Source organism: Streptomyces sp. NPDC038135, from assembly GCF_055601245.1.
The window spans coordinates 109,549-160,617 of the sequence record NZ_JBVJXS010000006.1; the positions used below are offsets into that span (position 1 = coordinate 109,549).

The 51,069-nt window shown below is 73.2% G+C and carries 57 protein-coding genes and 1 riboswitch (1 of these 58 only partly in view); of the genes, 22 read left to right on the plus strand and 35 right to left on the minus strand.

All coding sequences use genetic code 11. The annotated features are described in order from the left end of the window. From ACZ7JA_RS18060 to bioB, 6 genes are all read right to left on the minus strand, one after another. On the minus strand, nt 1–1,765 hold the 5' portion of the coding sequence (locus tag ACZ7JA_RS18060; protein WP_470809119.1) for an ABC transporter permease. Its footprint begins 803 nt before the window's first position; only the first 1,765 of its 2,568 coding nucleotides appear in the window; the start codon lies at nt 1,763–1,765; the stop codon falls past the left edge of the window. Nucleotides 1,766–1,770: 5 nt separating this feature from the next. Next, on the minus strand, nt 1,771–2,583 hold the full coding sequence (locus ACZ7JA_RS18065; protein ID WP_351668656.1) for an ABC transporter ATP-binding protein: 813 nt from the start codon (nt 2,581–2,583) through the stop codon (nt 1,771–1,773). 180 nt (nt 2,584–2,763) lie between these two features. Further along, nucleotides 2,764–3,456, minus strand: coding sequence for a class I SAM-dependent methyltransferase (locus ACZ7JA_RS18070; protein ID WP_389296768.1), 693 nt, complete (start codon nt 3,454–3,456; stop codon nt 2,764–2,766). A 106-nt stretch (nt 3,457–3,562) separates the two neighbouring features. After that, complete coding sequence (bioD, locus tag ACZ7JA_RS18075) at nt 3,563–4,279, minus strand: dethiobiotin synthase (protein ID WP_351668652.1); 717 nt, start codon at nt 4,277–4,279, stop codon at nt 3,563–3,565. A gap of 1 nt (nt 4,280) precedes the next feature. After that, nucleotides 4,281–5,570, minus strand: coding sequence for an adenosylmethionine--8-amino-7-oxononanoate transaminase (locus tag ACZ7JA_RS18080; protein WP_389296769.1), 1,290 nt, complete (start codon nt 5,568–5,570; stop codon nt 4,281–4,283). After that, the gene (gene bioB / locus ACZ7JA_RS18085) at nt 5,563–6,786 is read right to left on the minus strand and encodes a biotin synthase BioB (protein WP_351668648.1); all 1,224 of its coding nucleotides are present in this window, start codon (nt 6,784–6,786) and stop codon (nt 5,563–5,565) included. The genes ACZ7JA_RS18080 and bioB overlap by 8 nt, the downstream gene beginning before the upstream one ends. 147 nt (nt 6,787–6,933) lie before the next feature. On the opposite strand from bioB, the gene ACZ7JA_RS18090 reads away from it, so the two are divergent. Continuing rightward, the gene (locus ACZ7JA_RS18090; protein ID WP_351668646.1) at nt 6,934–8,061 is read left to right on the plus strand and encodes an 8-amino-7-oxononanoate synthase; all 1,128 of its coding nucleotides are present in this window, start codon (nt 6,934–6,936) and stop codon (nt 8,059–8,061) included. A gap of 95 nt (nt 8,062–8,156) precedes the next feature. Here ACZ7JA_RS18090 and ACZ7JA_RS18095 read toward each other — a convergent pair whose 3' ends face one another. Further along, entirely contained in the window at nt 8,157–8,381 is a 225-nt protein-coding gene (locus ACZ7JA_RS18095; protein WP_351668644.1) for a DUF397 domain-containing protein, read from the minus strand. 9 nt (nt 8,382–8,390) lie between these two features. Further along, a complete protein-coding gene (locus tag ACZ7JA_RS18100) occupies nt 8,391–9,251 on the minus strand; it encodes a helix-turn-helix domain-containing protein (RefSeq protein WP_470809124.1) in 861 nt (286 codons plus the stop codon). Between the two features lie 211 nt (nt 9,252–9,462). Between ACZ7JA_RS18100 and ACZ7JA_RS18105 the strand changes: the two genes are divergently transcribed. Continuing rightward, nucleotides 9,463–9,921 carry an ATP-binding protein gene (locus tag ACZ7JA_RS18105; RefSeq protein WP_351668640.1) on the plus strand — a complete coding sequence of 153 codons (459 nt, stop codon included), beginning with the start codon at nt 9,463–9,465 and terminating at the stop codon, nt 9,919–9,921. 190 nt (nt 9,922–10,111) lie between these two features. Here ACZ7JA_RS18105 and ACZ7JA_RS18110 read toward each other — a convergent pair whose 3' ends face one another. The 3 genes from ACZ7JA_RS18110 to ACZ7JA_RS18120 all read right to left on the minus strand — a co-directional run bounded on the left by ACZ7JA_RS18110 (nt 10,112) and on the right by ACZ7JA_RS18120 (nt 12,107). Beyond that, nucleotides 10,112–10,585 carry a C40 family peptidase gene (locus ACZ7JA_RS18110; protein ID WP_351668638.1) on the minus strand — a complete coding sequence of 158 codons (474 nt, stop codon included), beginning with the start codon at nt 10,583–10,585 and terminating at the stop codon, nt 10,112–10,114. Between the two features lie 568 nt (nt 10,586–11,153). Continuing rightward, nucleotides 11,154–11,462, minus strand: a complete 309-nt coding sequence (locus ACZ7JA_RS18115) for a hypothetical protein (RefSeq protein ID WP_351668636.1) — start codon at nt 11,460–11,462, stop codon at nt 11,154–11,156. A gap of 6 nt (nt 11,463–11,468) precedes the next feature. Next, entirely contained in the window at nt 11,469–12,107 is a 639-nt protein-coding gene (locus ACZ7JA_RS18120) for an ATP-dependent Clp protease proteolytic subunit (protein WP_470809127.1), read from the minus strand. An 86-nt stretch (nt 12,108–12,193) separates the two neighbouring features. On the opposite strand from ACZ7JA_RS18120, the gene ACZ7JA_RS18125 reads away from it, so the two are divergent. The 8 genes from ACZ7JA_RS18125 (at nt 12,194) to ACZ7JA_RS18160 (ending at nt 19,054) form a co-directional block, all read left to right on the plus strand. Beyond that, a complete protein-coding gene (locus tag ACZ7JA_RS18125) occupies nt 12,194–12,472 on the plus strand; it encodes a type II toxin-antitoxin system Phd/YefM family antitoxin (protein WP_389296773.1) in 279 nt (92 codons plus the stop codon). Between the two features lie 249 nt (nt 12,473–12,721). Continuing rightward, complete coding sequence (locus ACZ7JA_RS18130) at nt 12,722–13,024, plus strand: urease subunit gamma (protein WP_351668630.1); 303 nt, start codon at nt 12,722–12,724, stop codon at nt 13,022–13,024. A gap of 11 nt (nt 13,025–13,035) precedes the next feature. Then, nucleotides 13,036–13,347, plus strand: coding sequence for an urease subunit beta (locus ACZ7JA_RS18135; RefSeq protein WP_389296775.1), 312 nt, complete (start codon nt 13,036–13,038; stop codon nt 13,345–13,347). Beyond that, nucleotides 13,340–15,061: an urease subunit alpha gene (locus ACZ7JA_RS18140; protein ID WP_470809130.1), complete on the plus strand. Its 1,722-nt coding sequence runs from the start codon at nt 13,340–13,342 to the stop codon at nt 15,059–15,061. Before ACZ7JA_RS18135 ends, ACZ7JA_RS18140 begins: the two co-directional genes overlap by 8 nt. Further along, nucleotides 15,061–15,735: an urease accessory protein UreF gene (locus ACZ7JA_RS18145; RefSeq protein ID WP_470809132.1), complete on the plus strand. Its 675-nt coding sequence runs from the start codon at nt 15,061–15,063 to the stop codon at nt 15,733–15,735. Before ACZ7JA_RS18140 ends, ACZ7JA_RS18145 begins: the two co-directional genes overlap by 1 nt. 157 nt (nt 15,736–15,892) lie before the next feature. After that, on the plus strand, nt 15,893–16,570 hold the full coding sequence (gene ureG / locus ACZ7JA_RS18150; RefSeq protein WP_403684182.1) for an urease accessory protein UreG: 678 nt from the start codon (nt 15,893–15,895) through the stop codon (nt 16,568–16,570). After that, on the plus strand, nt 16,567–17,337 hold the full coding sequence (locus ACZ7JA_RS18155; protein WP_450752670.1) for an urease accessory protein UreD: 771 nt from the start codon (nt 16,567–16,569) through the stop codon (nt 17,335–17,337). The genes ureG and ACZ7JA_RS18155 overlap by 4 nt, the downstream gene beginning before the upstream one ends. A 109-nt stretch (nt 17,338–17,446) precedes the next feature. Beyond that, entirely contained in the window at nt 17,447–19,054 is a 1,608-nt protein-coding gene (locus ACZ7JA_RS18160; protein ID WP_351668619.1) for an alpha/beta hydrolase, read from the plus strand. Between the two features lie 52 nt (nt 19,055–19,106). Here ACZ7JA_RS18160 and ACZ7JA_RS18165 read toward each other — a convergent pair whose 3' ends face one another. From ACZ7JA_RS18165 to ACZ7JA_RS18180, 4 genes are all read right to left on the minus strand, one after another. After that, nucleotides 19,107–20,135 carry an NAD-dependent epimerase/dehydratase family protein gene (locus ACZ7JA_RS18165; RefSeq protein WP_389449545.1) on the minus strand — a complete coding sequence of 343 codons (1,029 nt, stop codon included), beginning with the start codon at nt 20,133–20,135 and terminating at the stop codon, nt 19,107–19,109. A 58-nt stretch (nt 20,136–20,193) separates the two neighbouring features. Then, a complete protein-coding gene (locus ACZ7JA_RS18170; protein ID WP_470809136.1) occupies nt 20,194–20,913 on the minus strand; it encodes a lysophospholipid acyltransferase family protein in 720 nt (239 codons plus the stop codon). Between the two features lie 246 nt (nt 20,914–21,159). After that, a complete protein-coding gene (locus ACZ7JA_RS18175; RefSeq protein ID WP_351668613.1) occupies nt 21,160–22,263 on the minus strand; it encodes a sensor histidine kinase in 1,104 nt (367 codons plus the stop codon). Continuing rightward, complete coding sequence (locus ACZ7JA_RS18180; protein WP_351668611.1) at nt 22,260–22,913, minus strand: response regulator transcription factor; 654 nt, start codon at nt 22,911–22,913, stop codon at nt 22,260–22,262. Before ACZ7JA_RS18180 ends, ACZ7JA_RS18175 begins: the two co-directional genes overlap by 4 nt. Nucleotides 22,914–23,161: 248 nt before the next feature. Here ACZ7JA_RS18180 and ACZ7JA_RS18185 point away from each other — a divergent pair, with 248 nt between their 5' ends. The 3 genes from ACZ7JA_RS18185 (at nt 23,162) to ACZ7JA_RS18195 (ending at nt 25,061) form a co-directional block, all read left to right on the plus strand. Next, nucleotides 23,162–23,878: a histidine phosphatase family protein gene (locus tag ACZ7JA_RS18185; RefSeq protein ID WP_393435242.1), complete on the plus strand. Its 717-nt coding sequence runs from the start codon at nt 23,162–23,164 to the stop codon at nt 23,876–23,878. 84 nt (nt 23,879–23,962) lie between these two features. Further along, nucleotides 23,963–24,358 carry a DUF6153 family protein gene (locus ACZ7JA_RS18190; RefSeq protein ID WP_470809139.1) on the plus strand — a complete coding sequence of 132 codons (396 nt, stop codon included), beginning with the start codon at nt 23,963–23,965 and terminating at the stop codon, nt 24,356–24,358. A 79-nt stretch (nt 24,359–24,437) separates the two neighbouring features. Further along, complete coding sequence (locus ACZ7JA_RS18195) at nt 24,438–25,061, plus strand: DUF305 domain-containing protein (protein WP_470809141.1); 624 nt, start codon at nt 24,438–24,440, stop codon at nt 25,059–25,061. Nucleotides 25,062–25,102: 41 nt separating this feature from the next. On the opposite strand, the gene rocD is transcribed toward ACZ7JA_RS18195, so the two are convergent. The 8 genes from rocD to ACZ7JA_RS18235 form a co-directional block, all read right to left on the minus strand. Further along, nucleotides 25,103–26,320 (minus strand): ornithine--oxo-acid transaminase, encoded by a 1,218-nt coding sequence (gene rocD / locus ACZ7JA_RS18200; protein WP_351668603.1) that lies wholly within the window; start codon nt 26,318–26,320, stop codon nt 25,103–25,105. After that, a complete protein-coding gene (gene ddaH / locus ACZ7JA_RS18205; protein ID WP_351668601.1) occupies nt 26,320–27,129 on the minus strand; it encodes a dimethylargininase in 810 nt (269 codons plus the stop codon). The genes rocD and ddaH overlap by 1 nt, the downstream gene beginning before the upstream one ends. 175 nt (nt 27,130–27,304) lie before the next feature. Then, nucleotides 27,305–27,790, minus strand: coding sequence for an Lrp/AsnC family transcriptional regulator (locus ACZ7JA_RS18210; protein ID WP_351668599.1), 486 nt, complete (start codon nt 27,788–27,790; stop codon nt 27,305–27,307). 35 nt (nt 27,791–27,825) lie between these two features. Beyond that, the gene (locus tag ACZ7JA_RS18215) at nt 27,826–27,993 is read right to left on the minus strand and encodes a hypothetical protein (RefSeq protein WP_351668597.1); all 168 of its coding nucleotides are present in this window, start codon (nt 27,991–27,993) and stop codon (nt 27,826–27,828) included. Between the two features lie 71 nt (nt 27,994–28,064). Beyond that, nucleotides 28,065–29,015: a cytochrome c oxidase assembly protein gene (locus ACZ7JA_RS18220; RefSeq protein ID WP_389296791.1), complete on the minus strand. Its 951-nt coding sequence runs from the start codon at nt 29,013–29,015 to the stop codon at nt 28,065–28,067. A 105-nt stretch (nt 29,016–29,120) separates the two neighbouring features. After that, nucleotides 29,121–30,146 carry a 6-phosphofructokinase gene (locus ACZ7JA_RS18225; protein ID WP_351668593.1) on the minus strand — a complete coding sequence of 342 codons (1,026 nt, stop codon included), beginning with the start codon at nt 30,144–30,146 and terminating at the stop codon, nt 29,121–29,123. Nucleotides 30,147–30,347: 201 nt separating this feature from the next. Then, complete coding sequence (locus ACZ7JA_RS18230) at nt 30,348–31,076, minus strand: type 1 glutamine amidotransferase (RefSeq protein WP_351668591.1); 729 nt, start codon at nt 31,074–31,076, stop codon at nt 30,348–30,350. Between the two features lie 21 nt (nt 31,077–31,097). Beyond that, nucleotides 31,098–32,336, minus strand: coding sequence for a MurT ligase domain-containing protein (locus ACZ7JA_RS18235; protein WP_351668589.1), 1,239 nt, complete (start codon nt 32,334–32,336; stop codon nt 31,098–31,100). 150 nt (nt 32,337–32,486) lie between these two features. Between ACZ7JA_RS18235 and def the strand changes: the two genes are divergently transcribed. Then, complete coding sequence (gene def, locus ACZ7JA_RS18240; RefSeq protein ID WP_470809146.1) at nt 32,487–33,047, plus strand: peptide deformylase; 561 nt, start codon at nt 32,487–32,489, stop codon at nt 33,045–33,047. Between the two features lie 9 nt (nt 33,048–33,056). Here def and ACZ7JA_RS18245 read toward each other — a convergent pair whose 3' ends face one another. Then, nucleotides 33,057–33,701: a TetR/AcrR family transcriptional regulator gene (locus ACZ7JA_RS18245; protein ID WP_351660213.1), complete on the minus strand. Its 645-nt coding sequence runs from the start codon at nt 33,699–33,701 to the stop codon at nt 33,057–33,059. Nucleotides 33,702–33,884: 183 nt separating this feature from the next. On the opposite strand from ACZ7JA_RS18245, the gene ACZ7JA_RS18250 reads away from it, so the two are divergent. Then, nucleotides 33,885–35,111 carry an acyl-CoA dehydrogenase family protein gene (locus tag ACZ7JA_RS18250; protein WP_351660216.1) on the plus strand — a complete coding sequence of 409 codons (1,227 nt, stop codon included), beginning with the start codon at nt 33,885–33,887 and terminating at the stop codon, nt 35,109–35,111. Between the two features lie 61 nt (nt 35,112–35,172). Here the strand turns inward: ACZ7JA_RS18250 and ACZ7JA_RS18255 are convergent, their stop codons facing one another. The 8 genes from ACZ7JA_RS18255 to ACZ7JA_RS18290 form a co-directional block, all read right to left on the minus strand. Continuing rightward, nucleotides 35,173–35,670 (minus strand): cupin domain-containing protein, encoded by a 498-nt coding sequence (locus ACZ7JA_RS18255; protein ID WP_470809577.1) that lies wholly within the window; start codon nt 35,668–35,670, stop codon nt 35,173–35,175. Between the two features lie 118 nt (nt 35,671–35,788). Continuing rightward, on the minus strand, nt 35,789–37,003 hold the full coding sequence (locus ACZ7JA_RS18260; RefSeq protein ID WP_389296797.1) for a cytochrome P450: 1,215 nt from the start codon (nt 37,001–37,003) through the stop codon (nt 35,789–35,791). After that, the gene (locus ACZ7JA_RS18265) at nt 37,000–38,064 is read right to left on the minus strand and encodes a type III polyketide synthase (RefSeq protein WP_351660222.1); all 1,065 of its coding nucleotides are present in this window, start codon (nt 38,062–38,064) and stop codon (nt 37,000–37,002) included. Before ACZ7JA_RS18265 ends, ACZ7JA_RS18260 begins: the two co-directional genes overlap by 4 nt. 156 nt (nt 38,065–38,220) lie before the next feature. Continuing rightward, nucleotides 38,221–38,451 (minus strand): DUF6213 family protein, encoded by a 231-nt coding sequence (locus ACZ7JA_RS18270; protein WP_199209628.1) that lies wholly within the window; start codon nt 38,449–38,451, stop codon nt 38,221–38,223. Between the two features lie 25 nt (nt 38,452–38,476). Further along, nucleotides 38,477–39,862, minus strand: a complete 1,386-nt coding sequence (locus tag ACZ7JA_RS18275) for an NADP-dependent succinic semialdehyde dehydrogenase (protein ID WP_470809150.1) — start codon at nt 39,860–39,862, stop codon at nt 38,477–38,479. 75 nt (nt 39,863–39,937) lie between these two features. Beyond that, nucleotides 39,938–40,411: an NUDIX hydrolase gene (locus tag ACZ7JA_RS18280; protein ID WP_351660229.1), complete on the minus strand. Its 474-nt coding sequence runs from the start codon at nt 40,409–40,411 to the stop codon at nt 39,938–39,940. Then, a complete protein-coding gene (locus ACZ7JA_RS18285; RefSeq protein ID WP_470809152.1) occupies nt 40,408–41,946 on the minus strand; it encodes an ATP-dependent DNA ligase in 1,539 nt (512 codons plus the stop codon). The genes ACZ7JA_RS18280 and ACZ7JA_RS18285 overlap by 4 nt, the downstream gene beginning before the upstream one ends. Nucleotides 41,947–41,975: 29 nt before the next feature. Beyond that, nucleotides 41,976–42,920: an NAD(P)/FAD-dependent oxidoreductase gene (locus ACZ7JA_RS18290; RefSeq protein WP_450749642.1), complete on the minus strand. Its 945-nt coding sequence runs from the start codon at nt 42,918–42,920 to the stop codon at nt 41,976–41,978. 78 nt (nt 42,921–42,998) lie between these two features. On the opposite strand from ACZ7JA_RS18290, the gene ACZ7JA_RS18295 reads away from it, so the two are divergent. The 5 genes from ACZ7JA_RS18295 to ACZ7JA_RS18315 all read left to right on the plus strand — a co-directional run bounded on the left by ACZ7JA_RS18295 (nt 42,999) and on the right by ACZ7JA_RS18315 (nt 47,304). Continuing rightward, entirely contained in the window at nt 42,999–43,616 is a 618-nt protein-coding gene (locus tag ACZ7JA_RS18295; RefSeq protein ID WP_389296803.1) for a helix-turn-helix domain-containing protein, read from the plus strand. 87 nt (nt 43,617–43,703) lie between these two features. Beyond that, nucleotides 43,704–44,675: an NADPH:quinone oxidoreductase family protein gene (locus ACZ7JA_RS18300; RefSeq protein ID WP_470809155.1), complete on the plus strand. Its 972-nt coding sequence runs from the start codon at nt 43,704–43,706 to the stop codon at nt 44,673–44,675. Then, the gene (locus tag ACZ7JA_RS18305; protein WP_351660244.1) at nt 44,672–45,853 is read left to right on the plus strand and encodes an acyl-CoA dehydrogenase family protein; all 1,182 of its coding nucleotides are present in this window, start codon (nt 44,672–44,674) and stop codon (nt 45,851–45,853) included. The genes ACZ7JA_RS18300 and ACZ7JA_RS18305 overlap by 4 nt, the downstream gene beginning before the upstream one ends. Continuing rightward, nucleotides 45,850–46,932 (plus strand): acyl-CoA dehydrogenase family protein, encoded by a 1,083-nt coding sequence (locus ACZ7JA_RS18310; protein WP_351660247.1) that lies wholly within the window; start codon nt 45,850–45,852, stop codon nt 46,930–46,932. Before ACZ7JA_RS18305 ends, ACZ7JA_RS18310 begins: the two co-directional genes overlap by 4 nt. Nucleotides 46,933–47,109: 177 nt before the next feature. Then, nucleotides 47,110–47,304, plus strand: a complete 195-nt coding sequence (locus ACZ7JA_RS18315; protein WP_199209621.1) for a hypothetical protein — start codon at nt 47,110–47,112, stop codon at nt 47,302–47,304. Nucleotides 47,305–47,313: 9 nt separating this feature from the next. Here the strand turns inward: ACZ7JA_RS18315 and ACZ7JA_RS18320 are convergent, their stop codons facing one another. From ACZ7JA_RS18320 to ACZ7JA_RS18330, 3 genes are all read right to left on the minus strand, one after another. Beyond that, entirely contained in the window at nt 47,314–48,558 is a 1,245-nt protein-coding gene (locus ACZ7JA_RS18320) for a phosphodiester glycosidase family protein (RefSeq protein WP_450745467.1), read from the minus strand. 76 nt (nt 48,559–48,634) lie between these two features. Beyond that, nucleotides 48,635–48,994, minus strand: a complete 360-nt coding sequence (locus tag ACZ7JA_RS18325; protein WP_351660253.1) for a DUF779 domain-containing protein — start codon at nt 48,992–48,994, stop codon at nt 48,635–48,637. A gap of 98 nt (nt 48,995–49,092) precedes the next feature. Beyond that, complete coding sequence (locus ACZ7JA_RS18330; RefSeq protein ID WP_470809159.1) at nt 49,093–49,677, minus strand: histidine phosphatase family protein; 585 nt, start codon at nt 49,675–49,677, stop codon at nt 49,093–49,095. Nucleotides 49,678–49,790: 113 nt separating this feature from the next. Then, nucleotides 49,791–49,910, plus strand: a riboswitch (cobalamin riboswitch). Between the two features lie 53 nt (nt 49,911–49,963). Between ACZ7JA_RS18330 and ACZ7JA_RS18335 the strand changes: the two genes are divergently transcribed. Beyond that, the gene (locus tag ACZ7JA_RS18335; protein WP_351660259.1) at nt 49,964–50,179 is read left to right on the plus strand and encodes a CbtB domain-containing protein; all 216 of its coding nucleotides are present in this window, start codon (nt 49,964–49,966) and stop codon (nt 50,177–50,179) included. A gap of 24 nt (nt 50,180–50,203) precedes the next feature. Then, nucleotides 50,204–50,968, plus strand: a complete 765-nt coding sequence (locus ACZ7JA_RS18340; RefSeq protein ID WP_351660261.1) for a CbtA family protein — start codon at nt 50,204–50,206, stop codon at nt 50,966–50,968. Nucleotides 50,969–51,069: the final 101 nt, after the last annotated feature.

The following is a 51,069-nucleotide window of genomic DNA, read 5'->3' on the forward strand; positions in this document are numbered from 1 at the left end:
CGAGCCGGGGGTCGTACCCGGTGACGGTGGTCTCGACGCGCCTGCCGTCGGGCAGCCGCAGGGCGATCGGGGCGATCCGCTGCCGCACCACGAGCCCGGCGCCCGGGGTGCCGGCCACGGCGTCCGTGACGTCCTTGGTGAACGGCCTGAACTCGGTGCCCTGCACGATGAAGTCGGCACCGAGCGTCCGGTCGATCTGCCGGTCGAACGACGCCGACATCGACGCGCTCGCCACGGACATGCCGCCGACCAGGGCCAGGCCCACCATCAGCGCGGCGGCGGTGGCGCCGGTGCGGCGCGGATTGCGGAGCGCGTTGCGCTGGCTCATCCGGCCGACGGGCCCGAACAGGGCGGGGAAGGCGCCGCCGAGGACCCGGATCACCGGCCGCACCAGCAGCGGCCCCGCGATCACGGTGGCGATCAGCGTCAGCACCACGCCGAGGCCCAGCAGCGAGGCCGCCGGGGCGGTCCGGGTGGCCGCCGCGCAGCCGGCCAGCGCGGCCGCCCCGGCCACCCCCACCACGGACCCGGTGACCGCCCGGATCCGCAACGGCCTGCCCGCACCGGCCACCTCGGCGTCCGCCAGTGCCGCCATCGGGGAGACGGCCTCGGCCCGGCGCGCGGGCAGATACGCGGCGACGAAGGTGACGCCGACGCCGACCGCGTACGCGGCGACCGGGGTGCCCCAGCCGATGACCATCTCGGTGGCCTTCAGGTTCATCCCGAACGCGGCCATCAGCCGGATCAGACCGAACGCCAGGCCGATCCCGGCGGCCAGACCGAGCGTGGAGCCGGCGACGCCGAGCAGCACCGCCTCCGTCAGCACCGACCGCCGCACCTGCCGCCGGTCCGCGCCCAGCGCCCGCAGCAGGCCCAGTTCGCGGGTGCGCTGGGCGATCAGCATGGAGAACGTGTTGACGATCAGGAAGACGCCGACGAGCACGGCGATCCCGGCGAAGCCGAGCATCACGTACTTGACGACGTCGAGAAAGCCGCCGAGGTCGGCCGCGGCCGACTTGGCCTGCTCGTCGGCGGTCCGCAGGTCGTAGGTCCCGGTGCCGACCGCCGCGCCGACCCGGTGCTTCAGCTCCGTGTCGGTCACGCCCTGCACCGCGTTCACCGAGACGCCGGTGGCCCGGTCCGCGGAGCCGAGCAGCACCCGGCCGGCCACCGCCGGGTCCAGGAACACCCGGGCGGCGCCGGGGTTGGTGGTGGTGAACGTGACGATGCCGACGACCCGGACCCGGAACGAACCCGGCTGCGCCTGCACCGTCAGCGGGTCGCCGATCCGCACGTGCCTCTTGCCGGCGGTGTCCGCGTCGAGCAGCGCCTCGTCCGCGCCGTGCGGCGCGTGACCGGAGGTCAGCCGCACCGGGCTGCGGCGGGTTGCGTACCAGGAGCCGGCGACGGTCGGGGCGCCGGTGACCGGCCCCACGGACCGGTCGTGGCGGTCGACGACCACCACGTTCCGCACCGAGACGTCCGCGTACACGGCGGCGACCCCGGCCACCTTCGCGATCCGCTCCGTCAGGCCCGCCGGGACGGTCCGGACCACGCCGCCGGGCACCGGGGACCTCAGGTCCTCCTTCGGTTCCACGGTCACGTCGGCGGCGGTGGAGGCGAAGAGCCGGTCGAAGGTGCGGCCGACGGTGTCGGAGAAGATCAGACTGCCCGCGACGAACGCCACGGACAGCACGACGGCCAGCGCGGACAGCGCCAGCCGGCCCTTGTGGGCGAGGAAACCGCGCAGGGTCGCCCGGAGCACCGGGGTCAGCCCTCCTGCGCGGTGACGTCGTCGCCGAGCCGCCCGCGCACGACGTCGAACGCCTTCATGCGCTCCAGCACGGCGTCGGCCGTCGGACGCGCCATCTCGTCCACGATCCGCCCGTCGGCGAGGAAGAGCACCAGGTCGGAGTGGGCCGCGGCGCCCGGGTCGTGGGTGACCATGACGACCGTCTGCCCGAGATCGTCGACGGCGCTGCGCAGGAAGCCCAGCACCTCGAGCCCCGCCCGCGAGTCCAGGTTGCCCGTCGGCTCGTCGGCGAAGATCAGCTCGGGCTGGGAGGCCAGCGCCCGCGCGCACGCCACCCGCTGCTGCTGACCGCCCGAGAGCTGCGCCGGCCGGTGGGACAGCCGCCCGCGCAGCCCGAGGGTGTCGATGACCTGGTCGAGCCAGGCCTGATCGGGTCTGCGGCCCGCGATGTCCATCGGCAGCGTGATGTTCTCCGCCGCGGTCAGCGTCGGGATCAGGTTGAACGACTGGAACATGAAGCCGACCCGGTCCCGCCGCAGCCGGGTCAGCTCCCGGTCCTTCATGCCGGTGATCTCGGTGTCGCCGAGCCAGACCTGACCGGCGGACACGTCGTCCAGGCCCGCGAGACAGTGCATCAGCGTGGACTTCCCCGAGCCCGAAGGGCCCATCACGGCGGTGAACCGGCCGCGGGCGATGTCCACGTCCACCGAGTCCAGGGCGAGCACCGCTGTCTCGCCCGAGCCGTACGCCTTGGTCAGCCCTCGCGCGCGGGCCGCGATCCCGCCGTCCGGCGTCAGGCCCGGTGCGTGCTCCGCTGCAGGTGTGGTCAAGACCGCCTCCCGGTCGTCGACTCCCTCGTCCCGACCGAGCCTAGTGTGACCGGCTGCACAGCCGGTATCCCTCCCGGGGCCGACGACACGCACACCGTGTAGGGGACACGGTCCCCGGTACGGCCCAGCGGGCCCGCCGCCGCGTGTGCCGGCGTCCGGTGCCGGGGCGGCCCGCGGCGGTCAGCGCCCGGCCGGTTCCCCGGGCCGCCAGGCCGTGCCCAGCGAGCAGTACGAGGTGGGCAGCCGCGGTCCCCGCTCGGGCAGCAGGATCCGCCGCTGCGGACCCAGTTCGAACCCGGCGTCCCGCAGCCCGGCGACCGGGTCGCGGGCCAGGTGACAGCCGCCGCTCAGCGCGGGCCAGACGGTGCGGTCCAGGGTGCGCTGGGTCAGCACCATCATCCGGCCGCCGCCCCGGCCGTGCTCGAAGAACCGCACCTCGCCACCCGGCCTGAGCACCCGCCGCACCTCGCCCAGCGCCCGTGCCACGTCCCGCACGCTGCACAGCACCAGTGACAGCACGGCCGCGTCGAAGGCCTCGCTCTTCACCGGCAGCGCCTCCGCGACCCCGGGCACCACGTCGACCGGCACCTGGACGCGCAGGGCCGACTCCAGGGCCAGCTTCCGCAGCAGCGGCTCGGGTTCGATCGCGACGACCTCCGCGACCGCCCCGGGATAGTGCCCGAAGTTCAGCCCGTTCCCGGCGCCGATCTCGATCACCCGCCCGGACAGTCCGGCCAGCAGCCGCTCGCGGATCGCGGCCATCCCGAGCCGGGTCTCGGCGCCCACGCTGAGCCGGGCGTAGGAACGGGCGAAGAACGGGTGGTGGACGGGGCTCCGCGCCACCGTGCCGGAACCGGCCGACGACAACCGCATGGCAACCTCCCGGGCAGGGCCTACCGGGATTCTCCCCCGGGGAGCCCCGGCACACCCCGCCGCGTCCATGGTCATGAGCGGCCGGCGAGGCGTGCGGGGCCGTCCCTCAGGGCGCCTGCCGGATGCGGAACGCCTCCGCGTCCCACGTCCCGTCCAGCCGCCCGGCCAGCCAGCCCGGCGCGGCGGCCCGGAAGGCGGCCGGCGGGAGCGCGCCCGCACCGGCCGGCAGCGCGCCGAGCAGCGGGGCGCCCGCCACCTCCGGCAGGTCCGCCACGTTGCAGCGGCAGGCCAGATCCGGCTCGTCGGGCCAGCTCCCGATCACGATCCCGGCGAGATCCAGCTCGCGGGCCCGCAGTTCACGTGCCGTCAGCTCCGTGGTGTTGAGCGTGCCGAGCCCGGCCGAGGCGACGACCAGCACCGGCGCGTCCAGCAGCCGGGCCGTGTCCGCCAGGGTCCCGCCCGCCGCGTCGAACCGGACGAGCAGCCCGCCCGCCCCCTCGACCAGCACCAGATCGTGCTCGGTGGCCAGCTTCGCCGCGGCCTCGGCCACCTCGTGCGGATGCACCGGCGCCATCCCCGCCCGGCGGGCCGCCGTACCCGGCGCCAACGGTTCGGGGAAACGGGCCAGTTCGCCGGCCGTGACCGGTCCGGCCAGCCGGGCCACCTCGTCCGCGTCGCCGCGCTCGTCCGGCCGGACACCCGTCTGCGCGGCCTTCAGCACCGCCACCGAACGCCCGGCGGCGAGCGCCGTGGCGGCGACGGCCGCGGTCGTGACGGTCTTGCCGACCTCCGTGCCCGTCCCCGTGATCACCAGTACCGGCATGTCATCCCTCCCGCGCCGCGGCGCACACCGCGCGCGCGATCCGTGCCACGTCCTCGTCCGAGGTGACGTACGGCGGCATCGTGTAGACCAGGTCGCGGAACGGGCGCAGCCACACGCCCTCCCGCACGGCGGCCCGGGTGGCCGCCGCCATGTCGACCTCGTGGTCGAGCTGCACCACGCCGATGGCGCCCAGGACGCGGACGTCCTTCACGCCGGGCAGCGCGGCGGCGGGCGCCAGGCCCGCCCGCAGGCCCGCCTCGATCCGCCGGACCTCCGACCGCCAGTCCTGCCCGAGCAGCAGGCCGATCGAGGCGCAGGCCACGGCCGCCGCCAGCGGGTTGCCCATGAAGGTCGGGCCGTGGGCGAGCACGGGCACCTCGCCCCGCGAGATGCCGTCGGCCACCCGCGCGGTGCACAGCGTGGCCGCCATGGTGAGATAGCCGCCGGTCAGCGCCTTCCCCACGCACATCACGTCCGGGGTGACACCCGCGTGCTCCGCCGCGAACAGCTCGCCCGTGCGCCCGAATCCGGTGGCGATCTCGTCGAACACCAGCAGCACGCCGTGCTCGTCGCAGGCCTCGCGCAGCACCCGCAGGTACGCGGGGGAGTGGAACCGCATCCCGCCGGCCCCCTGCACCACCGGTTCCACGATCACCGCGGCCAGTTCGTCGGCGTGCCGCCCGATCAGCTCCCGCAACCGCAGCGCGTACGACTCCTCGTACTCGGCCGGCGGGGCGTCCGCGAACACCTGGCGCGGCAGCACACCGGCCCACAGGCCGTGCATCCCGCCGTCGGGGTCGCACACCGACATCGGGTTCCAGGTGTCCCCGTGGTAGCCGCCGCGCCAGGTCAGCAGCCGCTGCTTGGCCGGACGGCCGAGCGAACGCCAGTACTGCAGGCACATCTTCACCGCGACCTCGACCGACACCGAGCCGGAGTCGGCGAGGAACACGTGCTCGAGTCCCTCTGGAGACATGTCGACAAGGAGCTTCGCGAGCCGGACGGCGGGCTCGTGCGTGAGCCCGCCGAACATGACGTGGCTCATCCGCCCGAGCTGCTCACGGGCCGCCTCGTTGAGGACGGGGTGGTTGTAGCCGTGGATCGCCGACCACCAGGAGGACATGCCGTCGACCAGCTCGCCCGAACCGTCGGCCGGGCGCAGCCGGACCCCGCTCGCCGACTCCACGACGAGCGGTTCGCCGCGCCCGGGCATCGGACCGTACGGATGCCACACGTGCCGGCGGTCCAGCTCCAGCAGCTCGGGCACGCTCAGGCCGGGCAGGTCAGGCATTGGGCGCGAGATCCGTTCCGGCGCCCCGGCGGCGCACGGCGACGAGATCGGTGCGCGCCTCGTTCGCCGCCGGCTCCGGCGCGGGCGCCGTACCGCAGACGCCACCGCCCTCGTGCGAGCCGCAGCCGGCCTCCGCGTGCGAGCCGCAGCCGGCCTCCGCCCGCGATCCGCACCCGGCGCCCTCGTGGGAGCCGCAGCCGCCCGCGGCCGCCGCCCGGTGCTCGGGCAGGGTCACCTGCTCGGCGCCCTCCACCTCGAACCCGGCGTCCGCGATCATCTCCAGGTCGGCCTTGCCCGCCTGGCCCTCACTGGTCAGGTAGTCGCCCAGGAAGATGGAGTTGGCCAGGTTCAGGGCCAGGGGCTGCATGGTGCGCAGATGGACCTCGCGGCCGCCCGCGATGCGCACCTCGGCGTCCGGGCAGACGAAGCGGACCATGGCGAGGATGCGCAGACAGCGCTGCGGGGTGAGGTTCCACTCCTTGGCGAGCGGGGTTCCCTCGAACGGGATCAGGAAGTTCACCGGAACGGAGTCGGGGTCGAGCTCGCGCAGCGAGAACACGACGTCCACCAGGTCCTCGTCGCTCTCACCCATACCGGCGATCAGCCCGGAGCAGGCGGACAGCCCGGCCGCGTGCGCCTTGTTCACCGTGTCCACCCGGTCGGCGTACGTGTGGGTGGTGGTGATGTCCCCGTACGTGGCCTCGGAGGTGTTCAGGTTGTGGTTGTAGGCGTCCGCGCCCGCCTCGCGCAGCCGCTCGGCCTGGCCGTCGGAGAGCAGGCCGAGACAGGCGCACACCTCGACGTTCTCGTGCTGGTCCTTGATGGTCCGGATGGTCTCGGAGACCCGGTCCACGTCCCGGTCCGTGGGGCCGCGCCCGGACGCCACCAGGCAGACCCGCTTGGCGCCGCCCGCCAGGCCCGCGGCGGCGGCCTCGGAGGCCTCGCCGGGCTTGAGCCAGGTGTACTTGAGGATGCCGGCGGTGGAGCCGAGCCGCTGGGAGCAGTAGGAGCAGTCCTCGGGGCACAGGCCGGACTTGAGGTTGACCAGATAGTTGAGTTTCACGCGCCGGCCGAACCAGTGCCGGCGCACCTTGCCGGCCGCGGCCACCACATCGAGCAGGTCGTCGTCGGAGGTGGCGAGCACGGCGAGAGCCTCGTCGCGGGTCGGCGTCTCGCGCCGAAGCCCCTTGTCCACCAGCGTGTTCAGCAGGTCCATGAGGCACGATCCTGTCCTACGGGACCGCCTCGGGCCAAGGAGAGTTTGCACAACGGAGACGGTTCACCGTGTGGGTATTGCCACACCATGGGCGGGCGGCCGTACGGCTAGTGTCTGTCCGCTACCTACAAAAGCCCCGGAGGACCCATGGCGTTCGGCTGGATCGACGAGCAGGCCGAGGCGCGCCGCCGCGCCGGACTCGTACGGACCCTGCGCCCGCGTCCGGCCGACTCGCCGCTGCTGGACCTGGCGAGCAACGACTACCTGGGTCTCGCCCACCATCCGGAGGTCGCCGAGGGGGCCGCCGCGGCCGCCCGCGTCTGGGGCGGCGGGGCCACCGGGTCCCGGCTGGTCACCGGCACCACCGAGCTGCACACCGAGCTGGAGCGGGAACTGGCCGACTTCTGCGGCTTCGAGGCGGCCCTGGTGTTCTCCTCCGGCTACGCCGCCAACCTGGCCGCGGTCACCGCGCTGGGCCCGCACGGGTCCCTGATCGTGTCCGACGCGGGCAACCACGCCTCGCTCATCGACGGCTGCCGGCTCGCCCGGGGCGCCACCCAGGTGGTCGGGCACGCCGATCCGCAGGCCGCGCGCAAGGCGCTCGGCACGCATCCCGGTCCGGCGATCGCCGTCTCCGACACGGTGTTCTCCGTCGACGGCGACGCGGCGCCGCTGGCCGCGCTGGCCGAGGCGTGCCGCGAGCACGGCGCCGGGCTGGTCCTTGACGACGCGCACGGGCTCGGCGTGCTGGGCGACGGCGGCCGGGGCGCCCCGTACGCGGCCGGACTGGCGGGCGCCGACGACGTGGTCGTCACCGCCACGCTGTCGAAGTCGCTGGGCAGCCAGGGCGGTGTGGTCCTCGGCCCGGCCCGGGTCATCGCCCATCTGGTCAACGCGGCCCGCACCTTCATCTTCGACACGGGTCTGGCCCCCGCCGCCGTGGGCGCCGCGCTCGCGGCGCTGCGGCTGCTGCGGCGCGAGCCGGCGCGGGCGGAGCGGGCCCGCGCGGTCGCCGCCGAACTGCACGCACGGCTGACCGCCGCGGGTCTGGAGGCGGTGCGACCGGACGCCGCGGTGGTCTCCGTGCGGGCTCCGTCCCCGGAGCAGGCCGTGCGCTGGGCGGCCGACTGCCGTACGGCAGGCCTGGCCGTGGGCTGCTTCCGTCCTCCTTCCGTGCCCGACGGCATCTCACGGCTGCGGCTGACCGCCCGCGCGGACCTGTCCGGGGCCGAGATCGAACGCGCTGTACGTGTGATTCGCGAGGCGCGACCATGAGTCGGCGTGACACGGCCGCACATCTGGCGAAAGTGATCGGATCTGATCAGTAGGGGTCGGTCCGCCGGCCGGTTCTCAGGCCGGGTCCGGCCCGGTCACCGGAGCGCGGCCACGAAGCCCGCCCAGCTCCCGGGGGAGAAGAGCAGCGCGGGTCCCGCGGGGGCCTTGGAGTCGCGCACGGCGAGCAGTCCGGCGCACGGGCCGGAGTGCGGCCGGGCCGTCTCCACGCAGTTGTTCGCTCCGGTGCTGTAGCTGCTGCGCAGCCACCGCACGTCGTGCAGATCGGTACTGGCTGGGACGTTCCGAGGCAGAGCTGTCATGGTGCCTCCTTACGCGCCGTCACCTATCTCGGCGATGTAGTCCAACGATTCCTCGGGTGAAAGGGCGTGGAACTGAAGGGTGTCGAAGGCCTCGGCATAGGCCATGAGGTCTTCTTTCCGTTCCAGGTAGAGGCTACTCGTCAACTGGTCGAGAACAACTACGTCCAGATCAGAAGTGCTCGGAAATGAGAAGATAACGAAAGGCCCGGTGAGGCCGACATGCGCCCCCGCCGCGAACGGCAGTACCTGGAGCCGTACTTGGGGCAGCCGAGCGGCCTCCACCAGCCGTTCCAGTTGCCGCGCCATCACCTCGGGACCGCCCACCTCGCGCCGCAGCACCGCCTCGTCCAGCACCGCGGTCAGCTCCAGCGGCGGCTCGGACCGGAGCACGTCCTGCCTCGCCAGCCGCACCTCCACCAGCGCGTCCAGCCGCTCCTCGTCGACGCCCTCCACCGCCGCGCGGGTCACCGCGCGAGCGTATTCGGGCGTCTGCAGAAGGCCGGGAACCACCGTGGTCTCCAGGGTGCGCATCCCGCTCGCCTGCGACTCCAGGCTGATGAAGTCGCGGTAGGTGGGCGGCAGGACGCCCCGGTAGGCGTGCCACCAGCGGTTGCGGCCGCCCGCGTCCTCCGTGCCCGTCAGCATCAGCAGCATGTCGCGCAGTTGCCGGTCCCGCACCTCGTAGGCGTCGAGGAGTAACCGCACGTCGGCCGGTCTCACCCCGCTGGCGCCGGTCTCGATGCGGCTCACCTTCGACTGGTGCCAGCCCACCAGGAGGGCCGCCTCGCCACTGGTGAGCCCGGCCCCGGTGCGCAGCGCGCGCAGTTCGGCGCCCAGTTTGCGGCGGCGCACCGCGGGACCGTTCTGCATGGGAACTCCTTACTCCTTCCGGGCCGCCCGGATACGGTTGCGCGTCGCAGAGTTCACCGCTTCGGGCGACAGATATATGCATATCTTGGTGGATCGCTCCCCTGACCGGCCCGGTGGTGGCAGTCTGGCGGCGAAGCACCAGTCCGGGACCGTACTCGAACCATCCGCTCCTCGTCGGACCGCGGTCCCGTGGGAAAGGGACGACGTCGCCATGGCAGACCACCTGGAAGCATCCGTCACTCTGCCGAGCGATCCCGCCTCGGTCTCCGCGGCCCGTTCCTACGTACTGAGCACCCTCGCGGAGTGGGGCCTGCCGTCGGACACCGAAGTGGCCGACACCGTGCGCCTCATCGTCTCCGAACTCGCCACCAACGCCGTGCAGCACACCTTCGGCCAGTCACCCACCTTCACGGTCGACATCGCGCTCGACCGTGACGAACACCTGCGCATCGGCGTCACGGACAGTCATCCGCGCTTCCCCAAAAGACTGCCCGCCGCCGTCCAGCAGGACAACGGGCGGGGCATGGTCATCATCCGCTGGCTCACCGCCGAGTGCGGTGGCAGGCTCCGCGTCCGGCCCACCCGCGAGGGCGGCAAGACGGTGTCGATCGAACTGCCGTGGACCCACCAGGGGGAGCGGCTCACCGCGGCCGGACAGCAGGAACCCTGAGGAGCCTCCCTGAAAGCCGGCGAACCGGGGCCCGGTGCGCGGCCCCGTGACCGTCCCGCGGTGCCGCACGGGCCCCGGACGCGGCTGCGCCGCCCCGGGGCCGCCCGCGTGCTTCAGGCGGACGCCGGGACGGCGCCGACGGTCAGGGGGAGCGGCCCCGCTGCTGGAGCCGTTCCGGGGCTGGGCGGGGTCAGCTGACCCGGCCGTACCAGACGCTGCGGGTCCAGATCTTCTCGAGCCGGACCACGGCCCCGGTCTTCGGGGCGTGCCAGATCTTGCCCTTCCCGGCGTAGATGCCGACGTGGTAAACGCTGGAACCGGAGTGGAAGAAGACCAGGTCGCCGGCCCGGCGGTGGCCGGCGGAGATATGGCGGGTCCTGTTGTACTGCTGGGCCGCCGTGCGCGGCAGCTTCTTGCCCGCCTTCTTGAACGAGTAGAGCGTCAGACCCGAGCAGTCGAACCGGCGCGGACCGGTAGCCCCGTACTGGTAAGGCGAGCCCTTCTTGGAGGCGGCGATGTGCAGGGCCTTCGTCGCCAGAGTGGCGGCCGAGGCCTCGTTGGCCAGGCCGGGCACTGCGATGGAGCCGCCCACCGCGGCAAGCGTAAGAGCCGAGGCCGTGCCGGCCCGGGCCATCATCGACGGGACACGATTCAGCGCAGTCATGCGCAACCCTTCGTCAGCCGCCTGTGAAGGATGACCTGTCGGATTCGGGCTGGCGAAGTGGCCCGGCCGCGTTGCCGCGGCTTCACCCCAAGGGCTGCTCGGCACGACCGTCCGTCTGCGACGAACGTCCGTCCCGGCGACCCGTCTTGCCTGGGTCCTCCACTCCTGCCGATCCACTCCTGTCGACCGGTCATCCGGGCGGCGGCAGGACTCGGCGTCCGCACGGATCGCCCCGCCGCGGTGGCGGGGGCTTGTCGTCAGACAGGGATCTTCACTCACAGGTGTCCGAAAATCCCAACGGAACCGGGGATTTGTGGCGTTACTCACCACTCACCCGTTCGGGTGGACACTGCTCTGTTCGAGTCGTCGTCAACTCCCGCGCGTAGCCCCGGACCTGGGACGAAGCACCTCCGGGCAGGTCCCCGAGCGGCCGATCGCGCAAGTCGGAGGGTCAGAAAAAAAGCCCGGAGATACTCCGGCCGGGGGTACGTCGTTCGGGCCGTTTCAACTCGACGCCGGGCGGACCGTCGACGACCGGGTCCACCCGGCGCGGGAACCGGCGTCCGGGTCAGCCCACGCCATCGGGCGGGAGCACGACGCGCGCGGTACGGCGCTCGCCGTCGAGCACCCTCAGCGCCCGTGCCAGCGTGTCCCCGTGCAGCTCCGTCTCGCCCCGCCGGTGCATCAGGGCGAGCGCGTCGCGCAGCTCGGCGGCCTTGCGCACCAGGGCCTGCGCCGCGCGCAGCCCGCTGTAGGTGTCTCCCGGTCGCGCCGGGTTGATCCGGCCGAGCAGGTCGGCCGCCTCCAGGTAACGGTCGATCAGCTCACCCTCGGCCCTGGTCAGCGCGGGCAGCGGCGGCAGCTCGGGCGGCAGCACGGCGGGTCACCTCGCCCGCTCGGCGCCGGGACCGGCCTTGCGGCTCGGCACGACGCCGTCCACCAGGCCGTACGCCAGCGCGCCCGGCGCGTCCAGCACCAGGTCGCGCTCCAGGTCCCGGCCGACCTGCTCCGGCGTGCGCCCGGTGTGCCGGACCAGCAGTTCCTCCAGCAGCGCCCGTGCCCGGGTCAGTTCCCCGGCCTGGATGAGGAGGTCGCTCGGCTGCCCGTGGGCCGGCTCGGCCAGCGCGGGCTGCTCCAGCACCACCCGCGCCCCCGGCAGGATGAAGCGCTTGCCCGGGGCGCCGGCCGCGAGCAGGACCGCGGCGACCGAGGCGGCCTGGCCCAGGCAGTAGGTCTCCACGTCGCAGTGGACGTAGCGCATCGTGTCGTAGACGGCGGTCATGGCGCCGAACGAGCCGCCCGGGCAGTTGAGGTACAGCGTGATCTCCCGGTCCGGCGCCGCGTGTTCGAGATGCATGAACTGGGTGATCACGTCGGTCGCGGCGGTGTCGTCGAGCGGGGTGCCGAGGAAGATCACCCGGCTCTCGAACAGCTTCGAGTACGGGTCGAGCGTGCGGTGCCCGCCCGTGCCGGTGCGCTCGGTGAACTCGGGCAGGACGTGGCGGGCGGACGGTCGAGCCATGGGCGTACCCCTCCTCACGACGGGACCTCCGGCGGCCCCGCTTCTGTACAGAATGTACAGGAAGTACGTGACGTTATGATGGGGGCATGGCCTATGAGATTCCGGTGACGCAAGCCAGGGCTGAGTTCGCCGACCTGATCAACCGGGTGGTGTACGGCGGTGAGCGCGTCGTCGTGACGCGGCACGGCAAGCCGCTCGTCGCACTGGTCTCGGCCGTCGATCTGGAACGGCTGGAGGCGTCCGAGGAGCCGGCCGAGGAGGAGATCGTCAGCTCCGTGTCCAAGGTGCGCGAGGCGGCGCCCGCGGCCCGGGAGCGGCAGCGGTTCGGCATCGCGGCCGAGCATCGGGGGCCCGGCGTCTCCTAGCCCCGCGCGCCGAGGGCCGGTCACCGTCCGCGTATGGGGGAGTCCATCGAGTGGTCATGGGCCGGCCAAAGGCTGGTTAACGTCGCTGAAACTCCGGCGAACTAGCCTGCCGATCCACGCCACCAGGGGTTTTTCTGCCCGCGTTGATCACCATCGGGGCAATTTGTCTGTGTGTTACATCTGTCCCCGTCGCGGTGGCTGCGGCAACCGGACCCCGCACGGTCCGGAGCGAGGACTGTGAGGTGGGACGTGCAACTGACCCCGCACGAGCAAGAGCGGCTGCTGATCCATGTGGCCGCCGACGTGGCCGAGAGGCGCAGGGCCCGCGGACTGAAGCTCAACCACCCCGAGGCGGTCGCCCTCATCACCTCGCACATCCTGGAGGGCGCACGCGACGGCCGTACCGTCGCCGAGCTGATGGCGTCCGGCCGGAAGCTCCTCACCCGGGACGACGTCATGGACGGCATCCCGGAGATGATCCACGACGTCCAGGTCGAGGCCACCTTCCCGGACGGCACCAAGCTCGTCACCGTGCACGAGCCGATCGTCTGAGGGGGCCCGCGATGATTCCCGGAGAGATCCTGTTCGCGGGCGGCCCCGTCGTCTGCAACGAGGGCCGCGAGGTCACCCGCCTCACCGTCCTCAACGCCGCCGACCGGCCCGTCCAGGTCGGCTCCCACTACCACTTCGCCGAGGCCAACCCCGGCCTGGAGTTCGACCGCGCCGCCGCGCACGGCAAGCGGCTGAACGTCGCCGCCGGCACCGCCGTGCGCTTCGAGCCCGGCATTCCCGTCGCCGTGGAACTCGTGCCCCTGGCCGGCGCCCGGATCGTGCCCGGACTGCGCGGCGCCACCGGAGGTGCCCTGGATGCCTGAGATCTCCCGCGCCGCGTACGCCGACCTGTTCGGCCCGACCACCGGCGACCGCATCCGGCTGGCCGACACCGATCTGCTGATCGAGATCGAGGAGGACCGCTCCGGCGGGCCTGGACTCGCCGGGGACGAGGCGGTCTTCGGCGGCGGCAAGGTCATCCGCGAGTCCATGGGCCAGTCCCGGGCCACCCGCGCCGAGGGCACCCCCGACACCGTCATCACCGGAGTCGTCGTCGTCGACCACTGGGGCGTCGTCAAGGCCGACGTCGGCATCCGCGACGGCCGCGTCACCGGCATCGGCAAGGCCGGCAACCCGGACACCATGGACGGCGTCCACGCCGACCTGGTGATCGGCCCGGAGACCGAGATCATCGCGGGCAACGGGCGGATCCTCACCGCCGGCGCGATCGACGCCCATGTGCACTTCATCTGCCCGCAGGTCGCCGACGAGGCGCTGGCCGCCGGCATCACCACCCTGGTCGGCGGCGGCACCGGCCCCGCCGAGGGCTCCAAGGCGACCACCGTGACGCCCGGCCCCTGGCACCTGGCCCGGATGTTCGCCGCGATGGAGCAGTACCCGCTCAACATCGGCCTGCTGGGCAAGGGGAACACCGTCTCCCACGAGGCGATGCTCTCCCAGATCCGCGGCGGCGCCCTCGGGCTCAAACTGCACGAGGACTGGGGGTCCACCCCGGCCGTCATCGACGCCTCGCTGACCGTCGCCGACCGGACCGGCATCCAGGTCGCCATCCACACCGACACCCTCAACGAGGCCGGATTCGTGGGCGACACGCTCGCCGCGATCGCCGGGCGGGGCATCCACGCCTACCACACCGAGGGCGCGGGCGGCGGGCACGCGCCGGACATCATGACGGTCGTCTCCGAGCCGCACGTGCTGCCGAGTTCGACGAACCCGACCCGGCCCTTCACCGTCAACACCGCCGAGGAACACCTCGACATGCTGATGGTCTGCCACCACCTGAACCCGGCGGTCCCGGAGGACCTGGCCTTCGCCGAGTCCCGTATCCGGCCCTCCACCATCGGCGCCGAGGACGTCCTGCACGACCTCGGCGCGATCTCCATCATCTCCTCGGACTCGCAGGCCATGGGCCGGGTCGGCGAGGTCGTGCTGCGCACCTGGCAGACCGCCCACGTCATGAAGCGGCGGCGCGGCGCGCTGCCCGGCGACGGCCGGGCGGACAACCACCGGGTGCGGCGCTACGTCGCCAAGTACACGATCAACCCCGCGCTCGCCCAGGGACTCGCCCGGGAGATCGGGTCGGTGGAGACCGGCAAGCTCGCCGACCTGGTGCTGTGGGAGCCGGCGTTCTTCGGCGTCAAACCGCTCCTCGTCATCAAGGGCGGCCAGATCGCCTACGCGCAGATGGGCGACGCCAACGCCTCCATCCCCACCCCGCAGCCCGTCCTGCCCCGGCCGATGTACGGGGCGATCGGACGGGCGCCGGCCGGGAACTCGGTCAACTTCGTGGCGCCGCTCGCCGTGGAGGACGGGCTGCCGGAGCGGCTCGGGCTCGGCAAGCGGTTCGCCGCCATCGACTCGACGCGGTCGGTCACCAAGGCCGACATGCGGGAGAACGACGCGCGGCCGCGGGTGCGGGTCGACCCGGACAGCTTCGCCGTGCACATCGACGGTGAGCTGGTCGAGGCGACTCCGGCCGCGGAACTGCCCATGGCCCAGCGTTACTTCCTCTTCTGATGTCCAGGGCAGCCCTGCTCGTCCTGGCCGACGGCCGGTTCCCCGCCGGAGGGCACGCGCACTCCGGCGGGGCGGAGGCCGCCGTGAAGGCGGGGCGGATCACCTCCGCCGCCGGCCTGGAGGACTTCTGCCGCGGACGTCTGCACACCGCCGGGCTGGTCGCGGGCGCGCTCGCGGCGGCCGCCGTCCTGGGCGTCGAGCCACGGGAACTGGACGCGGCCGCGGACGCCCGCACCCCCTCACCCGCGCTGCGGGCCGCCGCACGGCGGCTCGGACGGCAGCTGCTGCGGGCCGCCCGGGCCTGCTGGCCCTGCGACGAACTCGACGCACTGGCGGCGGAGTTCCCCAAGGGGGCGCACCAGCCGGTCGTGCTCGGCCTCACCGCCCGCGCGGCCGGTCTCGCACCCGCGGACGCGGCGTACTGCGCGGCGTACGAGAGCGTCAGCGGCCCGGCGACGGCGACGGTCCGGCTGCTCAGCCTCGACCCGTTCGACGCGACCGGGGTGCTGGCGCGGCTGGCCCCGGAGCTGGACCGGGTCGTGGACCGGGCGGTGGCGGCGGCGCGGCGGGTCCCCGGCGGGGGAGCCGACGAGCTGCCGGCCGGGTCCGGACCGCTGCTGGAGGCCGGCGCCGAGTGGCACGCGGCCTGGCCCGTACGGCTGTTCGCGTCCTGAGGGACCGCGCCTCCCGCCACGCTCGACGCCCGTCACGCCGGGCCCCCGCCACGCCCAACCTGGCCAGACCTGCCCCGCCCCACGCCCGACCCCACCACGCCCACCGCCCGCGAAGGGCGCCGCCCCTCGCCCGAGGCGTCCCAGACAGGAGCCGTACATGCACCTCGACCACTCGCCGCACGGTCCCTCCGCCGTGAGTGCCGACGCCCGACGGCCCGACGGGACCCGGCGCGCCCTGCGCATCGGGCTGGGCGGTCCGGTCGGATCCGGGAAGACCGCCACCGTCGCCGCGCTCTGCCGGGCCCTGCGGGACGAGCTCTCGCTGGCCGTCGTCACCAACGACATCTACACCCGCGAGGACGCCGAGTTCCTGCTCCGGGAGGCCGTGCTGCCGCCCGAGCGGATCACGGCCGTGGAGACCGGCGCCTGCCCGCACACCGCGATCCGCGACGACATCTCCGCCAACCTCGAGGCGGTGGAGGACCTGGAGGAGGCGGTCGGGCCGCTGGACCTGATCCTCGTGGAGTCCGGCGGGGACAACCTCACGGCCACGTTCTCCAAGGGCCTCGTCGACGCGCAGGTCTTCGTGATCGACGTGGCCGGCGGCGACGACATCCCGCGCAAGGGCGGCCCCGGCGTCACCACCGCCGACCTGCTCGTCGTCAACAAGACCGACCTGGCGCCGTACGTCGGCTCCGACCTCGCCCGGATGGCCGCCGACGCCAAGGCGCAGCGCGCCGAACTCCCCGTGATCCTGCAGTCGTTGCGGGGCGGGGCCGGAGTGTCGGACGTGGCCGCGTGGGTGCGGGGACGGCTGGCCGCGTGGACGGCGTGACGGCGACCGGGGTCCGGGCCCGGGCGCGGATCGTCGCCCGCGGCGACGGGCGGGGCGGCACCGCGCTGCCCGTGCTGGAGGGCGCCGGCCCGCTCGCGCTGCGCCGGATCCGGGCGAGCGGTGACGAGGCGCGGGTGATGGTCGTTGGCGCGATGAGCGGCCCGCTCGGCGGCGACCGCTTCGCGCTGCGGGCGCGGGTGGCCGAGGGCGCCCGGCTGCACGTCGGCTCGGCGGCCGCCACCATCGCGCTGCCGGGCCAGCACAAGGGCGAGGCGCGGTACGACGTCCGACTCGACGTGGCCGGGGGAGCGGAGCTCGACTGGCTGCCGGAGCAGCTCATCTCGGCCGGCGGCAGCGACCTGCGCGTCACCACCCGGGCCGAACTCGGCGCCGGGGCACGGCTCGTGCTGCGCGAGGAGCAGGTGCTGGGGCGGGCCGGAGAGGAACCCGGACGGCTCACCAGCCGGCTCACCGTGCGGTATGCCGGCCGGACCCTGCTGGACCAGGAGCTGAGCTGCGGGCCCGGAGCACCGGGCGGCTGGGACGGCCCCGCCGTGCTCGGCGGCCACCGGTCCGTGGGGCAACTGGTCGTGGTGCGACCCGAGTTCGCGGACCGGCTCCCCGCGGCCCGGGCGCTGGGGGAGTGCGCGGCGCTGATGCCGCTCGCCGGTCCGGCGGTGCTCGTCAGCGCCGTGGCCCCCGACGCACTGAAACTGCGGGGGCTGCTCGACGAGGCGCTCGCCCTGCTCACCCAGGTGTCCCGCTGAGGAGACGCGTCGATCCGTTTATCGGATTGGTAAAGAAGGCTCGCCTCCCCTGTTCTCAGGTGGCTCACAGCCGCGAGGATCCCCGTCTGACCACTCGCAGCGATGTGCAATGGGAGCCCACTTGAGGGACAACAGACCGAAGAGCCGCCTCGTGGCGCTCAGTTCGGCCGGAGCGCTCGTCACGGCGACCCTGATAGCCGGCGCGATGTCGGCGCCCGCGGCCAGCGCCGACAGCCGCCACGGACGGGACCGCGAGGCCGTCGGCGCCGAGATCGCCGCAGCCCGCGCCGCCAAGGCCGGCATCGACTGGCGGGACTGCCCGGCCGACTGGGGCCTGGAGAAGCCCATCCAGTGCGGCTGGGTCTCCGTGCCGCTCGACTACAGCAAGCCCGACGGCAAGCAGATAGAGCTCGCCGTCGACCGCATCGGCAACACGGGAACCCCGAAGGAGCGCCAGGGCGCCCTCCTGTACAACCCGGGCGGTCCCGGTGGTTCCGGCCTGCGCTTCCCGCGCCGGGTCACCACCAAGAGCGCCGTGTGGGCGAACGTGGCGAAGGCCTACGACTTCGTGGGCTTCGACCCGCGCGGCGTCGGTCACTCGGCGCCCATCTCCTGCATCGACCCGCAGGAGTTCGTCAAGGCGCCCAAGGCCGACCCGGTGCCGGACACCGAGGCCGACAAGACCGCCCAGCGCAAGCTCGCCCGCGAGTACGCGGAGGGCTGCGCCGAGCGCAGCGGCACGATGCTGCCGCACATGACCACGCCGAACACCGCGCGCGACCTGGACGTCATCCGCGCCGCGCTCGGTGAGCGCAAGCTCAACTACCTCGGCGTCTCCTACGGCACCTACCTCGGCGCCGTCTACGGCACCCTCTTCCCGGGCCACCTGCGCCGCATGGTCGTGGACAGCGTGGTGAACCCGTCGAAGCGCAACATCTGGTACCAGGCCAACCTGGACCAGGACGTCGCCTTCGAGAGCCGCTGGAAGGACTGGCAGGACTGGGTCGCCGCCAACGACGCCGCCTTCCACCTGGGCACCACCCGCGCCGCCGTGCAGGCCAAGTGGCTCGAACTGCGCGCCACCGCCAAGAAGCACCCCCTCGGCGGCGTCGTCGGCCCGGCCGAGCTGATCTCCTTCTTCCAGAGCGCCCCGTACTACGACTCCTCGTGGGTTCCGGTCGCCTCGGTGTTCAGCAAGTACGTGGCCGGCGACACCCAGGCCCTGATCGACGCCGCCGCCCCCGACATGGCGGACAAGGCCGGCAACGCCGGCGCGGAGAACAGCAACGCGGTCTACACCGCGGTGGAGTGCGCCGACGCGAAGTGGCCCACCAGCTGGAGCAGGTGGGACCGGGACAACACCCGGCTCCACCGGGACCACCCGTTCATGACCTGGGCCAACGCCTGGATGAACCTTCCCTGCGCCACCTGGCCGGCCAAGCAGCGGACCCCCGTCGAGGTGGGCACCCACCGGGGTCTTCCGCAGGTGCTGATCGTCCAGTCGACGCGTGACGCGGCGACCCCCTACGCGGGCGCCGTCGAACTGCACAAGCGCTTCAAGGGCTCCCGTCTCATCACCGAGCGGGACGCCGGCTCGCACGGTGTGACGGGCCTGGTCAACCCCTGCATCAACGACCGGGTCGACGCCTATCTCCTCGGCGGCAAGCTGGACTCCGCCGACGTGACCTGCGCGCCGCACGCCACGCCCAAGCCGTAACCGGCTTCGGCACGGACCACAGGGGCGGCCGGGACTCCCGGCCGCCCCTTCGTCACACCCGCTCCCACCAGGCGTCCTCGGCCGCGTAGTCGAAGGAGCCGGGGTAGGCCCGCGCCATGACCGGGAAGCGTTCCCGCCAGTCGCCCTCGCGCAGCGCACCCGTCAGCCAGTCCACCGTCTCCGGCAGGCTGTCCGGGTACGACACCACCGGCCGGTAGCCCAGCTCCCGTTCGGCGGCGGACATGTCGACGACCACCGGCAGCGGCACCGACCACGGGCTCGCGCCCACCGTCCCGCCGGGCGGCGGGCCGTCCAGCGGCGCAGTCTCCGTCTCCACGCCCATGACCGTGTCGATCGCCGCCCCGATCTCCGCCGCCGTCGGCGCCTCGCCGTCGCAGGCGTTGAGCACCCGGGACCCGGGCCGGGCCGCCGCCAGCCGCACCAGCTCGGCGACGTTCCGGGCGCTCGCCGGATGGAAGCGGCTCTCCCCGCGGTACGCGAGCACCCGGCGGCGCCTGCCGTCCAGGTTCCGCTTCACGAAGTACAGCTCGCGGGGGAGCGGGCTGTGCGGACCGTGCACCGCGCCCGCCCGCAGCACCGTGGTCGGCAACTCGTCGCCGGCGGACAGGAGTTCTCGCTCCAGAGCCGCCTTGCGGGTGGAGTAGGTCGCCGGGCCCGGCGCCACCGCCGGCTGGGACTCGGGCACCGGCACCGGATACACCGGGAAGCCGTCCGGCTCGCCGGCGGTGTCGAAGCCGCGCCCCGCGCCGTCCTCGTACACCGACACACTGGAGACCACGACCGCGGAGCCGATCCGTCCCGCGAGGGACGTCAACTGCCGTGCGTGCGCGGCGTCGTACGCCACCATGTCCACCACCAGGTCGCAGCCGTCGCCCACCACGGCGGCGAGCGCGCCGTCGTCGGACCGGTCCAGGCGTGCCACCCGCACGCCGCCGTCCCACGACCCGTCCCGGCCGCCGCCCCGCGAGGCGGCCGTCACCTCCCAGCCGTCCCGTGCCAGCGCCGCCACCACCGGACGGCCGATCTGCCCGCTCGCTCCGATCACCACTGCCCTCTTCATACGGCGAGCCTAGGCGCGGGACGCCGCCGGATCCGAGCCGTTCTGCCGAGGGCAGAGATCAACCGAGCTGCGTCCGGGGGGACTTGCGGTCCTTCTTCGCCTCCGCCTGCTCAGCCTTGACGTCGGCCGCGTACCGGTCGACGTACTCCTGGCCGGAGAGCGAGAGGATCGCGTACATGATCTCGTCGGTGATCGCCCGCAGCACGGCCTTCTCCTTCTCCATGCCGGCGTAGCGCGAGAAGTCCAGCGGCTCGCCGAAGCGGATCGTGACGGGGCGGAGGTGCGGTACGACCCTGCCCGGCGGCTGCGCCTCGAAGGTGCCGATCATCGCGCAGGGCACGACGGGCACCCCGGCCCGCAGCGCCATGACCGCGACCCCGACCTTGCCCTTGTACAGGCGGCCGTCGTGCGACCGGGTCCCCTCCGGGTAGATGCCGAGCAGCTCGCCCTTGCCGAGCACCCCGAGCCCCTCGCGGATCGCGGCCTGCCCCGCTTCCTTGCCCGAGCGGTCCACCGGGATCTGCCCGGCGCTGCGGAAGAAGAACGCCGTGAGGCGGCCCTTGACCCCCGGCCCGGTGAAGTACTCGGCCTTGGCGAGGAAGGTGATGCGCCGCTTCAGGATCGCCGGCATCAGGAAGTGGTCCGAGAAGGACAGATGGTTCCCCGCGACGATCGCCGGACCATCCGCCGGCACGTGCTCGAGCCCCTCGATCCGGGGCCGGAAGGCCAGCCTGAGCAGAGGGCCCAGAAGGACGTACTTGAGCAGGTAGTAGAACAACGGGTCGCTCCTCACTCCTGGCGGACTGGCTCAACCACCGCGTTCTTCCACGTCATTCGCCCTGTCGTGGGCTGTCAGTCTAGGTGCAGGCGCGGCCGTCCGGCACCGGTCCGGACCGTGTCGGGTCCGCCCCTCACCGGCTGCCCCGAACGGGTGCCGACCGAACTCCGGCGGCCGCCCGCGGCGCCCCGTCGCACATCGCGACCGGTGACCGATCCGGCGCCGGCCGGACTCCCCCCTGGCCGTTCAGGGCGCGCCCGTCGCCGGCAGTCGCAGGCGCAGCTCATAGCCGCCCTCCGTGGTCGGTCCGGAGGTGATGGTGCCGCCGAGGAGCGAGGCGCGCTGGCCCAGGCTGACCAGGCCGTAGTGCGAGCTGGGCAGCGGGAGGCCGGGGCGCGTCGGCGCGGAGTTCGTGACCGTGACGAGCACGGTGCCGTCCTGGTGGCCGAGGCAGACGCTGGCCGCGGCGCCCGGGGCGTGCTTGCGGATGTTGGTCAGCGCCTCCTGGACGGTGCGGTAGACGGCGCGCTGCACGGTCGGCGGAAGGTCCTCCGGCAGGTCCATGCGCAGCTTGGTCTCGATGCCGCTGCCGGCGACGAGCTGCTGGAGGTCGGCCAGGGACGGCTGCGGGGTCAGCTCGGTCGGGCGCCCGCCGGAGGCCCGCAGGACGTTGACCATGTGCCGCAGCTCGTCCAGTGTCTGCACGCTCAGCCGCCGGATCGTGGCCGCCGCCTCCTTGGCCTCCGGGTCCCGGCTGCCCACCTGCAGGGCGCCCGCCCGTACCGCGATCAGGCTGACCTGGTGGGAGACCACGTCGTGCATCTCGCGGGCGAGCTGCGCGCGTTCCTTGGACAGCGCGGCCTGCGCGGTCAGCAGCTGCTCGTGGTCGCGCGCCTCGGAGATCTCGGCGAGCCGCAGCGACAGATCGCGCCGGGTCTGGACGAGCTGGCCGAGGAACACGGGGGCGGCGGCCATCGCCGCGGTGTAGGTCAGGGTGATCAGGGTCGAGGTGCCCAGCAGGTCTATCGCCGGCGACGGCCATCGGGTGACGTCACTGAGCGTGAACGTCAGAGCGCACAGCGCCAGCATGACCCGGCGGCGGGTGAGGGAGGCCAGGGTGTACAGCGCGGCCAGCGCGGCGAAGACGGCGTCCGAGAGCAGCACCGAGGGCAGGGTGAGCAGGAACGTCAGCAGCGGCAGGCGCCGTCGCATCAGCAGCGCGAGGGCGGCGGTCAGGGCGAAGGCCATGCGCAGCGGCTCGTCGCCGTCGAAGTGCACCCAGACGTCGAACAGCGAGCAGACGACGACGGCGGCGTCCAGCAGCGGCGCGGGCGGGCGGCGTGGTGTCATCCGTCCCCCTTCGTGAGGAGCCCGGCCCGTTGGGCGAGCAGGGCGGCCTGGACGCGGCCGCCCACCTCCAGCTTGGTCAGGATGGCGCTCACGTGGTCCTTGACCGTCCCGGTGCTCAGATGCATCCGGGTGGCGATGTCGCCGTTGGACAGCCCCTCCGCGACCAGGAGCAGCACATGGCGCTCACGCTCGGTCAGCCGGTCGAGGGTGCGGGCGGCCGCCTCCTGGGAACCGGCGCCCAGGAATCCGTCCACGACCGTCCGGGTCACCTTGGACGACAGCACGGTCCCGCCCTCGGCGAGGGCCCGCACCAGGAACGGCAGCTCCTCGGGATCGGTGTCCTTGAGCAGGAAGCCCGCCGCGCCCGAGCGCAGGGCCGTCTCCACGTACTCGTCCATGTCGAACGTGGTGAGCATGGCCACGACCGGCGGGCGCGGCAGCCGGCGCAGCTCCGCGAGGAGGGTCAGCCCGTCCACGTCCGGCATCCGGATGTCCAGCAGCACGACGTCCGGCTCCGTCTCCCGCACCGCGGTGAGCGCCTGGCCGCCGGGCACCGCCGCCGCGACCTCGATGTCGTCCGCCGCGTCGAGGATGTGCTGGAAGCCCGTGCGGATGAGGGCCTCGTCGTCGACCACCAAAACCCGGATCACGTGTGCTCCACTCGCTGCCGGTCTCCAGTCTGATCCGTACCGCGCCGAGCGGCGCGCCGTGCCCGCCCGCGGGCGGGTTCAGCCGGGCGGCGGGGCCGGCCCAGCCGGTCGGCGGGGCGGTTCCGGACATCCGCCGGATGGTCGCGGCAGGTGGCGGCCACGGACCCTGGTACGCATGAGCGAGGAGCTCATCCGTGCCCGGACCCGCTGGTCGGGAGCCGTGCCGGTGCACCAAGGAGGTCAGTCGCATGACGATCCGCCTCACGTTCCTGAGCACGAGCGGCGGGGAACCCACCCCCGGCGCCCGCTTCGGTGACGCCCCGCCGACCGAACGCGAACTGGGCGAGGCGCGCGCGGCCCGAGCGGACCTCCCTCCCCACACCCGGGCCGTGCGCGCGCCGTCCCTGCGCTGCCGGCTGACCGCCGAGGCCCTGGGCCTGGCGGCGGCGGACGAGCCCGCGCTGCGCGACCTCGACGTCGGCGCGTGGCAGGGCCGTACCGTCGAGGAGGTCGCCGCCACGGACCCGCACGCCTTCACCGCGTGGCTGACCGACCCGGACGCCGCACCGCACGGAGGCGAGTCGGTACGCCGGTTCTGCCGGCGCACCGCCAACTGGCTCGACGCCGTCGCCGACGAGCCCGGCCACGTGCTGGCCGTCACCGGACCGGCCGTCGTCCGGGCCGCGCTCGTGCACGCCCTGTCCGTGCCGGCGAGGGCGTTCTGGCGCCTCGACGTGCCGCCCCTGTCCCCGGTATCCCTCACCTGGCAGCGCGGTCACTGGGACGTCAGTGTCGGCTCCGCCGCCTTCGAGGCGACCCGGCGGTTCACCGTGATCCACCGGAACCCCCGCCTGCACGCGGGCCGGGAGGCCGCCCACGCCTTCGTCCCGTCCGCCGGGACCTGCGACGACCCCCTGCGATACCCCCGGGTGGACGGAGCCGACTACGCCACCACGCGCCCGTAGCGGCGCCTCCTGCCCGGCCACCGTCGCGGCCGTCGCGCGAGTCCTGTCGCCGCTCGCGCCGCCCGCCCCCGTACGATGTCCGCGATGCCCAGCAGACAGCAGCGCGCCCCCCGACCGCCTCGACGGCCCCGTCGTGCGCTGCTCGTGCTGGCGGTACTGGCCGGTCTGCTCGGCATGCACGCCCTGGCGCCCGGCGGCGGCACCGGGCACCCGGCGCGGGCCCACACCGGGTACCGCGCGGTCGCCGTCATGGCTCAGGACGCCTGTCCGGACGGCCACTGCGGCGGCGACCACCTGCACCACGCCGACGCGTCCTGCGCTTCCGGCGCCGTCAAGGACGGCCCCGGATCACCGGTTCCGGCCCCCGGCCCGGTGACCGCCCAGGCCGCGTCCGAAGCGTGCCCCTCCCTCGCCGGCACCGCGCCGGACGGCGCCCGCGCCCCGCCCACCCTGGCCGAACTGCAGCTCCTGCGGATCTAGAGGCACCGACGACCGCCCGCACGGCGGCCGTCCACCCACGCGTGCCCGAAGACACCCTCACGACAGCAGGAGTTCCAGCATGACCATCCGTACCCTGACGCGCCGCGCCGCCCTCCTGGCGGTCACCGCGACCGCCTCGCTGGCCCTCGCCGCCTGCGGCGGCGGCGACGGCGCGGCCCGCGCGGGACACGGCGGCCAGGCGTCGCCGTCCGCGTCCGCCACGGCCGGAGCGCACAACGCCCAGGACGTCTCCTTCGCCCAGGGCATGATCCCGCACCACCAGCAGGCCCTGGAGATGGCGAAGCTCGCCGACGGCCGGGCCTCCTCGGCCCGGGTGAAGGACCTCGCCGCCCGGATCGAGAAGGCGCAGGACCCGGAGATCCGCACCATGACCGGCTGGCTGACCGCCTGGGGCGAGCAGGTGCCCATGGCGGGCATGGACCACTCGGGCCACTCCGGCATGACCGGCATGGCCGGGATGATGAGCGACGACGACATGGCGGCCCTGAAGAAGGCCACCGGCGCGGACTTCGACAGCAGGTTCCTGTCCCTGATGGTGGAGCACCACCGGGGCGCCGTCGAGATGGCCGGCACCGAGAGGACCAAGGGCGCCTACGGCCCCGCCAGGACCATGGCCGGTGACATCGTCCGGGCGCAGAACGCCGAGATCCGGGAGATGGAGCGGCTCCTCGGCGGGAGCTGACGACGAGCGGGGGGCCGGCACCGCTCCGGCCCCCCGTCCGCTCAGCCCAGCACCTTCTCCAGGGAGCCCAGCGCCGAGCGCAGCTCCTCGGCCGTGACGGTCAGCGGGGGCGCCAGCCGGATCGTGGAGCCGTGGGTGTCCTTGACCAGGACACCCTCCCGCATGAGCCGCTCGCTGATCTCACGGCCGGTGCCGATCGCCGGGTCGACGTCGACGCCCGCCCACAGCCCGCGCGCCCGGAACCCGGTCACGCCCCTGCCGACCAGCTCGGTCAGGCCGTCGCGCAGGACCAGGCCCAGCTCGGCCGCCCGGCGCTGGTACTCGCCCGTCTCCAGCAGCCCGACGACCGCCGAGCCGACCGCCGCGGCCAGCGGGTTGCCGCCGAACGTGGACCCGTGCTCGCCCGGGTGCAGCACGCCCAGCACCTCGCGCCGGGCCACCACCGCCGACACCGGCACGATGCCGCCGCCCAGCGCCTTGCCCAGCAGCAGCACGTCGGGGACGACGTCCTCGTGCTCGACGGCGAGGGTGCGGCCGGTGCGGCCGAGGCCCGACTGGATCTCGTCCGCCACGAACAGGCAGCCCTTGCGGCGGGTCAGCTCACGGACACCGGCGAGATAGCCGTCGTCGGGGATGACGACCCCGGCCTCGCCCTGGATCGGCTCGATCAGCACCGCGGCCGTCGTCTCGTCGACGGCCGCCTCCAGCGCGGCCAGGTCGTTGTACGGCACGACCTTGAAGCCGGGCGTGAACGGGCCGAAACCCGCCCGGGCCGACTCGTCCGTGGAGAAGCTGACGATCGTCGTGGTGCGGCCGTGGAAGTTCTCGGCCGCGACCACGATCGTCGCCCGGTCGGCGGGGACGCCCTTCACGTCGTACGCCCACTTGCGGGCCACCTTGATGCCGCTCTCCACCGCCTCGGCGCCGGTGTTCATGGGCAGCACCATGTCGAGCCCGGTCAGCGCGGCGAGCCGCTCCGCGAACTCGGCGAGCCGGTCGTTGTGGAAGGCGCGCGAGGTGAGGGTCAGCCGGTCGAGCTGCCGGTGCGCGGCCTCGATCAGCTCCGGGTGCCGGTGCCCGAAGTTGAGGGCCGAGTAGCCGGCCAGCATGTCGAGGTAGCGGCGGCCCTCCACGTCCTCCACCCAGGCGCCCTCGGCCCGGGCCACGACCACGGGCAGCGGGTGGTAGTTGTGCGCGAGGACCGGCTCCTCCGCCCGGATCAGGTCCTCGGACGTACGGGTGCGCGCGGGTGCGGTCATCAGCGGATCTCCTGGGTGCAGCACTTGATGCCGCCGCCGGCCTTGTGGAACTCGGAAAGGTCGACGGGGACGGGGACGTAGCCGTGGCCGTCCAGGCGCTCGGCCAGCGCCTCGGCCTGGGGGGCGATGAAGACGTGCTTTCCGTCGGACACGGAGTTCAGGCCGAACGCCATGGCGTCGTCGCGGGTGGCGAGCACGGCGTCCGGGTACAGGCGCCGCAGCACCTCCCGGCTGCCCGGGGAGAACGCCTCCGGGTAGTAGACGATGTTGTCGTCGTCCAGGACGAACAGCGCCGTGTCCAGGTGGTAGAAGTACGGGTCCACCAGCGTCAGGCCGATCACCGGGTGGCCGAGGAACTCCTGGGCCTCGCGGTGCGCCTCGCGGGTGGTGCGGAAGCCGGTGCCGGCCAGCACGTAGCGGCCCGTCCACACCAGGTCGCCCTCACCTTCGGTGACCGACTCGGGGCGGTGGACGTCGAACCCGGCCGACTTGAACCAGGTGTCGTAGTGGACCGACTCGGGGCGCCGCTCCGGCGCGTGGAACAGGGACCCGAAGACCCGGCCGCCGACCACGATCGCGGCGTTGGCGGAGAAGACCATGTCGGGCAGGCCGGGGACCGGGTCGACCGCGTCCACGGTGTGGCCGTGGGCGCGGTAGGCGCCGATCAGGGCCTGCCACTGCTCCCGGGCCAGGTCCACGTCGACCGGCCGGTCGGGATGCATCCACGGATTGATCGCGTACTGCACGGCGAAGTGTCTGGGTTCGCAGACGAGAAAGCGCCGATGGCGCGGCACACGGCTGTCGGGCACAGAGGGTTCCCTCCGCTTTCCTGTGTGTCACTGAAGGATGACACCACGGTAGAAAGCGGGGCGGACGGACGACAAGAAACGAAGGCTGCGCGCCTGCGCAGCTTCGCTGCGTCCGCCTCGGCGCGGACGCATCATCGCTGCGCGGAAACGGGTTTGGAAGTGCGCCGGGCGGCGCTCACTGTGGCGCCGGCTGGGTCGCGCCCGCCTCCGGGCTCTCGGGGAGGAGGTGGGAGAGCACCATCACGCTGATCGTCTTCCGGATGAAGGGCTCGGCGCGGATGCGCTCCAGCACCTCCTCGAAGTGCTCCACGTCCCGCGCCCGCACGTGCAGCAGCGCGTCCGCCCCGCCGGTCACCGTCATGGCGGCCGCGATCTCCGGATGGTTGCGGACGACCTCCGCCAGGCGCCTGGGCGGGGCCGCGCCCTCGCAGTACACCTCGACGTACGCCTCCGTGCGCCAGCCCAGCGCGGAGGGCCGCACGGTCGCCGTGAACCCGGTGATCACCCCGGTCTCGCGCAGCCGGTCCACGCGCCGCTTGACCGCCGTGGACGACAGCCCGACCGCCGCGCCGATCTCGGCGAAGCTGGTCCTGGCGTTCGCCATCAGCGCGGTGATGATCTTCCGGTCGAGGTCGTCGAACGACGCGGTCCTGCTGTTCATGCGGGCACTGTAATCAGCCGTGCCCGCGGCCGGGCCTACGACTGGGTGACGACCATCGCGAGTGTCAGCAGCCCGAGGACCACCCAGCCGAACCACAGCCAGCCGTTGCTGCCGAGCGCGACGGTGTAGGCCGTCACGACGACGAGCGCGCCGGCCGTCATCGCCCCCATCGCCTTGGTGGAACCGTTCGTGGAACCGGGCATCGCGACACCCTCCTCATGGTCCGTCCAGAACCATGGTGCCCCGGTTTCCGCCCGGAAGGCATACCGCGTACTCAGCCCTCGCGCGCGCTGAGGGAGGCCAGATAGGCGTTGTACGCCTCCAGCTCCTTGTCACCGTCCCGGTCCGCGGCCCGGTCCTTGCGCCTGGCCTGCCGCTGCTCCGAGCCGTACCACTGGAACAGCAGCGCGATCAGCACCAGCACGGACGGGATCTCGCTGAACGCCCAGGCGATGCCGCCGGCCGCGTTCTGGTCGGAGAGCGCGTCGACGCCGAGCGAGGCGGGCGGGTTCCGGAAGGTCTCCACCATGGGCGTGGACCCCATCATCAGCGCGATGCCGAAGAAGGCGTGGAACGGCATGCCCGCGAACAGCTCCAGCATCCGCATCAGGTAGCCCGGCCGGTGCGGCCCGGGGTCCACGCCGATGATCGGCCAGAAGAACACGACGCCCACGGCGAGGAAGTGCACCATCATCGCGACGTGCCCGGTACGGGAGCCCATGAGGAAGTCGAACAGCGGGGTGAAGTACAGCGCGTACAGGCTCGCGATGAACAGCGGGATGGTGAACACCGGGTGCGTGATCACGCGCATGTAGCGGCTGTGCAGCAGCGCCAGCAGCAGTTCACGCGGACCCTTGCGGCCCCGGCCGGCGGTCGGCAGCGCGCGCAGCGCCAGGGTCACCGGGGCGCCCAGCAGGACCAGGATCGGCGACAGCATGCTGATCACCATGTGCTGCACCATGTGCACGCTGAACATGACCATGCCGTAGTCGTTCAGCCGGGTGCACATCATCAGGGCGATGGTGAGGACGCCGACGGTGTACGACACGGTGCGGGAAGCCGGCCAGGCGTCCCCGCGCCGCCGCAGCCGCACGACGCCCCACCCGTACAGCGCCAGTCCCGCGACGCAGGCGACGAGGAAGAAGGGGTCGGCCGACCAGTGCAGCCCCCGCGCCAGCGTGAACGGCGGCAGGTCCATCGTCATGCCGTGGCCGCTGTGATCCATCCGCCGGCTCCTGATTCGTGGGGGTTGTACGCGTCTGTCCGCCCACAAGAGTAGAACCGCCCCCGGTCGGCGCCGTGACCGGGGGCGGGTGGCTCGCGAAGCGGGCTACAGCACGCACTCCGCCTCGTCGTACCGCTCGCCGGGCACCGTCTTCAGGGTCTCCACGGCCTCCGCCAGCGACACCATCACGATGTCGGTGCCGCGCAGCGCCGTCATCCGCCCGAACTCGCCCCGGTGCACGGCCTCCACCGCGTGCCATCCGAAGCGCGTGGCCAGCACCCGGTCGTACGCCGTCGGCGTGCCGCCCCGCTGCACGTGCCCGAGGATGACCGGCCGCGCCTCCTTGCCGAGCCGGTGCTCCAGCTCGACCGAGAGCTGCCGCGCGATGCCCGCGAAGCGCTCGTGGCCGTAGACGTCCTTGCCGCCCTCGTCGAACTCCATGGAGCCGGGCCGCGGCTTGGCCCCCTCGGCGGCGACGACGATGGCGAACCGCTTGCCCGCCTCGAACCGCGCGCCCACCTTCCGCGTCAGCTCGTCGATGTCGAAGGGCCGTTCCGGCACGACGATGGCGTGGGCGCCGGCCGCCATGCCCGAGTGCAGCGCGATCCAGCCGGTGTGGCGGCCCATGACCTCCACGATCAGCACCCGCTGGTGGGACTCGGCGGTGGTCTTCAGCCGGTCCAGCGCCTCGGTCGCGACCCCGACCGCCGTGTCGAAGCCGAAGGTGACGTCCGTGACGGCGATGTCGTTGTCGATGGTCTTCGGCACGCCCACGATGGGCAGCCCGTTGTCCGACAGCAGCCGGGCCGCCTTCAGGGTGCCCTCACCGCCGATCGGGATGATCGCGTCCAGGCCCAGTTCCGCGACATGGCCCCGGGCCCGCTCCACGCCGTCGCGCAGATGCTCGGGGCGGACCCTGGAGGAACCGAGGATGGTGCCGCCGCGCGCCAGGATGCCGCCCACGGCGTCGAGGTCGAGCTTCGTGTAGTCGCATTCCAGGAGGCCCTTCCAGCCGTCCCGGAAACCGATGACCTCGTCACCGTGGTCGGCCACGGCACGGTGCACGACGGACCGGATGACGGCGTTCAGGCCGGGGCAGTCGCCGCCGGACGTGAGGACACCAATGCGCATAGCCCGAAATACCTTCTCAACGTGGGCCGGGATACCGGACCACGTCGTCCGGCGGGTTCCCGGCCACCCTACCGGCGTGAGGGGGTGGCTCCGTAGCGGGCGTCCGCCTGCTGGACGCGCCCGCACATGTGAGCGGACGAGCCGTCAGGCGGGCCCGTAACAAGCCTGCCGGAGAACGCTGAGAGGCCTCTGACGCGAGCCTTACGCGGGCGCCTGCGCGGCCGCGATGCGCTCGCCCCGCAGCGCCTCGTACCAGCGGTCGTCGACCGGCGGCAGCGCGTTGACGTCGAGCGCCAGCTTCAGCAGCAGGTCGGCGATCTGCGGGTTGCGGGCGAGGACCGGGCCGTGCATGTAGGTGCCGAAGACGGTCCCGTTGTACGCGCCCTCGGTGCCGTCTCCGGTGCCGTTGCCCCTGCCGATCCGGGTGCGGGCGAACGGGCGCGCACTGGCGCCGAGGTGGGTGACGCCCTGGTGGTTCTCGAAGCCCGTCAGCTGCGGCAGGCCGAGCTGCGGGTCGATGTCCGCGAGGACGTCGCCGACGCACCGCTCGCCCTCGCCGCGCACCGACGTCACGTCGAGCAGGCCGAGGCCCGGCTCCCGCTGGCCGAGGTCGTTGATGAACTCGTGGCCGAGGATCTGGTAGCCGGCGCACACCGAGAACACGATCGCGCCGTTCTCCACGGCCCGGTGCAGGTGCCCGTCGCGCCGCAGCCGCTCGGCCGCGAGCCGCTGCGGCCGGTCCTCGCCGCCGCCGATCAGGTAGATGTCACCGGACGTCGGGATCGGCTGGTCGCTGCGCACGTCCAGCCGGGCCACGTCCAGGCCGCGCTGGCGCGCCCGCCGCTCCACGACCAGCGCGTTGCCCTGGTCGCCGTAGGTGCTCAGCAGGTCGGGGTAGATCCACACCAGCCGCAGTTGGTTGTCGCTCATGAGGTGATCGCCCTTCGAAGATCAGTTGCCGACGCGGCGGCGCAGGTCCTGGAACGCGGTGTAGTTCGCGATGACCTCGATGCGTCCCGGCGGGGCCGCCTGGACGGCCTGGTCGAGGTTGTCGCACACCTGGAACTGCTGGTTCGCGACTTCGAGGCGGACGGCGAGGTCCAGCTTGCGGTCGCCGATCACGAAGATCGGGTGGCCGGTCAGCCGCGTGTAGTCGACGTCCCACAGCCAGGAGGTGTCGGTGCCGTCGGCTCCGCGCGCGTTCACGGAGAGGATCACCGGGGTGGGCGGCGGGTCGATCAGGGAGAACGTCTCCAGCCAGCCGGCCGGGTTCTTGGCCAGCAGCAGCCTGAGGTCGCGGTTCATGAACTGGACGACGTCGTACCGGCCGGCCACGGCCTGCACCTGGTACATCCGCTCCAGGGCGACCTGCGGGGGCACCCCGAAGACGGCGGCGACGGCCGCGGAGCTGGCCGCGTTCGCCTTGTTGGCGCGGCCCGGAAGCTGCAGGTGGATCGGCCAGGCGGAGCCGTGCGGGTCGAGGACGTGGTCCCCGGACAGCGCCCAGCTCGGCGTGGGCCGGCGGAAGCCGCACTCGCCGCAGAACCAGTCCTCGCCCGGACGCTGCATCACGCCGCCGCAGGACGGGCAGGACCAGGCGTCGTCCTTCCACATCTGCCCGGCCGCGACCCAGATCACATTGGGGGAGGAGGAGGCGGCCCACACCACCAGCGGGTCGTCGCAGTTGGCGACGACGACGGCCTTGGAGCCGGCCAGGCCCTCGCGCCAGTTCTCGGCGAGCATCCGGGTCTCGGCGGCGCGGTCGAGCTGGTCCCGGGAGAGGTTCAGCAGGGCGATGCACTTGGGGCCGGTGTCCCGGGCCACTCCGGCCAGGTACTTCTCGTCGACCTCGATGACGCCGAACTTCGCGTCCGAGCCGCCGGCCAGCGCCGAGGTGATGCCGGCGGGCATGTTGGCGCCGAGCGCGTTCGACACCACCGGCCCGGCGGCGCGCAGCGCCTCGGCGATCAGCCGGGTGGTCGTGGTCTTGCCGTTGGTGGCGGAGACCAGGATGACGTCCAGGTTCTGGGCCAGCCGTCCGAGGAGGTCGGGGTCGAGTTTCAGCGCGACCCGGCCACCGATCACCGACCCGCTGCCGCGTCCAGCGGCGCGCGATGCCGCAGCGACCGCCTTGCCCGCGGTCACGGCCAGCTTGGCCCGCGGCGAGAGCGGGTCCGAGTTGCCTGCCATCAGTTCTCGATCCTCCTTGCGTACGCGCCGCGCCTGGGGCCATCCGGCAGCGTGGTGTGGACCTCAGCCTATCGAGATCCATTCGCACACCCGAATCGCGGCCCACGCCTCGCGGCGGGCATGGGTCGAACGAACCGTACCCTTGCCGCCATGCGACACCGCCCGATCCCGGGCGCCCACGGGCGCGTCCGGCCCCTTTCCCTGCTCGGGGACCCCGTTCTGCACGGGCCCTGCGCGGACGTCACCGACTTCGGCCCCGAACTCGCCCGACTCGTGGAGGACTTGTTCGCGACCATGTACGCGGCCCAGGGGGTGGGCCTGGCCGCGAACCAGATCGGGGTCCCTTTGCGGGTGTTCGTATACGACTGTCCCGACGACGAGGACGTCCGCCACCTCGGCCACGTGGTGAACTCGCGCCTGGTGGAGACGGACGGCGTGACGATCCGGGGCCCGGAGGGCTGTCTGTCCCTGCCGGGCCTGGAGGCGGGGACGGAGCGGTACGACCACGCGGTGGTCGAGGGCTTCACGGCGGCCGGGGAACCGGTCACCGTCCACGGCACGGGATTCTTCGCCAGGTGCCTCCAGCACGAGTGCGACCACCTGGCGGGCACGGTCTACGCCGACCGCGTGACGGGGCTGCGCCGCCGGCGGCTGCGGCGGCGGATCGAACGGGCCGCCTGGCACCGGCCGGGCGGCCGCGCCGGGGACTGAGCCCCGGCGTCAGAACCCCGGGCCGCCGACCCGGTCACCGGCCGCGGCGAGCCTGCCCCACAGCAGGTCGGCGAGCGAGCGGACCAACTCGGCCCGGGAGCACGGCCGCTCGCCGAGCCACCAGTCGCCGGCCGCGTGCATCATCCCGACGATCCCGTGTCCCCAGACCCGGGCGAGCTGCTGGCTGCCCGGCCCGAGGTCCACCCGGTCCTCGATGACCTGGGCCAGCTCCTCGCCCATCCGGCGAAGGAGCGGGGCGCTGTGCTTGCCGACGTCGAACCCCTGGTCGCCGGCGGTGCTGCCCTCCGCCGGATGCATGAGGAACCGGTAGACCTGCGGCCGTGCCTCGATCGCCGCGAGATAGGTGTCCAGGGTGGACTCCACCCGCTCGCGCCGCTCGGCGGGCGCGTCCAGCGCGGCGCGCAGGGAGTCCAGCAGGGCGTCCGTGTGCCGCTTGGCCAGGGCCGCGTACAGGCCGCCCTTGTCGCCGAAGTGGCGGTAGAGGATCGGCTTCGTGATGCCGGCCTCGGCGGCGATCGCGTTCATCGACGCCTGCGGGCCGTCGCGCAGCACCACCCGGTCGGCGGCCTCCAGCAGCTCACGCCGTCGGCGGTCGGCGGACCGCTGCTGATCGGTCCGCTGTGTGGTGTCCATGTGGTCTCCCCACCCGTGCTGATTCGGTGACGCCTGCGCAAACTAACACTGCCCGCGCCCGCGGCATCGAACGGGATGCCGAGGCGTCATCAGGAGTTGACTTTTCCTACTGGTCGGTAACACACTCGCGTTACCGCTAGTAACATCACTGGTAAGACCGCACGTACCGCCGCTGGAGGGGACATGGCCGAGTTCACCATGGAGCTCAACGACGAACAGAAGGAGGTCCGGGAGTGGCTGCACGGCTTCGCGGCCGACGTCATCCGCCCCGCGGCCGCCGAATGGGACGAGCGTGAGGAGACTCCCTGGCCGGTCATCCAGGAGGCCGCGAAGGTCGGCATCTACTCCCTCGACTTCTACGCGCAGCAGTACTTCGACCCCACCGGTCTCGGTATCCCGATGGCCATGGAGGAGCTGTTCTGGGGCGACGCGGGCATCGCCCTCTCCATTGTGGGCACCGGTCTGGCCGCCGTGGGCGTCCTCGCCAACGGGACCGAGGAGCAGATCGGCACCTGGATCCCGCAGATGTACGGCGACCAGAACGACGTGAAGGTCGCCGCCTTCTGCTCCTCCGAGCCGGACGCCGGCTCCGACGTGGCCTCCATGCGCACGCGCGCGGTCTACGACGAGGCCAAGGACGAGTGGGTGATCAACGGCACGAAGACCTGGGCGACCAACGGCGGCATCGCCAACGTCCACGTCGTCGTCGCCGTCGTCGACCCGGAGCTGGGCTCCAAGGGGCACGCCTCCTTCATCGTCCCGGCCGGCACGCCGGGACTCGCCCAGGGCCAGAAGTTCAAGAAGCACGGCATCCGCGCCTCGCACACCGCCGAGGTCATCCTCGACAACGTCCGGGTCCCCGGCTCCTGCCTGCTCGGCGGCAAGGAGAAGCTGGACGAGCGGCTCGCCCGGGCCCGGGAGCGGGCCAAGGCGGGCGGCGAGCGGGTGAAGAACGCGGCCATGGCCACCTTCGAGGCCTCGCGTCCCGCCGTGGGCGCGATGGCGGTCGGCACCGCCCGGGCCGCCTACGAGGTCGCCCTCGACTACGCGAAGACCCGTGAGCAGTTCGGCCGGCCCATCATCGACAATCAGGGCGTGGCCTTCCAGCTCGCGGACATGCGCACGCAGATCGACGCCGCGCGGCTGCTGGTGTGGCGGGCGTCCTGGATGGCGGTCAACGGCAAGCCGTTCACGGCCGCCGAGGGCTCCATGTCCAAGCTCTTCGCCAGCGAGACGGCGAAGAAGGTGACCGCGCAGGCCATCCAGATCCTCGGCGGCAACGGCTACACCCGCGAGTACCCGGTGGAGCGGATGCACCGCGACAGCGCGATCTACACCATCTTCGAGGGCACGAGCGAGATCCAGCGCCTGGTCATCGCCCGCACCCTCGCCGGGATGCCGATCCGCTAGCGCCGAGGGGCGCGGGCGCCGGAACGGCCCCGCGCCCCCGGTGGCCGCCGGCGGGCGGAGATCATCTGTGCCGCAGCGGTGTGAGCTGCTCGATGTCGTAGCGCCGCCGCAGCCGCTCGATCGCCTCGCGGTCCGGCGGCCCGCCGTCGCGCAGGATCTCCAGCAGCTCCTCGAAGTAGCGCTCGTGGTCCGGCGGCGGGGACGCCTGGAAGAACATCCTCGCGGGCGTGTCCGTCGGATTGGCGAACGCGTGGGGGCAGCCGGGCGGTACGACGATGACCGTGCCCGGCGTCGCCCGGACCACCCGGCTCCCGGAACTCGACTCCCAACGCTGCCAGTTGTCGGGAGTCCGGATGCGTGGCTCGAAGGCGAGCACGTCCAGCTCGCCCTCGAGGACGTAGAACAGCTCCTCGCTGCGCGTGTGCACATGGGCGCCGACGTCGAACCCCGGCGGGACCTCCACCTCGAAGGTGGAGGCCGTCCGGGAGTGGGTGCCGGTGACCTTGAACGTCACCCGCTGGGCCGGTGTGTCCACGACCCGGCCCTCGCCCGGCGGCACCAGCAGCCCTTCGGCCGGTGCCGCCTCCTGGACCGGCGGATCCGCCTGGGCGGGCGCGACTCCCCGTGCCGCGGGCCCTTCGGGTACCGCCAGTCCCTCCGTGGTGGTCATCGCCGGCTCACCACGTCACCGGCAGGGCCGCGGGCCCGCGGATCAGCGCGCCCTTGCGGAAGGGCACCTGGGCCGGCGCCACGGCCAGCCGGAGGCCCGGCACCCGGTCCAGCAGGGCGTCCACCAGCAGCTCCGACTCCAGCCTGGCCAGCATGCCGCCGGGGCAGTAGTGCGGGCCGAAGCCGAACGCCACATGCGGATTCGGGCTGCGCGAGACGTCGATGGTCTCCGGGTCGGGGAAGACCTCCGGGTCGCGGTTGGCGGCCAGGTAGGAGACGTAGACCGCGTCGCCGGCCCGGATGCGGACGCCGTGGAGGTCCACGTCCTCCAGGGCGATCCGGGACAGCCCGACGGCGTTGCGGTGCGGGATGTACCGCAGCAGCTCGTCGATGGCCTTCGGCCTGATCTCCGGCTCGGAGCGCAGCCGCGCGGCCAGTTCGGGACGGGTCAGCAGCAGGTAGAACATCTGCCCGCTGTTGTTGGTGACCGCCTCGCCGCCGATCTGCAGCAGGACCGCGAGGCCGACGGCCTCCTCCAGGGTGACCTCCTGGCGGCCCACGGCGGCGCCGAGCAGCGAGGCCACGTCCTCGCCCGCGCTGTTCTCGCGCAGGGCGACGAGATCGGAGAAGTAGGCGCTCATCTCGCGTTTGGCCTTCTCGCTGAGCTCCTTGCCGTGTGCGGAGGACAGGATGAGCTGGGTCCAGGTGTGCATGCCGTGCCGGTCGGCGGCCGGCACGCCCATCAGCTCGCAGATCACCGCGATGGGGAAGGGGCTGAGCACCGCGCTGGTCAGGTCGGCGGGCGGCCCGTCCTGGAGCAGCTCGTCCACCAGCTCGTCGAGCATCGCGCGCGCCTTGTCGCGGATCCGCTCCACGCCCTTCGCGGTGAACGCGGCGGCCACCGAGCGACGCAGCCGGGTGTGGTCGGGCGGGTCGAGGAAGCCGACCGCGCCCCGGTCCGGGATGAAGTGCGGGGCGAGCCTCGTGACCTGCTTGTCCATCACGGCCTCGCGGCCGAAGCGCGGGTCGTTGGTCACCATGCGCACGTCGTCGTACCGGGTGACCAGCCAGGCCCAGCCCTCGCCGTTGGGGAGCTGGATGCGGGTGACCGGGCCCTCGCTCATCAGGTCGGCCAGCACCGGGTCGAAGTCCGTCCCGGTCAGGTCGGCCGCCGGCCAGTGCCGGACCGGGGGCAGGGTCTCGGTGAGGGTCTCTTCGGTCATCGTGTCTTCTCGCCGTCCTGGACCCAGCGGCCCACGGTCATCTCGGCGGTGATGCCGGGTCCGAAGCCGGCCAGCAGTCCGCGCGCCCGGTGCTCGGCACCGCCCTCGTCGAAGAGCCGGCGCAGCGCGTCCAGCACGACGGCGCTGGCGATGTTGCCGTACTCGGTGAGCGTCGACCGGCTGAACCGGAACGCGTGCGGTTCGACCTGCAGGAACTTGCTGAGGTCGTCGAGTATTCGGGGGCCGCCGGCGTGGATGATGTAGAAGTCCAGGTCGGAGGCGTCCCAGCCGTGGTTGCCCGCGAGGTCCTGGAGCGCCGGGGCGAGCGGCTCCATGGTGGTCGGCACCCGCTTGTCCAGCAGGAAGTGGAAGCCGGTCGCCCGGACGTCGTACGCGATCCAGTCCTCGGTCTTCGGGATCAGGTACGAGCCGTTGCGCTCCAGTTGGACGCCCGTGCCGCCGCGCCCGCGCACCACGGCGGCCGCGATGCCGTCGCCGAACAGGCCGTTGGAGAGCAGCGAGCCGACGCCGAGGTCGGTGGGCTGGTAGCACAGCGAGCAGAACTCGCAGGCGACGATGAGGGCGTTGGCCTCGGGGTAGGCCGAACAGAAGTCGTGCGCCCGGTTGATGGCCGCGCCGCCGGCCGCGCAGCCGAGCTGGGCGATGGGGAGCTGCCGGGTGGTGCTCGAGAAGTCCATCTCGTTGATCAGCCACGCGGTGAGCGAGGGCATCATGAAGCCCGTGCACGACACGTAGATGATGACATCGATGTCGGTCGTCAGAAGCTCGGCGTCGTCGAGCGCCCGCTGGATCACCGCGGGGACGCGGGCCTTGGCCTCCGCCTCGTAGAGCTTGTTGCGGTCCTCGAAGCCCGGGTGCTTCAGGGTTTCCTCGATGGGCTGCACGATGTGCCGGGTGCGGACGCCCGTGTTCTCGATCAGGCGGAGGGCCAGCGGGAGCTGGGGGTGGTCCGCGTGGTGCAGGCGCGCCAGCTCCAGCGTCTCCTCCATCGTGATCACATGCTCTGGTACGGACACCGAGGGTCTGCACAAAGTCGCCATGAGCCGTCCCTGCTTTCGCCGTCCGGCAGGCCTTCGCCCGCCGTCAGAAGGTGGTCCACCCAGGTTCACCCGACGGGGCGACGATCTCGCGTCGGACTACTCCGAACCGGTGACAAGCGGTCAGGGACGAACACGCTGCGGAACCGCCTGGAAGGGCTACGGCGCCCCGCTGCTGTGGGCGATGCACGCCACGTCGATACGGTCCGCGAGCTTCGCCAGTTCGATGGTCAACGCGGCCACCGTGTCCTCGTCCAGACGCTCCCCGGCCTCGACGAGATGCAGCCACCGCCCGCCCACGGTCCGCAACAACTTGCTCACGTCGGCCGCTGCCACCTGCAAGGTACCGCGGTCGTCGACGATCAGAGGCAGGGTCACTTCGCGGTTCACAATCGGGATGGTAGCCGCGCGGTCCTCACGCACCCTGCCAAACCGTGGTGATGTTGCAGAACTCCCGGATTCCGTGCCCGGACAGCTCACGCCCGTAGCCGGAGCGCTTCACGCCACCGAAGGGGAACGCCGGATGGGAGGCCGTCATCCCGTTCACGTACACGGCGCCCGCCTCCAGGTCCCGGGCGAACCGCTCCACCTCGCGCTCGTCCCTGGTCCACACGTTCGAACTCAGTCCGAACGGGGAGTCGTTGGCGATGAGCACCGCCTCGTCCAGGTCGCCGGCCCGGTACAGCGTGGCGACCGGCCCGAAGGCCTCCTCGCGGTGGATGCGCATCTCCCGGGTGATACCCGCCAGCACGGTCGGCGGGTAGTACCAGCCGGGCCCGTCCGGACGCTCGCCGCCGCAGAGCACCTCGGCCCCGGACCGCCTCGCGTCGTCGACCAGTTCCTCGATGTCCTTGCGCCCCTGCTCGCTGGCAAGCGGTCCGACCTCGGTCTCCTCTTCCAGCGGGTCGCCCGTGCGCAGCGCCTGCATGCCCGCGACGAACCTCTCCGCGAAGGCGTCGTACACGTCGGCGTGCACGATGAACCGCTTGGCCGCGATGCAGGACTGCCCGTTGTTCTGGACGCGGGCGGTCACGGCGACGGAGGCCGCGCGGTCGAGGTCGGCGGAGGGCATGACGACGTACGGGTCGCTGCCGCCCAGCTCCAGCACCGTCTTCTTGATCATCTCGCCGGCGGTGGAGGCGACGGCCCGTCCGGCCGGTTCGCTGCCGGTCAGCGTCGCGGCCCTGACCCGCTCGTCGCGCAGGATGTCGTCCACCGCGGCCGAGCCGATCAGCAGCGTCTGGAAGCAGCCCTCCGTGAAGCCCGCCCGGTGGAAGAGGTCCTCCAGGTACAGCGCCGTCTGCGGGACGTTCGAGGCGTGCTTGAGCAGGCCCACGTTGCCGGCCATCAGCGCGGGCGCGGCGAAGCGGATCACCTGCCACAGCGGGAAGTTCCACGGCATCACGGCGAGCACCGGGCCGAGCGGCCGGTAGCGGACCCGGACCCGGGAGGCGCCGGAGTCCCGCACGTCCTGCTCGGGCGGCTCCTCGTCGGCGAGCAGTCCCTCCGCGCGCTCGGCGTACCAGCGCATCGCCTTGGCGCACTTGGCGGCCTCCGCGCGGGCCTGCTTGACCGGCTTTCCCATCTCGGTGGTCATCACCCGGCCGATCTCCTCCTGGTCCTCCTCCAGCAGGTCGGCGGCCCTGTTCATCATCCGTGCGCGTTCGGCGAACGTGGCCGTCCGGTACGTGCGGAACGTGGCCTCGGCGAGCTGGAGCCGGCGCTCCAGCTCCTCCTCGCCCATGGCCTCGTACGTCTTGAGCGTCTCGCCGTTCGCCGGGTTCACCGTCGCGATGGGCATGGCTGACCTCCCTGGGAGCGGGCTTGCTTCGACCTTCGCGCGCGACACCGCCCGTCGCAACGCGTACGCCGCTGTTCAGACCGAGTGCTCCGCCAGCCGGTCGAGAAACGCCGTCTGGGCCGAGACGATCACCTCGCGGGCCCGGTCGAGACCGAACCAGGCGACCCGGTCCAGCTCGGGGAACTCCTGGGCGCGGCCGGACCTCGGCGGCCACTCCATGGTGAAGGTGCCCGGCGCGACGGTCTCCGGGTCCAGATCCGCTTCCACCGCCCACGCCGTGACGACCTTGCCGCCGCGCTGCACGACCTCGCCCAGCGGCACGGCGTCCCCCTCGGGCGGCGCCAGCCCCAGCTCCTCACGGAACTCCCGCCGGGCCGCCTCCCAGGCCGGCTCGCCCGCGTCGTACTCGCCCTTGACCACGGTCCACGCGCCGGCGTCCTTCTTCGCGAAGAACGGGCCGCCCATGTGGCCGAGCAGCACCTGGAGCCCGTCGTCGGCGCGCCGGAACAGCAGCAGTCCGGCGCTGCGCCTCGCCGCCCGGGCCGTCACGGCCTGACCTCCGGGTGGGCCGCCAGCAGGGCCTCGACGGTGTCGGCCTCCTCGGGCCGCTTGTCCTCGCGGTAGCGGATCACCCGGGCGAAGCGCAGGGTGACGCCGGCCGGGTAGCGGGAGGAGCGCTGCAGACCGTCGTAGGCGATCTCCACGACGAGTTCGGGACGCACCCTGACCCCCCAGCCGGCGTCCTCGACGGCCAGTTCCCGCAGCCTCTCCGTCTGCCAGGCGAGCATCGCGTCGGTCATGCCCTTGAAGGTCTTGCCGAGCATCGCGAAGCCGCCGTCCGCCGTGCGGGCGCCGAGGTGGAGGTTGGAGAGCCTGCCGGTGCGGCGGCCGTGCCCCCACTCGGCGGCGAGCACGACCAGGTCCAGGGTGTGCACCGGCTTGACCTTCAGCCAGGAGGCGCCGCGCCGGCCCGCGCTGTAGGCGGCGTCCAGCGCCTTGACCACCACGCCCTCGTGGCCGCGCGCGAGCGTGTCCGCGAGGAACCGTTCCGCGGCGCCGGCCTCCTCCGGCCCGGACACCACCGTCCGGCGCACCCGCATGGGCTCCGGCACCAGCCGGGCCAGCTCCGCGTGCCGCTCGGCGAACGGCAGGTCCAGCAGGTCGCGGCCGTCGACCGACAGGGCGTCGAAGAACACGGGGGAGACGGGGGTCTCGCCGGCCGCCCGCGCCACGTCCGTGCGCGAGCCGACCCGGCCGGCCGTCTCCTGGAAGGAGCGGGGCCGGCCGTCCGCGCCGAAGGAGATCACCTCGCCGTCCAGGATGAACCGCTCGCCCGCGAGGCCGAGCGCGGCGGCGGTCACCTCGGGGAGCCGGTCGGTGATGTCGTCCAGCGTGCGGGTGTGGATCCGGACGCTGTCGCCGTCCCGGTGGACCTGGACGCGGATGCCGTCCAGCTTCTCCTCCACCGCGCACGCGCCCAGCTTCTCCACCGCCTCGGCGACCGAGGAGGCGCTGTGCGCGAGCATCGGATGCACCGGGCGGCCCACGGTCAGCCGGAACCGCTCCAGCGCCCCGGGCCCCTCGGCCAGCAGCGTCTGCGCCACCGTCTGCAGAGATCCGGCGAGCATCACCGCCCGCCGGACGTCCGCCGGGTCCGCGCCGGTCGCCCGGGCGAGCCCCTCCACCGCCACCGCGTCAAGGGCGCCCTGCCGGACCTCGCCGGTGAGCAGCCCGCGCAGGAAGCGCTGCTCGGCCTCGGTGGCCGCGCCCATCAGCTCGCCGACGAGCCGGACCCGCTCCGCCTGGGAGCCGGGCCCGGACACCTTGCCCAGCTCGCCGAGCCGGGCGTCGACCTCGCGCACCGTGAGGGACGGCGCGCCGGCCGGCGGGACCGGACGGCTCAGCACCTTCCAGCCGACGCCCAGCCGGCCCTGCGGGATCCGCCCGGCCAGGTAGGGGATGACGATCGGCACGTCGTCCGCCTCCGCCTCCCGGAACAGCTCCGCGAGCAGGGCGGTCTTGCGGGATCTGGCCGCCGTCGCGGCGACCTCCCCGGACACCTCGGCCAGCCGGGTCAGCAGCATGCAGTCATGGTGCACCGCGGGGGCGGGGTCTACACCTGCGCGGCCGCGTCGAGGTCGGCGAGGAGCAGTTCCCCGTTGATCGCCGCCCCGGCCCGGTAGCCGCGGCCGGCCGCGTTCACGACCTGCTCGGCGAAGCCGCTCGCGTTGCCCGCCGCCCACAGCCCGGGCACGCTCGTGAGGCCCCGCTCGTCGATCACCGGGTAGCTGCCGAACGGCGTCTCCCGCAGCTCGGCGCCCAGCCGCACGAACAGCTCGTTCCGCGGGACGGCGCGCGGGGCGACGTAGAGCACCTCGCGCTCGTGGACCGCGCCTTCCGCGGAGCCGTCCCCGGTGAGCCGGACGCCGGTGAGCCGGTCGTCCTCGGTCAGCACCTCGGCCACCTCACCGGGCACGACCTCGACCCCGGCGGCGGCCAGCCGGCGCCGGTCGACGTCCGTCAGCTCCGCCTCCGGCACCTGGTGCAGGAAGAGCCGCACGTCCTTGGACCACTGGGTGACCATCAGCGCCTGGTGCACGCTGAGCGCGGTGGTGGCGAGCACGCCGGTCGCCAGGCCGCGGACCTCCCAGCCGTGGCAGTACGGGCAGTGGACCACGTCCCGGCCGAACCGCTCGGCGAGGCCCGGGACCGGCGGGAGCTCGTCCTTCAGCCCGGTCGCGATCACCAGGTGCCGGGCCCGGACGCTGCCGCCGCCCGCCGGCGTCAGGGTGAAGTCACCGTCCCGCGTCGCGTCCACCACCCGGTCCCGGACCAGCTCCACGCCGTACCGGGCGATCTCCTCGCGTCCGGTCGCCAGGAACTCCGCGGGGGACATCCCGTCCCGGGACAGATAGCCCTGCATGTGCGCGGACGGCGCGTTGCGCGGCTCGCCGGCGTCGACGACCAGCGTGCGCCGCCCGGCCCGGCCCAGCACCAGCGCCGCGGACAGCCCGGCGGCTCCGCCGCCGACCACGACGGCCTCGTAGCTCTCGGTCATGTGACCCACCTCCGCCGCCGACGGTCGCGCGGCCGGTGCCGTATTGACAAATCTCTTTGCCGATCCTGCAATGAGGACATGAACGGCGAACACGGCGGGACCGCCGGCGGCGAAGCGGGCGCCGAGGACACCGACGGCGTGCTGGCGGGCGTCGGGCCGAGGCTGCGGCGGATCCGCAAGGACCGGGAGGTGACCCTGGCGGCGCTGTCCGAGGCCACCGGCATCTCCGTCAGCACCCTGTCCCGGCTGGAGTCCGGCCTGCGCCGGCCCAGCCTGGAACTGCTGCTGCCCATCGCGCGGGCTCACCAGGTGGCGCTGGACGAGCTGGTCGGCGCCCCGCCGGTCGGCGACCCCGTGGTGCGGGCGAAGCCCGTCGAGCGGCACGGCCGGGTCTTCTGGCCGCTGACCCGCCAGCCCGGGGGACTGCAGGCCTTCAAGATCCTGGAGCCGCAGCGTCGGCAGGAGCCGGACCAGCGCACCCACGAGGGTTACGAGTGGCTGTACGTGCTGTCGGGGCGGCTGCGGCTGGTGCTCGGCGAGCACGACGTGGTGCTCTCGGCGGGCGAGGCGGCGGAGTTCGACACCCGGGTGCCGCACTGGTTCGGCTCGACGGGGGAGGGGCCGGTGGAGTTCCTCAGCCTGTTCGGGCCCCAGGGGGAGCGGATGCACGTCCGGGCGCGGCCCCGGCGCGAGTGACGCGGACTACTGTTCCCTGATCGGCAAGCGACCGCTTAGTATGCCGTCGGAACCCGGTCAGACGAAGCAGTCCCGTGGAGGCCCCGCATGCAGGCATGGCAAGTGCACGAGAACGGCGAGCCGCGCGAGGTGATGCGCCTGGCGGAGGTGGAGCGGCCCACGCCCGGTGACGGCCAGGTGCTGCTGCGGGTGCGGGCGGCCAACATCAACTTCCCGGACGCCCTGCTCTGCCGGGGCCAGTACCAGGTGCGGCCCCCGCTGCCGTTCACGCCCGGCGTGGAGATCTGCGCCGAGACCGAGGACGGCCGCCGGGTGATCGCCAACCCCGCCCTGCCGTACGGCGGTTTCGCCGAGTACGCCGTGGCCGACGCCCGCGCGCTGCTGCCCGCGCCGGACTCCCTGGACGACGCCGAGGCCGCCGCGCTGCACATCGGCTACCAGACGGGCTGGTTCGGCCTGCACCGCCGGGCCCGCCTGGAGGCGGGGGAGACCCTGCTGGTGCACGCCGCCGCCGGCGGGGTCGGCAGCGCGGCCGTACAGCTCGGCAAGGCCGCCGGCGCCACCGTGATCGGTGTGGTCGGCGGCGCGCGGAAGGCCGCCGTGGCCCGGGAACTGGGCTGTGACGTGGTCGTCGACCGGCACGCCGAGGACGTCGTCGCGGCCGTGAAGGAGGCCACCGGCGGCCGGGGCGCCGACGTGATCTACGACCCGGTCGGCGGCGAGGCCTACGCCCAGTCCGCCAAGGTCGTCGCCTTCGAGGGCCGGATCGTCGTCGTCGGGTTCGCCGGCGGCGCCATCCCGAGCCCAGCCCTCAACCACGCCCTGGTGAAGAACTACGCCATCCTCGGCCTGCACTGGGGCCTGTACAACACCAAGAACCCCGCGCTGGTCCTGCGCTGCCACGAGCGGCTCACCGAGCTGGCCGCGTCCGGCGGGATCAAGCCGCTGGTGAGCGAGCGGGTGCCGCTGGACGGCGCCGCCGACGCCGTGCAGCGGGTCGCCGACGGGGTGACCACCGGCCGGGTGGCCGTGGTCCTGGACAAGGGAGCCGTCGCATGACCGACGCAGCGGAACTGCGCCGCCGTACACAGGAGTTGCTGGCCGCACACCCGCCGGCCGGGACCGATCGCCTGGAGTTCCTGCGGGCCCGGTTCGACGCGGGCCTCGCCTGGGTGCACTTCCCCGAGGGCCTCGGCGGACTGGACGCCCCGCGCTCGCTGCAGGCCGTCGTGGACGCCGAACTCGAGGCCGCCGGGGCCCCGGACAACGACCCCCGGCGCATCGGCATCGGCCTCGGCATGGCCGCCCCGACGATCCTCAAGTACGGCACGGACGAGCAGAAGCGGCGCTTCCTGCGGCCCCTGTGGACCGGGGAGGAGGTCTGGTGCCAGCTCTTCAGCGAGCCCGGCGCCGGCTCCGACCTGGCCGCGCTCGGCACCCGGGCCGTACGCGAAGGCGACACCTGGGTGGTCAACGGGCAGAAGGTGTGGACCTCCAGCGCCCACCTCGCCCGCTGGGCCATTCTCATCGCCCGCACCGACCCGGACCTGCCCAAGCACCGGGGCATCACCTACTTCCTCTGCGACATGACCGACCCCGGCGTCGAGGTGCGGCCGCTGCGCCAGATCACCGGCGAGGCCGAGTTCAACGAGGTCTTCCTGACGGACGTCCGCATCCCGGACAGCCTCCGCCTCGGTGAGACCGGCGACGGCTGGCGGGTCGCGCAGACCACGCTGAACAACGAGCGCGTCGCCATCGGCGGCATGCGGCTGCCCCGCGAGGGCGGCATGATCGGCCCGGTGTCCAGGACCTGGCGCGAGCGGCCGGAGCTGCGCACCCACGACCTGCACCAGCGGCTGCTGAAGCTCTGGGTCGAGGCCGAGGTCGCCCGCCTCACCGGCGAACGCCTGCGCCAGCAGCTCGTCGCGGGCCAGCCCGGCCCCGAGGGCGCAGGCATGAAGCTCGCCTTCGCCCGCCTCAACCAGGAGATCAGCGGCCTGGAGGTGGAACTCCGCGGCGAGGAGGGGCTGCTGTACGACGACTGGACCATGCGCCGCCCGGAACTGGTGGACTTCACCGGCCGCGACGCCGGCTACCGCTACCTGCGCTCCAAGGGCAACAGCATCGAGGGCGGGACCAGCGAGGTCCTGCTGAACATCGTCGCCGAGCGCGTCCTGGGCCTGCCGGCCGAGCCGCGCACCGACAAGGACGTCGCCTGGAAGGACCTGGCCCGATGAGCACCCAGCCGGATCTCCTCTACTCCGAGGAGGAAGAGGCGCTGCGCGCCGCGGTCCGCGACCTGCTCACGGACCACTGCGACGCGGCCGGCGTGATCGCCCGCACCGAGTCGGACGCCCCGCACGACCTCGCGCTGTTCAAGTCCCTCGCCGACGGCATGGGCCTGGCCGGACTGCTGGTGCCGGAGGCGCTGGGCGGCCAGGGCGCCACCCACCGCGAGGCCGCCGTCGTCCTGGAGGAGCTGGGGCGCGCCGTCGCCCCGGTGCCCTACCTCAGCAGCGCGGTCGTCGCCACCGAGGCCCTGCTCGCCTGCGGTGACGAGGAGTTGCTGGGCCGCCTGGCGTCCGGCCGGACCATCGGCGTCCTCGCCGTGGGCCTGCACACCGCTCCGGGCGCCGCCCATCGCACCGCACGGCTGGAGAACGGCTCGCTGCACGGTGAGCTGACCGGCGTGGCGGACGCCGCCGCGGCCGACGTCCTGCTCGTCCCGGCCGACGACGGCGGGCTGTACGCCGTGGCCGCCGAGGCGGCGACCGTCACCCCGCAGGTCTCCCTCGACCTGACCCGCCCGGTCGCCACCGTCACGCTCGACGGAGTGCCCGGACGCCGCGTCGGCGACGCGGAACCGGCCGTACGCCGGGCCCTGCGGGCCGGCGCCGGACTGCTCGCCTCCGAGCAACTGGGCGTGGCGGACTGGGCGTTGACCGAGACCGTGCGCTACCTGAAGGAGCGCAAGCAGTTCAACCGGCCGGTCGGCGGCTTCCAGGCGCTCAAGCACCGGCTGGCCCAGCTCTGGCTCGAGGTCGTCAGCCTCCGGGCCGCCGCCCGCGCCGCCGCCGACGCCCTCGCGACCGGCGCGGACACCGACGTCACCGTGACCGTCGCCCAGGCCTACGCCGGCCCGGTGGCCGTACGCGCCACCGAGGAGGCGGTGCAGCTGCACGGCGGCATCGGAATGACCTGGGAACACCCCGCCCACCTGCACCTCAAGCGGGCCAAGGCCGACTCGATCGCCTACGGCACCGCGGGCGCCCACCGCGAGGCGCTGGCCGCGCTGGTCGACCTCCGGGCGCCCTGACACCCGGCGCGTCAAGCCCGCCCCTCCCCGGGGGGCGGGCTTCGCCGCTGCCCTGACGCACACCCGTCCGCCTGACATCACACGATCGGAGGACACGTCAGCCACCCGGACAAACCCTCCGCTACGCCACACTTGCGGCCGAACGCCGCTCATGGCGCGTGGCGGAGGAGGTTGACGATGGCCATTTCCATCTCTGTGGTGCTGCTGCTCCTGATCCTGGCGGTGGTGTTCATCCGCAACGGCGCGCTGAAGATGTCGCACGCCCTGGTCTGCATGCTGCTCGGGTTCTACCTGGCCAGCACCAGCATGGCGCCCACCATCCACAGCGGGCTCACCGCGACGGCCGACCTGGTGAGCAGCCTGCGGCCGTGAGCGGCGAGGTCAGCCGGAGAAGACCCCGATGCCGTTGGGCACCGGGCGTTCGGCGCCGCCGCTCGGGTGGTTGCGGACCGTCACCCCGCTCGCGCCCACGTCGCGGGTGACCATCTCGCTCGAACCGCCGCCGTCGAGGTTGAACGCGTCGGAGGCGCCCAGCTCCCGCATGGTGGCGGCCTCCTCGGCGACCGTCAGGCCGGTGCGGGAGTCGTCGGCGCCGTCCAGCGCGAGCAGCAGCAGCCGCCGTCCGCCGTTCTTGAAGCCCGCGGCGGTGCGTACGGCGGAGACCGTGTCGTCGAGCCCGGACACCGGCCTGCCGTCGCGGAGCACCGGACAGCCGCCGATCGCGAACGCGTAGGGCGCCTTGGCGGTGGCCGCCACTAGATGGTGGGTGACGGTCACCGCGTCGCCCACGGCCAGCGCGCGCAGCTCCCGCGCCCCCTGCTCGCGGCCCACCAGGACGGTGGTACCCGCGGGGATCGAACCGCTGCCCGGAGTGGCGGCGGCGTCGGCCACCCGGCCGCCGCGCACCTTCACCTCGTAGGTGTCGGTGGTGCAGGCCGCCGCCCGGTCGGTGTCGGTGCCGCAGACGGCGCGCACCCGGGAGGCCGCGCCCCACCGGGAGGTGAACGCGCCCACCGAGTTCTGCGGCAGCGCGTACTGGTTGAGGCCGCCCAGCGGGAACCTCCCCCGCGGTGTGGTCACCGAGCCGGTGAGCGAGAGGCGGTCGAGGCGGGCCCGCCGGTCGGCGCCCACCCCGAGCACCTCCCGCGTGGTGGTCCCGGGCGGCAGCGCCGGCCCGAACCGCTGGCCCACGGGCACCGCCGCCTTGAGCACCCGACCGTCCGCCACCGCCGGACCGACGGTCGCGCCGGTGGCCTCGACCCCCGGGTGCTGGGCCTCGGTGATGTCGAAGAAGTCGCCGTTGACCCCGGCGACCGCGCCGGCCGTGTCGGCCAGCCGGGACACGGTCGCCCGGGCCGCGACCGCGCCGGGGTACAGCAGGCCCGTCCGCACGTGCGGATCGCCCAGGTCGACGGTGAGCAGATGGGCGCGGGTCCGCCCGGCCGCCGCCGTGATGTCGAACTCCCGGTAGGTGACCCCCGGAGCGATCCGCTTGCCGGGTCTCTCCAGGGGGGCGGCACCGGCCGGCGCCGCCCCCGTCAGAGCCGCGCCGGCGAGGACGCCGAACGCCGTGAGAACCGTGAGAACCGATCTGCCTGCCGCCGTCCGCCGTCCGCCTCGCGTCATAGCGCCCCCTGATGCCTCGTCAACCGTCATCAGCACTCGGGGGAAGTGCACCAGACGACGGTGACGAGCGGGACGGCTAGGCGTCGACTACGCGAGAACGGGTGAGAAAACGTACTCCCTCGGGTGCCTCCAGCGAGAAACCGCTCCCTCTGCCGGGTACGACGTCCACGATGAGCCGGGTGTGGCTCCAGGCCTCGTACTGGCTCCGCGACATCCAGAAGGTCACGGGCTCCTCGACCCCGTCCACCGCCAGCTCGGCCAGCAGCACGTCCGAACCGCCGGTGCGGAACTCCCCGTCGGGGTAGCACATGGGCGCGCTGCCGTCACAGCAGCCGCCGGACTGGTGGAACATCAGCGGCCCGTGCTCGGCCCGCAGCCGGCGCACCAGTTCCGCGGCCTGCGGGGTGAGTTCGACGCGGGGCAGTTCCTCTTGCATGGTCACCGTCCTGGGGAGCCGGGGGCGTCGGACCCGGCCCAGTCTCACGGCCGGGCACAACGGCGTCCAGTGCGCGTCCGTCAGCGTCCTGAGGGGGTCTACGGGGTGCCGCTCGATCCGCCCAGCGCGGTGCCGGGCGTGAGGTTCCAGCGTCCCGCCCGGCCGGTGAACGAGGTGGCGGTCAGGGGCGGTACGTCGATCCGCCAGAAGGCCGTCTCCGGAGCGCCGAGCACCCGCACGGCCACGGCCCGCACGACCTCCGGCTCGACCACCGCCACCGTGCGGCCGGCGCACCGGGCGGCCTCCTCCAGCCAGTCCCCGACCCGGGCGCACAGAAGGCGCACCGACTCCCCGCCGTGCGGGGTAGCCGCCGGGTCGGCCAGCCACCGGGCCAGCGCCTCCGGCTCCCCGGCGCCGACCTCGTCGAGGGTCCGCCCCCGCCAGCGGCCCATGTCGAGGCCCGCCAGGGCGGGTTCGGCGCGTGCGTCGAGACCCAGCGCGGCCGCCGTCTCCCGGCAGCGGACGGTGGGGGAGACGAGGGCCGTCGCGGCGGTCCGCAGTTCGCCGGCGACCGCGTGGGCGCGCGCGGCGCCGGCCGCGTCGAGCGAGCACCCGTCGTCGAAGCGGGCCTCCCGCAGGGAGGGGTTCATCGCCGGTGAGACCAGCGTCACTCGGGTCGTCATGAGGTCGCCCGCATCGTCAACGGCCCTTTCGGCACAGGGGTTCCACAGCCTACGGCGGTCGCGGGGGCGCGCAGTCCCCGGCCCGTGCGCACTTGGCCGCACCCGCACTTCGCGGTACCTTCTCGGCGACAGAGACGACGGAACGCGGAAGCCGGTGGGAATCCGGCACGGTCGCGCCACTGTGAGCCCTATACGCACCCATCCCGGTGCGGGCCGGGCAAGTCAGACCCGCCCGTCGTCCCGTGCACCACCGAGCAGGGACGCGAGTTCCCCAGGAGGTCCTGCCATGGCGCAGTCCGCCATTCAGCCCACCCCCACCGCCCTTCCCGCCAAGCTGCCGATCGGCGCCATCGTCCCCTGGGCGGTCTTCTTCGGCGTCCTGATGCTGGTCCTGCTGTACTTCGTCGGCGCCGAACAGGGCGCCACCTCCGTGACGTCCGGTGAGAACGTGCACGAGTGGGTGCACGACGCCCGGCATCTGCTCGGCTTCCCCTGCCACTGACCGGGCGAGGAAGCGCACGGGCTCATGAATTCGGCAACCGTCCGGAACCTGTTGGTGCGTGGCATGCTCGCGGGACTCACCGCGGGCCTGCTCGCCCTCGTCGTCGCCTACTTCCTCGGTGAGCCGCGTGTCGACGCGGCCATCGCCTACGAAGAGGCGCACTCCCACGAACACGGCGTGGAGGCGGTCTCCCGCACGATGCAGTCGACCGCCGGCCTGTCCACCGGCGTGCTCGTCTACGGCATCGCGTTCGGCGGCATCGCCGCCCTCGCCTACTGCTTCGCGCTGGGCCGCGTAGGCCGCTTCGGGCCCCGCGCGAGCGCGCTGCTCCTGGCGGCCGCGGGCCTCGTCGCCGTCTACGTCGTGCCGTTCCTGAAGTACCCGGCCAATCCGCCATCCGTCGGCGACCCCGACACGATCGGCAGGCGCACCGCGCTGTACTTCCTGATGCTGGTCCTGAGCGTGCTGCTGGCGGTCGCCACGGTGATCCTCGGCAAGCGGCTCGCCCCCCGGCTGGGCAACTGGAACGCGACGGTGGCCGCGGGCGCGTTCTTCCTCCTGGCCGCCGGGCTCGCCTACGCGTTCCTGCCGGCCGTCGACGAGGTCCCCAAGGACTTCTCCCCGAGCCTGCTCTGGCAGTTCCGTCTGGCCGCGCTGGCCGTCCAGGCGACGCTGTGGACCTCGTTCGGACTGGTCTTCGGCGTCCTCGCGGAACGCGTGCTCGCCGCGGAACGCGGGCCGGGCGGACGCCGGGCCGCCGGTCTGGGCGCCCCGGCCGCGCATCACTGAGGCACCCCCCCCGGACGCGAGAGAGGGGGTCGGAAGAACACGCACCCGCCCTCCCATCACCTCAGACAACACACAACCCCCCCCCACCCTCTCCCCAGCGA

Excerpts from the sequence above, each read along its gene's own strand:
- ACZ7JA_RS18140 (WP_470809130.1), top strand. The coding sequence starts at position 13,340 with ATGCCTGAGATCTCCCGCGCCGCGTACGCCGACCTGTTCGGCCCGACC.
- ACZ7JA_RS18265 (WP_351660222.1), bottom strand. The coding sequence starts at position 38,064 with ATGGCGACTTTGTGCAGACCCTCGGTGTCCGTACCAGAGCATGTGATC.
- ACZ7JA_RS18305 (WP_351660244.1), top strand. The coding sequence starts at position 44,672 with ATGACCGACGCAGCGGAACTGCGCCGCCGTACACAGGAGTTGCTGGCC.
- ACZ7JA_RS18135 (WP_389296775.1), top strand. The coding sequence starts at position 13,036 with ATGATTCCCGGAGAGATCCTGTTCGCGGGCGGCCCCGTCGTCTGCAAC.
- def (WP_470809146.1), top strand. The coding sequence starts at position 32,487 with ATGCGACACCGCCCGATCCCGGGCGCCCACGGGCGCGTCCGGCCCCTT.
- ACZ7JA_RS18300 (WP_470809155.1), top strand. The coding sequence starts at position 43,704 with ATGCAGGCATGGCAAGTGCACGAGAACGGCGAGCCGCGCGAGGTGATG.
- ACZ7JA_RS18220 (WP_389296791.1), bottom strand. The coding sequence starts at position 29,015 with ATGGATCACAGCGGCCACGGCATGACGATGGACCTGCCGCCGTTCACG.
- ACZ7JA_RS18095 (WP_351668644.1), bottom strand. The coding sequence starts at position 8,381 with ATGACAGCTCTGCCTCGGAACGTCCCAGCCAGTACCGATCTGCACGAC.
- ACZ7JA_RS18070 (WP_389296768.1), bottom strand. The coding sequence starts at position 3,456 with ATGCGGTTGTCGTCGGCCGGTTCCGGCACGGTGGCGCGGAGCCCCGTC.
- ACZ7JA_RS18340 (WP_351660261.1), top strand. The coding sequence starts at position 50,204 with ATGAATTCGGCAACCGTCCGGAACCTGTTGGTGCGTGGCATGCTCGCG.
- ACZ7JA_RS18330 (WP_470809159.1), bottom strand. The coding sequence starts at position 49,677 with ATGACGACCCGAGTGACGCTGGTCTCACCGGCGATGAACCCCTCCCTG.
- ACZ7JA_RS18105 (WP_351668640.1), top strand. The coding sequence starts at position 9,463 with ATGGCAGACCACCTGGAAGCATCCGTCACTCTGCCGAGCGATCCCGCC.
- ACZ7JA_RS18250 (WP_351660216.1), top strand. The coding sequence starts at position 33,885 with ATGGCCGAGTTCACCATGGAGCTCAACGACGAACAGAAGGAGGTCCGG.
- ACZ7JA_RS18195 (WP_470809141.1), top strand. The coding sequence starts at position 24,438 with ATGACCATCCGTACCCTGACGCGCCGCGCCGCCCTCCTGGCGGTCACC.
- ureG (WP_403684182.1), top strand. The coding sequence starts at position 15,893 with ATGCACCTCGACCACTCGCCGCACGGTCCCTCCGCCGTGAGTGCCGAC.
- rocD (WP_351668603.1), bottom strand. The coding sequence starts at position 26,320 with ATGACCGCACCCGCGCGCACCCGTACGTCCGAGGACCTGATCCGGGCG.
- ACZ7JA_RS18295 (WP_389296803.1), top strand. The coding sequence starts at position 42,999 with ATGAACGGCGAACACGGCGGGACCGCCGGCGGCGAAGCGGGCGCCGAG.
- ACZ7JA_RS18335 (WP_351660259.1), top strand. The coding sequence starts at position 49,964 with ATGGCGCAGTCCGCCATTCAGCCCACCCCCACCGCCCTTCCCGCCAAG.
- ACZ7JA_RS18225 (WP_351668593.1), bottom strand. The coding sequence starts at position 30,146 with ATGCGCATTGGTGTCCTCACGTCCGGCGGCGACTGCCCCGGCCTGAAC.
- ACZ7JA_RS18210 (WP_351668599.1), bottom strand. The coding sequence starts at position 27,790 with ATGAACAGCAGGACCGCGTCGTTCGACGACCTCGACCGGAAGATCATC.
- ACZ7JA_RS18310 (WP_351660247.1), top strand. The coding sequence starts at position 45,850 with ATGAGCACCCAGCCGGATCTCCTCTACTCCGAGGAGGAAGAGGCGCTG.
- ACZ7JA_RS18100 (WP_470809124.1), bottom strand. The coding sequence starts at position 9,251 with ATGCAGAACGGTCCCGCGGTGCGCCGCCGCAAACTGGGCGCCGAACTG.
- ACZ7JA_RS18145 (WP_470809132.1), top strand. The coding sequence starts at position 15,061 with ATGTCCAGGGCAGCCCTGCTCGTCCTGGCCGACGGCCGGTTCCCCGCC.
- ACZ7JA_RS18275 (WP_470809150.1), bottom strand. The coding sequence starts at position 39,862 with ATGCCCATCGCGACGGTGAACCCGGCGAACGGCGAGACGCTCAAGACG.
- ACZ7JA_RS18290 (WP_450749642.1), bottom strand. The coding sequence starts at position 42,920 with ATGACCGAGAGCTACGAGGCCGTCGTGGTCGGCGGCGGAGCCGCCGGG.
- ACZ7JA_RS18120 (WP_470809127.1), bottom strand. The coding sequence starts at position 12,107 with ATGGCTCGACCGTCCGCCCGCCACGTCCTGCCCGAGTTCACCGAGCGC.
- bioB (WP_351668648.1), bottom strand. The coding sequence starts at position 6,786 with ATGGACCTGCTGAACACGCTGGTGGACAAGGGGCTTCGGCGCGAGACG.
- ACZ7JA_RS18080 (WP_389296769.1), bottom strand. The coding sequence starts at position 5,570 with ATGCCTGACCTGCCCGGCCTGAGCGTGCCCGAGCTGCTGGAGCTGGAC.
- ACZ7JA_RS18110 (WP_351668638.1), bottom strand. The coding sequence starts at position 10,585 with ATGACTGCGCTGAATCGTGTCCCGTCGATGATGGCCCGGGCCGGCACG.
- ACZ7JA_RS18285 (WP_470809152.1), bottom strand. The coding sequence starts at position 41,946 with ATGCTGCTGACCCGGCTGGCCGAGGTGTCCGGGGAGGTCGCCGCGACG.
- ACZ7JA_RS18175 (WP_351668613.1), bottom strand. The coding sequence starts at position 22,263 with ATGACACCACGCCGCCCGCCCGCGCCGCTGCTGGACGCCGCCGTCGTC.
- ACZ7JA_RS18260 (WP_389296797.1), bottom strand. The coding sequence starts at position 37,003 with ATGACCGAAGAGACCCTCACCGAGACCCTGCCCCCGGTCCGGCACTGG.
- bioD (WP_351668652.1), bottom strand. The coding sequence starts at position 4,279 with ATGCCGGTACTGGTGATCACGGGGACGGGCACGGAGGTCGGCAAGACC.
- ACZ7JA_RS18185 (WP_393435242.1), top strand. The coding sequence starts at position 23,162 with ATGACGATCCGCCTCACGTTCCTGAGCACGAGCGGCGGGGAACCCACC.
- ACZ7JA_RS18325 (WP_351660253.1), bottom strand. The coding sequence starts at position 48,994 with ATGCAAGAGGAACTGCCCCGCGTCGAACTCACCCCGCAGGCCGCGGAA.
- ACZ7JA_RS18315 (WP_199209621.1), top strand. The coding sequence starts at position 47,110 with ATGGCCATTTCCATCTCTGTGGTGCTGCTGCTCCTGATCCTGGCGGTG.
- ACZ7JA_RS18090 (WP_351668646.1), top strand. The coding sequence starts at position 6,934 with ATGGCGTTCGGCTGGATCGACGAGCAGGCCGAGGCGCGCCGCCGCGCC.
- ACZ7JA_RS18125 (WP_389296773.1), top strand. The coding sequence starts at position 12,194 with ATGGCCTATGAGATTCCGGTGACGCAAGCCAGGGCTGAGTTCGCCGAC.
- ACZ7JA_RS18165 (WP_389449545.1), bottom strand. The coding sequence starts at position 20,135 with ATGAAGAGGGCAGTGGTGATCGGAGCGAGCGGGCAGATCGGCCGTCCG.
- ACZ7JA_RS18245 (WP_351660213.1), bottom strand. The coding sequence starts at position 33,701 with ATGGACACCACACAGCGGACCGATCAGCAGCGGTCCGCCGACCGCCGA.
- ACZ7JA_RS18235 (WP_351668589.1), bottom strand. The coding sequence starts at position 32,336 with ATGGCAGGCAACTCGGACCCGCTCTCGCCGCGGGCCAAGCTGGCCGTG.
- ACZ7JA_RS18215 (WP_351668597.1), bottom strand. The coding sequence starts at position 27,993 with ATGCCCGGTTCCACGAACGGTTCCACCAAGGCGATGGGGGCGATGACG.
- ACZ7JA_RS18160 (WP_351668619.1), top strand. The coding sequence starts at position 17,447 with ATGGGAGCCCACTTGAGGGACAACAGACCGAAGAGCCGCCTCGTGGCG.
- ACZ7JA_RS18320 (WP_450745467.1), bottom strand. The coding sequence starts at position 48,558 with ATGACGCGAGGCGGACGGCGGACGGCGGCAGGCAGATCGGTTCTCACG.
- ACZ7JA_RS18190 (WP_470809139.1), top strand. The coding sequence starts at position 23,963 with ATGCCCAGCAGACAGCAGCGCGCCCCCCGACCGCCTCGACGGCCCCGT.
- ACZ7JA_RS18230 (WP_351668591.1), bottom strand. The coding sequence starts at position 31,076 with ATGAGCGACAACCAACTGCGGCTGGTGTGGATCTACCCCGACCTGCTG.